This is a genomic window from Ferrimonas gelatinilytica (genome assembly GCF_039544205.1).
Lineage (GTDB): Bacteria > Pseudomonadota > Gammaproteobacteria > Enterobacterales > Shewanellaceae > Ferrimonas > Ferrimonas gelatinilytica.
On the sequence record NZ_BAABLF010000008.1, the window covers coordinates 172287 to 228602 of the forward strand.

Genomic DNA, 56316 nt, shown 5'->3' on the forward strand with positions numbered 1-56316 from the left:
TTTCGTCGAGCCAGGCCTGGACCGCCTCGTTCCAGCCCTCGGGGCCGCAGAGCTGAGTCTGGATCACACGGGCATTCGTAGAGGCTCTCGACAGCGTGGGGAAGGGGTGCACCGGGGATCGAACCTGGACTGCGATTTGGGCCGCCTCCAGCATGGCGCTGTCGTTCTGACCATCCCCCAGGGCCATCACCCGTGGGGCCTGGCCCCAAAGCCCGTGGTAATGATCGCAGAGCCAGCGCAACGCACGCCCCTTGTCCGTTTGCCCCAGCAGATGGAGGAATCGCCCTCCCCGGAGCAACCGGTAGCCCGCCCGCTGCACCCGGGACTGGAAGTGCAAAAAGGCATGCTCGGTGTCCTGCCACAACAAAGGTTCACTGTAGGCCCGCTGTTGGGCGGAGGACGCCTGGGTAAGAGAGAGGCCGGTGTGGGCGGCCAGAGTGGCGCTGTCCCAGTCACTGAAGCTCTGCAGGCTGTACCCCTCCTGCTCCCGCAGCGCGTGCAGGAAACCCACCAGGTCACTGCGCCGAGCCCCCAGGACCACGATTTTTCCGCGCGCAGCCTCCGTAGCATGCTGGGCAGAGGCAGGCAGCCAGATGGCTGAGCCGTTCTCCACCACCAGGGGAGCCTCTATCCCGAGTTCCCTGGCCAATGCCTGACTCTCCTCCAGGGTTTTGCTGGTGTTGAAGATCACCGGGATCCCGAGCGACCGGCAGCGCTCCAGTGCCGGCAACGCGGGGCCAAAGTCGTAACTGTGATGATCGAGCAGGGTGCCATCGAGATCGGTGAAGATCAGCCTCGGTGGCGTTTCGGAGAGCGTGTTTTTTCGAGCGGTCATACCTTGTCCTACGTAACAAATCCGAATTGCGCGACTCCCGTCTTTGCCCTCTCTGGCCCCTGCCGGAAGTTCGAGTCGACGGGCCAGTGAAACCCTGGCTCGACGTGACCGACAGCCATGTGGCCATCCTGACGCCAGCGGGTCTCCCTGTTTAAGATAGAGTGCCGCAAGCCAGGTCGCGCAATAACAAGAAGAAACAGAGCAAGGAGCGGGCCAACGACGCCAGTTGGACACAGAGAGGGGAATCGTGGCGATAGGGACCCGAATGCCTTTAACAGGCCTGGCGCATGGGAGGAAAGGCGCACCATAAAGGCGCATGGGCCGGTGACAGCGCGCGCCCTTTTGGGGCAGAACACCCGCATTCAACTGTCCCGCCCCACACCGATTTGGGGCACAGCATTAAGCTCGGCATGGGAGACCCGGGGTCGTCACGGAACGAAAAAAGCCGACTCAAGGTCGGCTTTTGCAACACCTGCTGGTCGCTCTGTGTGGCCATAGACGCTCAGACGGCAAATCTGGGCAACCCGGTCAGAGCTAAGGTACCGGCTCAGATCAGGCCCTGATCCTTGACCGCCTGGCGGTTGAACTCCAGAACCACCTCCTCCACGGAGAGTTCCGGCTGCTCACTGCAGCGCTGGATGATGTAGTCGCGCCGGGCATGACGGCAGGTTTCGATCATCTCACCGCCCTTCTCCTTACCGAAGCGCCAACGCAGGTACTGCATGGCATTGCCATCCGCGTAGGCCACCAGCTTATTCAGGGTCGCCTCGTTGTCGGCATAATGGTTGATGGTACGGCAGTAGGTTTTTTCACCGACGTAGTGGTCGAAGTAATCCGCATCCCGCAACGGCTTGGCTTGGAGAAAGAAAACACCAAGGACAAAGAGCACCCCTGCGACGGCACAGAGCATACCGACGGCACTGATCAGCTGACGATATTGGCTTTGGATCCGCATACTCACCTCCCTAGGCCGGCTGGATTGGGGGCCACCACTGGCGACATCAAAACCAGCCCTTACTTGCAGGCTAGAGCAGCAGATGGGAACGCAACTTGATCCAGATCAACAAGGCGACTTCTTGTCACTTGCGAATCTTTCCACCTTCATCGCCCAGAGAGGAAAAAGGCTTAAAGCAGGCTGAGTTGAGGGTCGGAATGGGGGGCCAGGGTGACGCTCACCCCAACCAGACGGACGCCCCGCCCCCCCCCCCGGGCGAACCCGGTGTGAAGCAATGAGGCCAACCGGGCCGGGTCTAGGGAACTGGCGGGGCAGGCGACCGTGGTTTGCTGAAAGTCACTGAACTTGAGCTTCACACTGAGTCCCCTGAAGGGACGCTCGCCCAGCCGCCGGGCCAACTCCGGCAACAGCGTCAGTAGTTTTGCCAGGCAGTCGGCTTCCGTCTGCAGGTCCCGCTCCAGGGTGGTTTCCACGCCCACCGACTTGCGGATCCGGTTGGTGCGGACCGGACGATCATCGATCCCCTGGGCTCGCTGATGCAACACCGGGCCAAACTTGCCAAACCACTGCTCCAGCTCTACCGCCGTATGCTTCAGCACGTCCGCGCCAAGGTGCAGCCCCCTTTGTGCCAACCGCTCGGCGGTGCGGGGCCCCACCCCGGGGATCTTGCGCAGTGGCAGTCCGGCCACGAACTCGGCACATTGGCCCGGCAGTATCACGCACTGACCGTTGGGTTTGTTCTCATCCGAGGCGATCTTGGCCAGGAACTTGTTGGGGGCGATCCCCGCCGACGCGGTCAAACCGGTCTCGGCCAGGATGGCGGCGCGGATCTCCCGCGCCATCAGGGTGGCGCTGCCTCGGCAATGGGGAGCGTCGCTGACATCCAAGTAGGCTTCATCCAGGGAGAGGGGCTCTATCCTGTCGGTGTAACGCCGAAAGATGGCGCGGATCTGCGCGCTGACCTCCTTGTAGACCGACATCCGACCCGGAACCAACACCAGCTGCGGACAGCGGCGCATTGCCTCGCTGCTGGCCATGGCGCTGCGAACACCATAAGCGCGGGCGGCGTAGTTGCAGGTCGCGATCACCCCTCGACCGGTAGCACGGCCGCCCACGGCAATCGGCTTATCCCTCAACTCCGGGTTGTCCCGCATCTCCACCGCGGCAAAAAAGCAGTCCATGTCCACGTGTATGATTTTGCGCTGCGTCATCGCCGTCCTGCCGGCCCATCCCACAATTACTGTATAAACAGACAGTATTCTAACACAGACCCGACATCCGCCAAGGGGTCGGATCCGCACTCAAGCGAAGCCGCTTAAAAAGGGTTTCCCGGGTCTTGGCTGCTCAACGCCAACATCGACGCACTTTTAGCACGTCGCCCTAGCGGCAGCAGTCAAAGGGGGCTTTTAGCCCCCTTTCCTTTTCGTAAAGAGCGGGTCCATTTACCTCCGGTCGCTGCTCTTCCTCGCTCTCGCTCCGTAAGATCAAGGTAGCGATCAGAATCGGCTTTACCGCTGCGCTATCGCTGCTGAGCGACAAAGTCCGGCTTCGTATCCCTGCCCTCGCGTTCAAGCCCTCTGCCTTCACCCATGCCTCCGCAGGCCCTCTCCTCTGCCTTACCGTGGCTTCACTCGGGTCAGCCTGAAAATCGAGTGAGGCATTCGCCTTAGAGCCGTGAATGGCTAATGACAACAGATCCACTATTTAAGCTTTTCTGTTTTTCCCGAAAAACTGCGAAGAATTCCAAAAATGGCCGTGTCCCAATTGGTGTTGAAACTCATGCTCGCTATGACAGCCAACGGAACTTGATGGCCTGCCAGATCTTTGCCGACTTGGAGTCGCCCGAACGAAGGCGCTTAGGGCAAGGTCTGAGGCCAGGAAGGCCGAAGTGGTGCGCGGAGACAGGATGTCGACTCCCGCCCGTGCCGCAGGCTCAAGCGACGAGAGTGAGGATCAGCGACGATTGGAGGCAATGGGGAGTTGAGAGGGGGAGAATCCCCTCTTGTTGCTGTCGCCAACGCGACAAATACAGCCGATGAACTGCAGAATGTTACGCCCGCGCTGGCGTCCAAAGGAGATGAGAGAACAATCCTCATGAGCAAACGCATTCGGAACCGTATGAATGGCCGTTAAAACTGCGAAGAGGTAAAAAAAGACCCCGCTATGGGGCGGGGTCGTTCACCGTTGCGGCGTCCGGCTCAGAGAATGCGGTTTTTCTGCAGCCGGGCGGCACGCTCCGCCTCCGCTTCCTGCTTGGCGCTCTCTTTGGCCATCCGCGCCTTGCGCTTGTCGCAGGGTTCCGGGCAGTCGCACTCCTTGTCGATGCCGATGCTGCCCAAACCACCACAAGAGCCGCTGATGCTCTTGCGTTTGATCAGGTAACCCACCGACATCATGGCCACCAGAGCCAGCATCAGAATAAAGGTGGCGATAAAGGTGCTCATTGCGACAACTCCTGCAGATATGGGGTAAAGGCACTGGAGTATCGTACCGCAAATTCGCCCTCAAGACCCTTCTCAATCAGCATCACCGGCAAAGATTCCTGCTCCGCCAGAGCCAGGGAGGCCTCGCTGCCCATGACACTGAAAGCGGTGGCCAGGCCATCGGCGGTCATGGAGCTGGGGGCCAGCACGGTGACCGACGCCAGCCGGTTGGTAATGGGGGCCCCGGTACGGGGATCGATCAGGTGAGAGAAGCGCTCTCCCTCCTCCTCGAAGAAGTTACGGTAGTCCCCTGAGGTGGCGACGGCCATATTACCGGGCTCGATGATCTGGGCCACGGAACGCCCCTCATCGTCCGGCTGCTCAATGGCGATACGCCACCGCCTGCCGTCCGGCTTGCGCCCGCGAAGTCGCAGTTCACCCCCAATCTCCACCAGATAGCTGTCAATCCCCCGCGCCTCAAGCAGGTCCGCCACCGCATCCACCCCATACCCCTTGGCGACCGCCGAAAGGTTGAGGGTCAGGGTAGGCAGGCTCTTGTGCACGAGGTTGCCGTCCAGGTGCAGGTGATGCATGCCGGTATGGGCCCGGGCCTCGGCGATAGACTCCGCCGTAGGGGCATGGGTGATCCGCCCCTCGGGGCCGAAGCCCCAGAGATCCACCAGTGGCGAGACAGTAATATCCAGTGCCCCGTCGGTCAGCCGGTAGAGCCGTTGTGACTCCCGGAGCACGGCGATGAAATCATCGTCGAGCTGCATCGGCGTATCGAACCTGTGGCCATTGAACTGGCTGATCAGCGAGTCCGGCCGCCAGTTCGACATGGAGGCGTTGATCTGCTCCAGCCGCGTGTCTACCGCGGCCTGCAGCAGCTGGGGCTGCTCGGGTTGCGCTGCCGACACCCAGGAGATGTGGTAGCTGGTGCCCATGGTCCGGCCCGAAATGGACTGAACCTTGGGTTGCGGCGCACAGCCGCTAAGAACAACAAGGGCCAGCCCCAGGGGGGCCAGCCACTTAATCAGAGTACGAAACAACATCTTTACTCGTGAGTTTTAAAGGGATTAACCGCCGAAATCATCCAGCAGAATGTTGTCATCTTCAACACCCAGATCCTTGAGCATGTTGATCACCGCGGAGTTCATCATCGGCGGCCCACACATGTAGTACTCACAATCTTCCGGTGCCTCGTGGTCCTTCAAATAGTTCTCGTACAGGACATTGTGGATGAAGCCGGTGTAGCCATCCCAGTTGTCCTCGGGCTGCGGATCGGAGAGGGCCACATGCCAGACGAAGTTATCGTTGGTTTCCGCCAGGCCGTCGAAGTCCTCTTCGTAGAACATCTCGCGCTTGGAGCGGGCGCCGTACCAGAAGCTGATCTTGCGCTTGGAGTGCAGACGCTTGAGCTGGTCGAAGATGTGGCTTCGCATCGGCGCCATCCCGGCACCCCCACCGATGAAGACCATCTCAGCGTCGGTCTCCTTGGCGAAGAACTCACCGAAGGGTCCGGAGATGGTGACCTTATCACCGGCCTTGAGGCTCCAGATGTAGGAGGACATCTTACCGGCCGGCAGGGAGAGGTTATTCGGCGGCGGGGTGGCGATCCGCACGTTGAGCATGATGATGCCATGCTCCTCCGGGTAGTTGGCCATGGAGTAGGCGCGGATGGTCTCTTCGTCCACCTTGGATTCGATGTCGAAGAAGCCGAAACGCTCCCAGTCAGGCTTGTACTCGTCCGGAATGTCGAAATCCTTGTACTTGACGTGGTGCGGTGGCGCTTCGATCTGAATGTAACCACCGGCACGGAAGGGAACAGACTCGCCATCGGGGATCGCCAGCTTCAGCTCCTTGATGAACGTGGCCTTGTTGTCATTGGAGACAACGGTGCACTCCCACTTCTTGATCCCGAACACCTCTTCCGGCAGTTCGATCTCCATGTCGTTCTTGACCGCCACCTGGCAGGCAAGACGGCAGCCCTCTTTGGCCTCGCGCTTGTTGATGTGGCTCTGCTCGGTGGGCAGGATCTCGCCACCGCCAGACTTGACGTTGACGCGACACTGGCCGCAGGAACCGCCGCCACCACAGGCTGAGGAGATGAAGATCCCCTCGCCGGCGAGGGCCCCCAGCAGCTTGTCGCCGGGGGTGGTGGTGATCGCCTTATCGGGATCGCCGTTGATGCTGATCGTGATGTCACCGCTGGCAACCAGTTTGGATTTGGCGAACAAAATCACCAGCACCAAAACGGTCACGATGGCGGTAAACATGGCTACGCCGAGTATAATTTCCATCGACTTATCCTTTAACTTGTTTCATTACCGCCGCTTACAGCGACACACCGGAGAAGGACATAAAGCCCAGCGCCATCAGACCCACGGTGATGAAGGTGATCCCCAATCCCCGCAGCCCTGCCGGCACATCCGCATACTTCATCTTCTCACGCAGACCGGCCAGCAGCACGATGGCGACGGCCCAACCGGTACCGGCACCCAGGCCGTACACCACGGACTCGCCGAAGCTGTAGTCCTTCTGCACCATGAAAGAGACGGCACCGAAGATGGCGCAGTTCACGGTGATCAGCGGCAGGAAGATCCCCAGCGCGTTGTACAGCGGCGGGAAGTACTTATCCAGAATCATCTCCAGGATCTGAACCAGTGCGGCGATCACCCCGATAAACGTGATGAACTGCAGGAAGCTCAGGTCCGCGCTGGGCAGGCCCGCCCAGGCCAGGGCGCCCGGCGCCAGGATGTTGGCGTAGATCAGCTGGTTGACCGGCACCGCCAGGGTCAGCACGACGATTACCGCAACCCCCAGGCCGAAGGCGGTGGAGACCTTCTTGGATACCGCCAGGAAGGTACACATCCCCAGGAAGAAGGAGAGGGCCATGTTTTCGATAAAGACAGCCCGGACAAACAGGCTCAGATAGTGTTCCATGTTCTCTTACTCCTTCGGCTCAACTTGATCCGGCTTCCAGGTGCGCAGGCCCCAGATGATGAAGCCGATCAGGAAGAAAGCACTGGGTGCCAGCAGCATCAGACCGTTGGGCTGGTACCAACCCCCTTCGGAGACCTTGGGCAGGATCTCCATGCCAAACAGGGTGCCGGAGCCCAGCAGTTCACGGAAGAAGCCAACGGTGAGCAGGATAAAACCGTAACCCAGGCCGTTACCGACGCCATCGAGGAAGCTCGGCAGCGGGGCACTCTTCATGGCGTAGGCTTCCGCCCGGCCCATCACGATGCAGTTGGTGATGATCAGGCCGACGAACACCGTCAGCTGTTTGGCGATGTCATAGGCGTAAGCCTTGAGCACCTGGTCCACCACGATCACCAGCGAGGCGATCACGGTCATCTGCACGATGATCCGAACGCTGCTGGGGATGTGGTTGCGCATCATGGAGATGAACAGGTTGGAGAAGGCCGTCACGAACGTCAGCGCCAGCGTCATCACCACGGCGGTCTGCATGGTGGTGGTGACCGCAAGGGCGGAGCACACACCCAGCACCTGCAGGGCGATGGGGTTGTTGGCAAAGATCGGACCGATAAGGACCTGCTTGAGCGATTTCTCAGCCATTGTTGAGCTCTCCTTCGCGAACTTTTTCGATAAAGGCGGCGTAGCCTTGATCACTGAGCCAGTAGTTCAGGCTGTTGCTGACACCGTTGGAGGTGAGGGTGGCACCGGAGAGGGCATCCACACCGTGGATGTCGCCGGGCTTGGCGCCGCCTTTCACCACTTCGATGGCCAGTTCACCGTTTTCATCAAACAGCTTCTTGCCCACCCACTGGGCTTTCCAGCGCGGGTTCTCAACCTCGGCGCCGAGGCCGGGGGTTTCCCCCTGGTCGTAGTAGACCAGTGCCTTGACGGTGTTCATGTCCGGCTCCACGGCCAGGAAGGCGTACATGGTGGACCAGAGGCCGTAACCGTGAACCGGCAGGATCACCGTCTCCAGGTCGCCGGCTTCATCATTCACCAGGTAAACCACGCCGTAGTTGGCACGACGGCCGATGGAGGCGATGTCGTCCTCCGGCTTGATGGAGGTGTCGGCATTGCGCGAAACCATGGCACGGTCGTAGCTCGCAGCGTCGATCTGCGGCAAGAACTCGCCGGTATCGTAGTTCACTACGCGGGCGTCGATGTAACGGTCGTAGGTCTCGGCGATGTCACCGCTGGTCTTGTCCAGCAGTCCGGCGGCTTCCAGCACGTAGCGCTGGGTGTCCCGCTCTTTATTGAGTTTCTGGCGGTCTTTCAGAGAGACCGCGGCGCCGGATACCACCAGGGAGCAGACCAGACAGAGGCCTACCACGACGCCTAAAGTTTTGCCGAAGCTGTCATTGGATTTAGACATTGCGTGCAATCCTCCGCTTGATGTTGGCCTGAGCGGTCAGATGGTCGAAGATCGGCGCCCACAGGTTGGCGAACAGGATCGCCAGCATCATCCCTTCGGGGAAGGCCGGGTTGACCACACGGATCAGCACCACCATCACCCCGATCAGGGCACCGTAGGCCCACTTACCTTGGTTGGTAAAGGAGGCGGAAACCGGGTCGGTTGCCATGAAGAACATGCCGATGGCGAAGCCGCCCATCACCACGTGCCAGGTCCAGGGCACGTTGAACATGGCGTTGCTTTCGGAACCAATCAGGTTGAACAGCGAGGACATGGCGATGGTTCCCAGCATCACACCGGCCACGATGCGCCAGGAGGCGATGCGGGCGTAGATGATCAGCAGGCCACCGATGGCCAGTGCCAGGGTGCTGGTCTCACCGACGGAGCCGGCAATGAAGCCGAAGAAGGCATCTTGCCAGGCCGGATCCGAGAACGCCTGCCACCAGCTGTAATCGCTGAAGGCGATGGTGCCGGCTGCCGCCTGGCTGAGCATGGTCGCGCCGGAGAAGCCATCTGCAGCAACCCAGACCAGGTCACCAGAGATCTCCGCCGGGTAGGCGAAGAACAGGAAGGCACGGCCCGCCAGTGCAGGGTTCAGGAAGTTACGCCCGGTACCACCGAACAGCTCCTTGGCCACCACGACACCGAAGCTGATCCCCAGGGCCACCTGCCACAGGGGGATGGTCGCCGGCAGGATCAGGGCAAACAGGATGGAGGTCACGAAGAAGCCTTCGTTCACTTCATGCTTGCGGACGCTGGCAAACAGCACCTCCCAGAAGCCCCCGACGGCAAAGGTCACCGCGTAGATGGGCAGGAAGAAACAGGCGCCATACAGCATCAGCCCCAGCACGCCGGTGTCGGCAGATAGACTGCCACCGAGGAGCTCAAACAGGCCCACCTGCCACACGTCCGGTGTGGCAAAGCCCTGCGCCAGCGCCGCCTGGGCCTGCCAGCCGACGTTGTACATGCCGAAGAACATGGCCGGGAACAGGCACAGCCAAACGGTGATCATCACCCGCTTCAGGTCGATGTTGTCCCGAACATGGGTAGCACCACGGGTGGTCTTACCCGGGGTGTACAGGATGGTGGCAGCGGCTTCATAGAGCGCATACCACTTTTCGTACTTACCGCCCTTCTCAAACTGGGGCTCAATACGCTCAATAAAATGCTTCAGACTCATTAACCTTCCCTCTCGATGATCTCAAGGCAAGCGCGCAGCTCGGCTCCGTAGTCATACTTGCCGGGGCAGACGAAGGTACACAGGGCCAGATCCTCTTCATCCAGTTCCAGCGCCCCCATCTTCTGGGCGTTGTCGGTATCCCGGGCGATCAGATCCCGCAGCAGCAGGGTCGGCAGGATATCCAGCGGCATCACCCGCTCATAGTTGCCGATCGGCACCATGGCACGGTCAGAACCGCCAGTGCTGGTGGTCATGCCAAACAGCTTGCCGGGGGTGAAGTGGGACAGGAAAGCGCGGGTCACGGAGAACTTGTTGGCACCGGGCATTACCCAACCAAACAGCTCCTTCTCATCGCCCTCTTCCAGCACACTCACCTGCAGGTGGTAGCGTCCCAGGAAGGCATGGACACCATTGGCGGTGCGGCCGTGCAGCACGGAACCGGAGATGACACGGACGTGTTGCTGGCTCAGTTCACCCTGGGTCAGCTGACTCAGATCCGCGCCCAGCAGGGTGCGTACCAGTCGCGGCTTGGAGACCACGGGACCGGCCAGTGACACCACGCGACGGCTATCCAGTTGACCTGTGGTAAACAGGGCACCGATGGCGATCACATCCTGGTAGTTGATGTGCCACACCTGGCGGGTCGCGCTGGCGGGCAGCAGCTGATGGATGTGGGTACCGGGCAATCCGGCCGGGTGAGGGCCCTTGAAGCCTTCGGCGCTGACGCCGGGCAGGTTATGACCCGCCAGCGGCGCACCGCCGTCCTGGCAGAGGAACACCTTGCCTTCGGTCAGGGCGGTCAGCACGGTCAGGCCGTGCTGGAACTCTGCCTCACGCTCAGCAATCACCACCCGGGGATCCGCCGCCAGCGGGTTGGTATCGATGGCGGTGACAAAGATCCCGGCAGGGCGGGCGCCCAGGGCGGGGATCTTGGAGAACGGGCGGGTCCGCAGCGCAGTCCACAAGCCACTGCGTACCAGGTTCTCTTCAACCTGGTCCGCACTCAACTCGGACAGCTGGCCGGCCTCGTAGGCGGTAAAGGTTTGTTGTTCGTCCCCCTCAATGTCGATCACGACCGACTGAAGGACACGCTTGGCGCCACGGTTTACGGCGCTCACTGTGCCACTGGCGGGCGCGGTAAAGAGGACGCCGGGGTTCTTTTTATCTTCAAAGATCGTCTGACCTTTTGATACCCGGTCGCCTACCTTGACGTGCATTGTGGGTCGCATGCCAATGTATTCTTCACCTAAAATCGCCACGCGAGAGACAGCGACGCCATCCTGGATGACTTGTTCAGGTCCACCCGCAATGGGCAGATCCAATCCTTGCTTTATTGTAATCATACTCACATGCACTGCTTTGCTGGGGAAGTCCACCCTGGAGAGCGAGATCACACGGGACACCTCTCCAGTTGATACCTTTCTCAATTCCGCCACCTTTGCGCAAAAACGCAAAAAAAATGGAGTTTTGCGACCTGCATCACGGCGGCTCGGGCGCATCATACCGCAAAGGCCAAAAGGCATCTATGAAAAATGGCATTACCTTTCAAACCAGGGGGGTAAAGCGGTAAAAACCCTTCTCTTTAGGCGTATTAGCACCCAGATTTACATAAGTTTTTCTAATCACTAGCGATTTATTTTGAATTGGGACCAATGACTTGAGTGTCGAGATCGCCGCCTGGTGGGGGCAGAAGCACCAAACCTGGTGAAGCCGGTCAGACCGCCGAAACGGGATCAAAAAAAGCGGCCAGTGGCCGCTTTTTCCTATTCATCAGTACCTTAAAAATCGTACTGGTAGCCGATGATGGCGCTGAGGGGCTTACCTGTCTGGATCCCGCCGTGGATCCGGGTGGCGATGTAGGTCTCATCCAACAGGTTATCGACGGTGACGTAGATCTTCTGACGCTCATCGAAACGGTAGTGGGCCGACAGGTCCAGGATCCAGCGTGACGGCAGCAGCTCGGCGGTGGGGATGGCACCGGCACCCGCTACGGTGCGAACATCGGACTGGTAGCGACCCAGCAGGTTCAGGTCCCAACGCTCGCCCTCCACCCCGGCGGTGATCTGAACCAGGTGCTCGGGTACATAGGGCATCTCGTCCCCGGCGGTCACCTCACCCCAGGTCTCCAGGTCAGAGCTGAAGCTGTTCTGGAACTCGCTGTCAGAGAGGGTGTAACGCAGACCCAGCGGCCAGGTGAGGCCCGCGGCCTGAGGACGCAGATCGGCACTGAACTCCAGCCCCTGGATCCGAACTTCACCGGCGTTTTCCTGGTCGCCGATATTGGCCTCGTCGCACCCCTGAGCGGCGGTGCAGTTGCCGTGCATATTGTCGTAGTCGGAGAGGAAGCCGATCGCTTCGACACTGAAGGGGCCGTTGTTGAAGCGGAAGCCCGCCTCGTAGTTCCAGCTCTCCTCCTCCTCGGCGCTATTGTTGCCGGGCGCCGGAGGGGCGAACCCTTTCTGCACACCAGCGAGAATCAGCCAATCGTCGCTGATCTGGTAGCTGACGCCCAGGGCCGGCATCAGACCGTCGACGCTGTTGGACTTGCGAGCCGGTGTCTGCGTACGGCCGGGGTCCGCTTTACCCCAATCGCGGCGCAGTGTCTCTACATGCTCGTAACGTACCCCGGTATCCACACGGACATCACCGAAGCGAAGCTCGGCGCTGACAAACCCGGCCCAGGCATCGGCGGAGTCAATTCGGTTGGAGTCGGTCCCCGGGATCCCCGCCTCGGTCAGGCGCATCAGCTGATCCGGGCCCAGTTCATACTGGTCAACCCACTGGAAGCGGTCCATCTCATCCTCGTGGTAGCGTACGCCGAAGGTCACCGTGTGATCCCCCACCGCCTGCTCCCCCTGGGTCTGGATTCCCCAGGCACTGTACTCCCGGTTGTTGGCCTTGACGTCAACCGACTGCGGCAGCTGCCCCGCCGGATCCCGGTCCCAAAGCGATGCCTCTTCGACGATACCACTGCCTGTCTTGTACCAATTGCGGGCAAAGTCGTTGTAGTAGATGGCACTGTGCCAGGCCAGCCCCGGGGTCAGCTGGGCGGCATGATTCAACTGGTAGCCAAACCGCTCGCTGTCCATGTTGTCTTTCTGGCTGGCGCTGTAACGCTGGTAGGGATCCTGACGGTAATCTTCGTCGGTGATCCCAAGGTAGGTCTCATCGGAGTCCTCGTTGGCGTAATGGAACTTGAACTCGGTCTCCTGCTGGATACGGGCACTGGCATCACTGCGGCTGCGTACCTTCAGCACGACGTCGTCCTTGTTGAATCCGGTGTCATTGCCGCTGCCGTTAATGGTCTTGAAGCCGTCCGACTGGTAGTGCATCCACTCCACCAATCCGGACAATCGCTCCGAGCCACCACCAGCCCAGCCGTGAGCCTTGATGTAGTTATCGCTGCCGTACGCCAGGTTCACGCTGGCCGCAGTCTCGTCCGGTACCTGGCGTGAGACCAGGTTCAGTACGCCGCCAGTGGTACGGGGCCCGTAACGCACCGCCGAGGTGCCTTTGAACACCTCCACCGCCTGCATCCGACCAATGGTGGGGAAATAGTAGGCTGCCGGTGAGGCATAGGGCGCCGGCGCCACGAGGACCCCATCCTCCATCACGGTGATCTTCTCACTGCGGCTCTGGCTACTGCCGCGCATACCGATATTGGGGCGAAGGCCGAAACCGTCCTCCTCCGACACATAGACACCGGGCACCGCTGTCAGAACTCTCATAATGTCCGTGTAATCAAACTTTTCCAGCGCTTCCTCACCGAGGTAAGCCGCCGACCCGGGTACGGTTTTCACCGCCTCCGCATCGCCAAAGATGGTCAGGGTCTCCAGGTTGCTGTCATCGGCCTGGGCAGGCAGCGCAGCTAAGACGGCGAAGGCCGTTGCGGCCAGCGGGAAAAATCGAGGTGTCATGGTTCTCTCCGCACTTGATGCTAATTGATATGATAATCGTTCTCACTACGATTGCGCGAAGTAAAACACACAACTTTATAATCATCAACATTTTGGCAACCGCAATGGCGTAAAAAATTAAAAATTATGCCGTATTCGCAAATCTCAGCGTGATCAATAAGCAACCGCGCGATAATGCAGTGAGTTATCCGCGCCGTACGAACCCAGTCCGTCTAGAACACTGTGGCAAGCCCGAGTGGATGACTCACCGTTGCGGCCACTCTGCCTTGAACAAGTCGGGCAGCCGACAACCCGGCGGACCCCTACCTCCATCCAGCCCCACGCAAACCGAAGAACAAAAAAGCCCCCATGACCATTGGCCATGGGGGCTTTTTATCCCGGAGTGCGTGCTAGAGGGCCTTGAGCTGCTCCGGCGACAACGAAAGCTCGTCGTTACGGTTCACGTCGATACCCCGGGAGAGAATATCCCGGGCAATCTCCTGCGCCTGCGCCAGCGAGTGCATCTCGTAGGTGCCGCACTGGTACTCGTTCAGTTCCGGGATCTGACTCTGGTCTTTCACCGCCAGCACATCCTCCATGCTGGCCCGCCAGGCATCCGCCACCTGCTGCTCGTTAGGCGTACCGATCAGGCTCATATAGAAACCGGTGCGGCACCCCATGGGGGAGATGTCGATGATCTCCTGGTCACCCCGGTTCAGGTGATCCCGCATGAAACCGGCAAACAGGTGCTCCAGGGTATGGATCCCCCGCTCGCTGAGGATCTCCGCATTGGGCAGGCAGAAGCGCAGGTCAAACACCGTGATGGTGTCCCCTTTCGGTGTCGCCATGGTCTTGGCAATCCGCACCGCCGGTGCCTTCATGCGGGTGTGGTCGACGGTAAAGCTGTCCAACAGTGGCATAGTGCCTCCCTTAAAATCCGTACGTTAAGAGCGAGAATCTAGGTGCGAGTTTCTGGCTCCTAACAGCAAGCGCCAAAGTACTAGGTCCGAGTTCCTAGGTGCTAGGGAAGCGCCTAGAGCCCGGCCTTATCGATCTTAGGAACTAGGAACCGCTCTTCCTAGCCCCTCAACTTTTCTCTTAGCCATTTAGCCATCTATACGTCACCTTAATCCGACCTGCCTCGCCGGTCAATTTTGGCAGTTTGAGGGGCTACTCCGCCTCGATCAGTCGGCTGTAGGCGTCCTCACTCAGGCTGTGATAGCGCCGCACTCCCTGCTGGAAGCGCAGGTAGTGCTCCAGCACCTTCTCCATGGCGGGATCCTTGGCCGCCTCCTCTGCCATCACCCTTTGACTCTCCACCCGAAGCGCCGCCAGCACCTCGTCGGGCCAGGGGCGCAACTCCACCCCGTGCTCGTTGACCAAGGTATCCAGGGCCGCAATGTTGCGGACGGTATACTCATCCAGCATCTCCTGATTCACCGCCCGGGCCGCGGTTTCCACGATCGCCTGCAGATCCTCCGGCAACGCCTCCCAAGCATCCTTGTTGATCATGAACTCCAGCACGGTGCCCGGCTCGTGCCAACCCGGGTAGTAGTAGTACTTGGCTGCCTTGTGCAGGCCAAACGCCAGGTCGTTGTAGGGGCCCACCCACTCGGTGGCGTCGATGGCGCCGGTCTGCAGGGCGGTAAAGAGCTCTCGACCTGGCAGGGTCACCGGAACGCCACCAAGGCGCGCCAACACCTCACCGCCTAAACCCGGCAGGCGCATCTTAAGACCCTTGAGATCCTCCAGGGAATGGATCTCCTTATTGAACCAACCTCCCATCTGAACCCCGGTATTGCCACCGGCCAGGGGCACCAGATTGAAGGGGGCGTACAGCTCCCGCCACAGCGCCATACCGCCGCCATAATGCAGCCAGCCATTCATCTGCTGGGCGTTCATGCCGAAGGGGATAGAGGTAAAGATCTGCGCCGCTGGTGCCTTCCCCTTCCAGTAGTAGGAGGCACTGTGTCCCATCTCCGCGGTCCCGGCGGAGACGGCGTCAAACACCTCGAAAGCGGGAACCAGATCGCCGGCACCATAGACGGTGACGGTCAGCCGGCCATTGGACATCGCCCCCACCAACTCGGCAAAACGCTCCGGTGCCATGCCAAGGCCCGGAAAATTCTTCGGCCAGCTGGTCACCAACTTCCACTCCAGGCTCGGCTCTGGTGCCGCCTCGATGAGGGTCTCCGGGGTCGTTTGCGGCTGGCAGGCCGCCAGCATCACGCCCGTCATCAGGGCCAGCGCCCATCGTCCGATCCGATTTACCATGCGTTCTCCTCCTTAAAGGCCATAGATCTGTTCCGGTAGCCAGGTGGCCAGGCTCGGCCAAAGCGCCAGCAGCGCCATCATGACAAGTTGAATAGCAATGAAGGGCATCACCCCCCGGTACAGCATGGCACTGGTCAGTGCCGGCGGGGCGACGCCCCGCAGATAAAAGAGGGCAAAGCCAAACGGGGGTGTCAGGAAGGAGGTCTGCAGGTTCAGACCCAGCATGATCCCCAGCCAGATAGGGTCCAGCCCCAGCATCAGCAGCGGGGGCGCCACCATGGGCACCACCACGAAAGTGATCTCGATAAAATCGAGGATAAAGCCGAGCAGGAAGATCACCCCCATCACCAGCAAGGTGGCGCCCACCACACCGCCGGGCAGGTCCTGCAGCCATTGATGGATCATCGCCTCACCGCCGAGGCCGCGAAAGACCAAAGAGAACAGGGCCGCACCGAACAGAATCATGAACACCATGCTGGTGATCTTCACCGTTTCCGTCAGCACCCCTAACAGCGCCGACGGGGAGAGGCTGCGTCGCAGCAGGGCCAGCACCAGGGCGCCAAAAGCCCCCACCGCCGCGGCCTCCGTCGGGGTCGCCAGCCCCAGCAGAATAGCGCCAAGTACCATCACGATAAGCAAGATGGGCGGGATAAGGGCGGTCAGCAGGCGCACCGCAAAGGCCCAGTCGAAGCGTACCCGGGTTTCGGTGGCAAAGAGCTGCGGTTTGCGCCACGCCAGGTAAAGGGTGTAGAGCATGTAGAGCCCCACCAGCATCAGCCCCGGCAGCAGGGCCCCGGCGAAGAGATCCCCGACCGACACGGTGCGCGGCGAAAAGTTGCCGAGCTCAAGCTGCGCCTGCTGGTAAGCGGAAGAGAGCACGTCGCCGAGCAGCACCAGGGCGATGGAGGGGGGGATGATCTGCCCCAGGGTGCCGGTGGCGCAGATCGCCCCGGCGGCATAGGCCGGGTCATAGCCCCGCTTCATCATCGCCGGCAGCGACAGCAGCCCCATGGTCACCACAGTGGCACCGACGATCCCGGTGCTGGCCGCCAGCAGGGTGCCCACCACCATCACCGACAGCGCCAATCCGGCCCGCAGGCCGCCAAACAGCTGCCCCATGGCATCCAGCAGCTGCTCTGCCAAACGGGAGCGCTCCAGGGTCACCCCCATCATCACAAACAGAGGCACCGCCATCAGGGTGGCGTTATTGAGGATCCCAAACAGGCGGTTGGGCAGTGCCCCGAGGTAGGCGGTATCCAGGTGGCCGGTCAGGCTGCCCAGCAGGGCAAACCAGAGCGCCGTACCCCCCAGGGCAAAGGCCACCGGTACCCCGAACAGCAGCACCAGGCAGACACAGAGAAAGAGCAGCAGCGCCATCATGATGACCGTCCGCCGGCCAGCAACAGGGCCAGGTTACGGGCCAACTCCGCCAGAGCCTGCGCCCCCAGGGTCAGTACCAGACCGAGCAGCAGGGATTTTTGCAGGTATACCAGTGACAGTCCTCCCGCTTCCACAGACCCCTCCTGCCGGGCCCAGGAGGTCAAGACATAGTCCCAGCACTGCCAGCCGATGAAGCCAACGAAGGGCAGCAGCAAGAGTGCGGTGCCCAAGAGGTCAACCCAGGCCCGTCGCCGCGCACCCCAGTTGCGATAGAAGATGTCCACTCGCACATGGCCCTCGGCCTTGAGGGTGAATCCCGCTCCCAGGGTAAAGAGAGCGCCGTGCAGGTAAAGCACCGTCTCCTGCAGCGCCACGGAGCCCAGATCCAGGCCGTAGCGCAGTGCCACCACGGCGATCGCCGCCAGTACCATCAACAGCATCAGCAGGGCACAGAAACGCCCCAACCACAGGCTGAGGCGGTCGATCCCCCGTGTCACGATTTGAAGCCCCAACGCCAGGTTAGAGCGGGTGGTGTGATTGGATCCCACAGTTGCCCTCCATGGCGCAGTTGCAACCACTAACGAGAGCATAATTAACCTTTAGATAACAAACAAATGGAATGTATAATCCCGAAACTCGCCCGGAAGGCTCGGTGCAGTCCCCCCACCTCTCGAAAAGCACAGGGAGTGCAGAGATTATGATGTATCAAAACCGGCAAGCACTGGCGCTAGGATCGCTGCTTTTGCTCGTCGCCACCCTGTTTCTGGCCATTATTTTGGCTCTCTGGGCATGGCCTAAATACAACGTTTACAAGCAAGAGCTCAATGGTCGCGCGGCGCTCAAAGAGGCTGAGTGGTCCAAACAGATCCTCATTGAAGAGGCGAAAGCCCGTGAGCAGGCAGCACTGATGCAGGCAAAGGCCAAAGTGACGCTCGCAAAAGCCGAAGGAGAGGCCCAGATTGCCCGGGCTAAGGCGGAGGGCCAAGCGGATATCGAACGCGCCAAAGCCGCCGCCCAAGCCAATAAGATCATCGGTGAGTCGCTAAAAAATAACGAGGCGTACCTAAGGTATATCTGGATCAAGGGACTGCAGGAGGGAAATGGCGAGCGGATCTACATTCCCACCGAAGCGGGACTGCCCATCCTCGAGGCGGGTAAAGCGGGTCATTAGCATCGCGACAGAACAACGCAGCGTCCCTCAGAAAGCCAAAGAGAAGGCACCGCACCCGCGGTGCCTTTTTCACTCGGCAATGACGCCTCAAACCGGAAGTGTCCCAGCGGCAGGCTGAGGAGATCCCTCCCGCTTGTCACGGTATCAGAAACCAACGCCCGCTTAGCTCCGGTGGTTTGCTCCGATCCGACAGGTGCCCTCCAACACGCTCCTTGGGAGAGGGCCCCATGTTGCTTAGGACATCTGCCCTAAAGCGCTCGATCCCGGACATCTGCCGGTTTAAGCCGGGTTGGACCGAGCCTAACCTTGGCCAATACAGACCAACCTGATGACCGGAGTGCCTTATGTCCCTACCCATCACCCCCTACCCCAACTGGGCCAAACTGCTCCACCTGGGGCTGGCTGTGTTCGGAATCGCCGCCTACGCCACCGGTGAACTGGCCGAGGGAGGGCCGAGCGCTTTCGGTTACCTGCTGCACGCCTACCTTGGCCTCTCCCTGGGCGCGGTAATGCTGACCCGCTTTTTCGTCGGCCTCGGCACTCGAAATCCGCTGGCCTTCAGAACCTGGCGGCCCCTCTCCCGGGCACAGCGGCAGCGCACCGCAGAGGATATCCGCACCCTGTTTCGTGGCAAACTGCCTGAGCGGGATCATCATAATGGCCTGGCGGGGGTTGTTCAGGCGGCCGGACTGATCCTATTTTTCTGGATGAGCCTGACGGGAACCGCCCTGTTCCTTTTGGGTGACAGCGCCCCCTTCGTCGGGGAGTTGCATGAAGTTGGCGAGTCCCTGATCCCCCTCTATCTGGGGTTACACGTCGGCGCTGTCGTGCTTCACGCCCTGGCCGGAGACCCGGTTTGGAAAAGGATGTTTTCATCCAGATAACTAAAAAGCCGTTTCGAATTGTGCTTCACCCGCTCTTTCGCCAAGGAAACCTGATGCAGTGGAGCACCCAGCTCTTAGGCACTAGGATCTAGGCTCTAGCTCCTAAGAGCGGAAGCAAAGCCCTGGGAGCCTGAGCTTTCACGAAAGTGGAGCATATTTGGGAACAGCCATTGAGAGAGATCCTATGAAGTCAGTCTCCCGTTACGGCGCAATCCTGGTACTGGCTTCATCGATGCTCTTTTTTGCCTACGACCTGGCGACCGACCTCGCCCGGGGCAAGGAGGGCTACCTCCATCTTGCCGTCGAGTTCATCGTCTTCGTGGCGATCTCCGCGGTGCTGCTGCGGGAGCTGTGGCAGCTTAAACGCTTGCGCCGCGCCTTTGCCGCCGAGCAGGACAAAAACTCCCGATTGGCCGGCGAACTGCTGTCGGTGATCCAGCAGCAGTTCACCCGCTGGCACCTCTCCCCCTCCGAAGCGGAGATCGCCCTGCTGCTGATCCGCGGCCTGTCGATGAAGGAGATCGCCGCCGCCCGACAGGTGAAGGAGAAAACGGTCCGGCTGCAAGCCTCCGCCGTCTACGCCAAGTCCGGCTGCGCCGGTCGCCACGAGCTGTCGGCCTATTTCATCGAAGACCTGATGAGTAACCTGTAACCACTGGCCACAGACAACTCGGCGCCCGGATTTAGGTCCGAGCGCCGGGGGTTTCTCTGTGCCCACAGTTCCGGGCCCTGGGGACCGAAGAGCGGAGGAGGCCGCTCACCACCCGGGATCCGGTGGCGGTACGCTCAGCTGACGCAGGAGGGGGTGCGGGGCGCGCCACCCTGCTCGACCCACTCGGCGGGGGTATAGGTGTGCAGCGCCAGGGCGTGCAGGCTCCCCCCCAGTTCGTCCGCCAGCACCGCGTTGACCTTGCGGTGACGGGTCAGCAAGCGCTCACCTTCGAACTGCTCGGTCACCACGATCAGCTTGAAGTGACTGTCGCTACTGCCACCGCGGTGCATGTGGCTCTCGTTGATCACCTCCAGGTAGCTCGGTGCCAGGGCATCGCTGACTTTACGTTCAATCTGCTGCTGCATAGGGCTGGATGACATGGTGATCCTTCTTTTCGTTTGGGCGGCCCACGCCGAGGCGGGAAGGCCGGGGTCAATAGGTTGAGAAGCCGGTTATACCCCCTCAGGCGCGACAATGAAAGCCCGGGATCACCGCCCGGAAAGTCAGGCTCACCCGCGCCTCCTGCACCCGGCGACTGGGATTGAGGCCATGCCACACCCCGGGTTCCAGGGCCAGCAGGCTACCATGCCCCAGGGGCTGGGCTACCACATCCTCCCGTCCCCAGCCCAGGCGCAGCGGGCGGGCCGCCCCCAGCGACAGGATCGCCAGTTGCGGCGACGGCCCCAGCTCCGGCTCGTTATCCCGGTGCCACCCCATCTTGTCGTTACCATCCCGGTAGCGGTTCACCAGCACGCTGTTAAAGCCCCAGCCGCCGAACCGGTTCAGGTTCGCCATCAGCGCCGCCACCTCAGGAGGCAGGGGCTCAGGCTCAAGCAGGGTTCCGCTGTAGCGGTAGTGGCACCCCGGCTCCCCCAGGTAGCACTGCTGGCGGGGGATGGGATGGTGGCGGCCAAACACCTGCACCTCGGGCCGCTGCCAGGGCAAGGCCTCCAGCGCCTGCCACAAAGCCTCGCAGGCCGATGGCGCCAACCAGTCAGGCCAGTAGCGCGCCAGCGCCCGTCCGCTAGAATCTTCAATAACCTGTTCAATCTCTCGCATCTTTGCGATCATTCCCTCTTTTGCCAGCCGGACCGTCATGAACGAGTTTATCGCCAACGCCACCCCTTTGCGCCTGGAGCGCTTCCCGCCCCTCACCGACGACCCGCTGCAGGCCTGGGACGCTGCCGACGAGTTGCTGCACCAGGCCCACCAGCTGCCCGACGGGCCGGTTTGGATCCTAAACGATCACTTTGGTGCCCTGGCCTGCGCCTTCGCCACCGACGAACCCGCACGCCCCCTGCACTGGATCAACGACAGCTTCGTCGCCCACCAGGCGGTGGCCCAGAACCTCGAGCTGAACGACCTGCCCCCCCTGTCCGGGTGTTACCGTGACATGGATGAGCTGGCCGAGCAGCCCCTGCCCGCCGGTGTGGTGATCAAACTGCCCCGCAGCCTGCGCCTGCTCACCTGGCAGCTGGACTGGCTCAACCAGCACCTGCCAGCGGGCACCCCCGTGGTGATCGGCGCCCGCCAGAAGGAGATGCCCAGTACCCTGCCCAACCTCACCCGCACCCTGCTGGACGAGGTTCACCCGTCACGGGCGGTGAAAAAGGCGCGCTTGGTTTACGGCCAGCTCAGTGGTCGTCACAGCGGCATGGAGGCCGTGCTGAGCTGGCCCTGCGAAGAGATCGACCAGGAGGTCATCAACTACCCCAACACCTACGGCAGCCAGCGACTGGATATCGGGGCCAGGCTGCTGCTCAAGCACCTGCCTGCCAGCGACGGCCTGATCGTCGATCTCGGCTGCGGCAATGGCGTGCTCTCGGTGGCGGCCCTCAAGGCCAACCCGGATTGCCGGGTACTGGCGGTGGACGAGTCCTGGCACGGGATCCGGGCCTGCCGCGACAACACTGCCGAGTTCGGGGAGCGGATCGAGATCCTCTGGAACGACTGTCTCTCCGAGGTGGAGGGCGGCAGCGCCGACCTGGTGCTCTGCAATCCCCCCTTCCACCAGCAGCAGGCGGTCACCGATCACATCGCCTGGCAGATGTTCCGCGATGCCCGCCGGGTGCTGAAGATGGGCGGGCGCCTGCGTATCGTCGGTAACCGCCACCTGGGCTACCACATCAAGCTAGCGCGCCTCTTCGGCGGCTGCCAGACCATCGCGTCCAACGCCAAGTTTGTCGTGCTGGAAGCGCAAAAGCGCTGACAGAGCGGCCCTTTTTCCTGCCGCAGGATCTGGTATCCTGCGGCCATTGGTTTGCCAAAAAGACGTGATAACAATGACCCGTATTCCCGCCCTGATCGCCCTGTTCCTAACGACCCTGCTCGCTGGTTGTGCCAGCCAACCGGAGGCCCTGGTGCTGGCCCCGCTGTCGCCGCAACCCCAGCTGCAGGCGCCGCCGCAATCCATCGCCCTGACCAGCGAGGATCAACGCACCGCCCACTACCTGGCTCGGATCCAGCGCGGTGGCAACCCCGCCGAACTGGTGCCCGCCACCACGGATCCCCGCCAATTGCTGGAGCAGGGGCTGGCCGATGGCCTCGGCCGCATGGGCTACCGCACCGGCGCCGCCGGCACCGTCACCCTCTCTTTGAAGCTGGAGCAGCTGGGGATCGACGTGGACCAATCCCTGTTCAAGCACAGCGCCGACAGCAACCTGGTGGCCCGAATCGTGGCGCAGAAAGGGGATAAAACCCTGGTGAAACGCTACCAGACCAAGGGCAACTTTAAAGGCCCCTTCAAGGCGGAGCCCGCCCGCATCGAGCAGGAGATGAATGACCGGATGGCCCAGCTGCTGGACGCCATCCTCAACGATGCCGAGCTGCACCAGTTTATCCAGTAACCCAACTACTCCACGAGGGACGAACCATGAGACGGATCTTGTCGCTACTGGGCGCCGCCCTGATGGCCCTGCCGTTGCTAGCGGGGGCCGCCACCCGGGATGACGACCCCCGGATCCAGCCCGGTAACCTCTTTCCCGTGGTGGAGATGGAGACCAGCCTGGGCACCCTGGTGATCGAGCTGGACCGCAGCCGCGCCCGCCTCACCGTGGACAACTTCCTGCGCTACGTGGTGGACGGGGTCTACGACAACAGCCTCTTTCACCGGGTCGAGCCGGGGTTCGTGGTGCAGGGCGGCGGCTACGACGCCAACTACGATTCCCTGCCGCAACGGGAACAGCTGGTGAACGAGTCCGGCAACGGCCTGCGCAACCGCATCGGAACCATCGCCATGGCCCGCACCAACGACCCCCACAGCGCCACCAACCAGTTCTACTTCAACCTGGACGACAACGAGGGGCTGGATCCCGGCCGCCGCTGGGGCTACGCCGTGTTCGGGGAGATCGTCGAGGGGGACGCGGTGCTGGAGCAGATGGGTCAGGTCGCCACCGACTACCACAGTGGCATCGGCGCCACCACGGTCCCGGTGGAGCCGCTGAGGCTGATCCGCGCCCGCCTGCGCCCGGAATAGGCCGCTAAAAAACAACCCGCATCACGCCGGCAGAAGGAGCCGTTTTGTACGCTAACACTCTCTATCAGCGGGGCCGGGCACGCCTCGGCGCGCTGCGGGTCTACGCCCATAAACGGGTCCTGACCCTGCTGGCACTGGGGTTCTCCTCCGGCCTGCCCCTGGCGCTGGTGTTCGGCACCCTCTCCTTCTGGCTGCGGGAGGCGGGGATCGAGCGCGCCACCATCGGCTTTGTCAGCTGGGTTGCCCTGGCCTACAGCATTAAGTTTCTCTGGGCCCCTCTGGTGGATCGCCTCCCCCTGCCGGGTCTCACCGCTTGGCTCGGGCGGCGGCGCAGCTGGCTGCTTCTGTCCCAGTGCCTTCTGGCGGCGGGCCTGGCGGTCATGGCTCAGCTCGACCCCCAGACCCAGTTGACCACGCTGATCGCCTTCGCTTTGGTGGTGGCCTTTTCCTCCGCGACCCAGGATATCGCCGTGGACGCCTTTCGTATCGAGGCCGCACCGGAGTCGATGCAGGCCGCCCTCGCCGCCGCCTACCAGATGGGCTACCGGCTGGCGATGATCTTCTCCGGCGCCGGCGCCCTCGCCATCGCCGCCTGGGCAGACCCGGATCCCAACGCCTACCGGGTGGAAGCCTGGCAGGCCGCCTACCTGGCGATGGCCGCCAGCATGGTGGTGGGGATCCTGGCGACCCTGCTGACCCACGAACCCCAGGTAGACCGCTCCAGCGCAGATTTGGCCCAGCAGCAGGCCTTAGACCGCTTCGCGCACCTGCCCCGCCCCCTGGCCCGCTTCCTCGCCTGGGGCTACAGCGCCATCGTCGCCCCCTTCGTCGACTTCTTCCAGCGCTACGGACGCCAGGCGCTGGTGATCCTGGCGCTCATCGCCTGTTACCGCATCTCTGACATCGTGATGGGGGTGATGGCCAACGTGTTTTACGTCGACATGGGCTTCTCCAAGACCGAAGTCGCCGCCATCTCCAAGATCTACGGGGTGGTGATGACCCTGGTGGGGGCCGCCGCCGGGGGCGCGCTGGTGTTCCGCTTCGGCACCATGAGAATCCTCTTCCTCGGCGCCGTGCTGGTGGCCCTGACCAACCTGCTGTTCGCCGTTCAGGCCCAGCTGGGCTACCACCTGGGCTGGCTCACCCTGGCCATCGCCGCCGACAACTTCGCCGCCGGGATCGCCACCTCCGCCTTCATCGCCTACCTCTCCAGCCTCACCAACCTGGCCTACTCCGCCACCCAGTACGCCCTGCTCTCCTCGATGATGCTGCTGTTTCCCAAGTACGTCGCCGGCTTCTCCGGCGTCATGGTGGACGCCTGGGGCTACACCCACTTCTTCCTCATCGCCAGCGCCATGGGCCTGCCGGTGCTGCTGCTGATCCTCTTGGCCGCCAAGCAAGGACAGCTCACCGCGAAGGCCCAGCCGGAAGAGGGGGTCTGAGTAGGAATCCCGAGCCGGGCATCCCGAGCTGCGAATCCAGCCTAACCCGCTCTTAGGAACCAGGTTCTAGGTTCTAGTTCCTAGTTCCTAAGAGCAAAAGCCCGCAACTCACGTTGGTAGACGGGAAACCCGACTCGTGAGTGGGCTTCAAGGGACAGCGGGAGGGATTGGGGCTTGTAAGAAGTGCTGGGCAATAACCGCGAAGCGGCGCTTACAAGCACCCGCTATCAGTTGCGGCCGGTGAACCGACGCCAGGTCGGTTTTCTTTCCCGAAGGCACATAGCACTTCCATCGCGTGTGATTGAGTGTCCGCTAAAACGGGTCAGCTTCATCCCTGACACAATTTGTTTGTTAGGTATACTTTAACCACTATGCTTGAGGTACTGTTTTTCTGAAAAATGCCAAGTTAACGCGCCAAGCAAAGCCCCCGCTGCAGCCCAAAGTGCAGCTTGCCAAATAATGGTAAAGCCTAATGGTTCTGAGCTGCGGAAGGCTGGTAACACAGCCATGATAATATACATCAATGAACCCCAGCCTATAACACCGTTTTTCAGTATATATTTAAGCTTCCCTTGCTTTCTTGTTTTGCGCCATTGCTCTAGTTTATCTTGTTTGTGAGCCGCGGGGGTTGCAACAACACTATCTTTTAACCAACTGCCTGGTACGTCAGAGTTTAGATAAACAGCGTAAATTTTTTCACGACTCCATCTGAAAATAACAAGTGCGAGCAAAGCATTGATTAGCCACCCAGTAATATAGCCAAGTAACATAAGCACGACCATAGCGGACAAAAATACACTTAACAAAATCCAGCCATTTTCAGCGTCTTTAATGGGTTCACCTTCCTGAATTCCAAAAAAAACTGACAGGCATTCAGTAAATAACCAAATTGGAGCAAAAGAAAGAAACATTAACCCAACAGGAAAGATCGCCAGAAATATTGAATATCTGGCCTTGAGTAAATTACCAATGTGAAGATTAAACGCAATATTATTCATGTATACCTAACGCCCAAAGCAGGGGATTTTATGAGTGCTTTTCAGCGAGTAAAATTCCCGCTGACTTGGCTTGTTAACTCTCATTTCTTTTTGCGACCAATAAACTCCATTAGCTCTCCGTAACCATTAAGCATATTGGAACACCAGATTCGCCCAATACCAGCAACAATTATGTAGTCTGCCTGGAGTAGCCAAGAGTAACCTACCTTTTCGACATCCTTCCAACTTGCCTTATTATCGCCAGCTATAGGACTCTTAAAATAAATATGATCGTTGTCATAACTAAATTTTACGAAGAAAGCTTGATACGGGAAAAAAATCGCTCCTGCAACAAATCCTAACCCCACTAATGATGCTGCTATTTCTTGGCCTTCATAAGACTGGGTAATTGCATATAAAACGAAAACTGTGAAAGGAATGATTGCAATCGAAAAACCTTTAAAAAGTAAACCAAATTCTAAGTGGTGTATATCGCCCTCAGTTTTGCTTTTATTATTCTTCAAAAAAACCATGGCGGCCACTACTAACCCACCAATTAAGCCACTATAAATTGGACTCCACGACAATCCAGTTTCTTCCATTTCTCCTCCTGAGAGTTAACGCCCGCCTATCGGGCAAATTGATTGGGCTAAACTTGAGCGAAGCGAAAAGCCCGCGAAAATTTGTCCCAGCGAGTTTACGAGCAACATAAGGCGTTTGTTATGTGGGAGATGCACTTTTTATGCCCCGCTCTATCCCGATTAAAGTTCCAAAAATAGCTGAGGCTACCGATAAAGGAAGCTCTACGAACCATGTTGGTGGGATATACATTTTTTGCATTAGCAAAGAAAGAATTATAATGCTTAATAGGAAGTCAAACAAAAATACAATGACAGCATAGCTCCAGGCTTTCGCTGCGTTTCGTTTCGCCATTATCGCGTACATGGCTACTGCTAACATAGATGGGGGTAGTAATTGATATGTAACATATTCGCCAAATGAAAGTGCCGCTAAATTGTCGACGCCTATTACCATACTCGTAAATGTACTTAATGCTGTAAGTACTGCGAACATGATGAAAGTGTATTTGACTATCCTTGAGGTTTTCAATTTATCTCCATGCCAAATAACAGTATATTATTTGGAATTCCGAATAACAGGGTGAAATAGAGCCGCTCCATTTCACCACCGAAAGTGAGACCAAGCTATCAGGCGAATCCTGCTCAATCAACGGCTTAGCGATGATTTGTCGGCTCTTTTCTGGTGAAACAGAGAAGTCTTTTGGTGAAAGTGCGCCGAAAAGCTGCATGCCCCCAGTGGCACCTTAAAATCCGTTGTTCTCGCGCTTGTCTGCCTCTTAAATGAAAGCGATCCGCCGGGGAACCCACCCTGGACTCTCGACACTGCGCAGTACGCCAAATCCGTTGACTCCCTCTAAGTCACGGCACAAAAAAGGCTGTGTCCTAATTAAGTGTTGGAGCCCCCGCTAGCAATGACCGTCAATGGGACTGGATGTCCCGCCAGCTCTTCGCCGACTTGGCCGCTCCAGTGCATCCCTGCACGCTCGGCATTTATGCATCCTGCATGGCAGAACGCCCGAACGAAGTGGCCAAAGACCAGGCCGAAGGCCAGGGTGAAAACCGAAGGCTTGAACGCATAGGCAGGACGCCGAAGCCGGACTTTAGCGCGAAGCAGGGACTGCGTAGCGATAAAGCCTGAGTGGCTCGCGAAGATAGGGATATCGACTCGAGCCAGAGCCGCAGACTTTGGCCACGAAAGAGAGGGTTAGCGACGACCGGAGGCAAACGGGCCCGCTCTTTACGCAAAGGAAAGGGGGCGAGACGCCCCTTTGGTTGCAGCCGGCAACCCGGCAAAGTTATTGCCGGTAAATGTCGGGAACAATTAAAGGGTTAGTAAACACAACAGCTGACTCGGACAGAGCCCAAAAAAACGGGCCGCCCGAAGGCGACCCGTATTCACAAACCGAGTGCGAAACTCAGTCGCGGAAGTTGTCGAACTGCACCGGTTGGGCCAGCTCCTCGCCCCGCAGCAGCGCCATCACCGCTTGCAGGTCATCGCGCTTCTTGCCGGTCACCCGAACCTTGTCCCCCTGGATGGAGGCCTGCACCTTCAGCTTGGCGTCCTTGATCATCTTCACCAGCTTCTTGGCAAAGTCCTGCTCGATCCCCTGCTTGAACACCGCCTGGCGGGTCACCGTCTTACCGGAGAGGATTGGCTGCCCCTTCAGCTCCATCGCCTTGGCATCCACGTTGCGCTTGGCCAGGGTGCCGCGCAGCATGGTTTCCATCTGCTGTATCTGGAACTCGGCTTCGGCCTTGATGTTGACCAGCAGGTCCTTGTTGTTCAGCTCAAAGCTTGCCTCCACCCCGCGAAAATCGAATCGGGTCTCCAACTCGCGGTTGGCATTATCCACGGCGTTTTTTATCTCAACCGCATCCACTTCGGAGACAATATCAAAAGACGGCATTTCAGCTTCCTCGTCAGAACGTTAATCAAGGGCCAGTTTACCCTATCCGGGCAAAAAAAGGTTGGCGAGCACCCGCCCCCTTCCGTACCATCACTCCCATGCTGGAGTTTATCTTACGCCCCTCACCCTATCAGCGTCGCCTGGGCCAAAGCCTGCTGCTGCTGGCTCTCCTGGTGATCTCCTACCTGGTGTTCTCGCGCCCCGGGTATGGCCAGCCTTTCTCCCATTTCGATAAGCTCGGGCACTTCGGCGCCTTCTTCTGCCTGGCGGCACTGCTGCAGTGGGCCACCAATGCCCCGCCCTGGCGCCAGCTACTCTGGCTCGGGGGCTACGCCCTGATGATCGAGGTGATACAGTCCCGGCTGCCCTACCGACACGGGGATATGATCGATATGGCGGCGGATATGATCGGGGCCTCCACCTTCTACCTCTGCCTCTGGGGCCTGCGGCGATGGCAAGGCCGGTAGGGATCCTCGGCGCCGGCGCCATCGGCCAGTTACTGGGACTGCAACTGGCCCATCAGCAGGTGCCGATTTCCCTGCTGCGCCGTCCCGGCTCCCCTTCCGAGCAACGGCGCCACACCCTGGAAAACCGCCTCGGTCAGAACCACCACGCCAGGCTGAACCATCACGCCAGTGATCGTCCCCAACCCCTGCAGGCGCTGCTGGTCGCCACCAAGGCACATCAGGTCGAAGCCGCCCTGGCACCGGTACTGACCTGGTTGCCTCCGGGCACCCCAATCCTGCTGCTGCACAACGGCATGGGGCCCCAGCAGCGCCTCTGCCATCGCTACCCTGAACATCAATGGTGGTGGGGGACCCTCTCCGATGGGGCCCTGATGCTGGCACCGGAGCGGGTCAAGCACAGTGGCAATGGCGTAAGGATCGCCGGACCCGCGCCGCGTTCTCACTTGCCCCCCGTCTCTACCCTGAGCCACCAGCAGGCCCCCAAGGTACTGCGGCGGCTTGGCTTTACCCTGAGCCCCGAGATCGCCACCTCGCTGTGGCAGAAGCTGACCGTCAACGCGGTGATCAACCCGCTGGCCAGCCGCGATGCGGTGCCCAACGGCGCGTTGCTGCAACCCAAGTACCGGGCGGAGATCGCCCTGCTCTGCCGCGAATTGGCGCAGTTGGGGCAGGCCCTGGGGCATCCGGAGCCGGAGGAGAAGATCCGCCAGCGGGTGCTCGCCGTTGCCGAGGCAACCGCCGCCAACCGCTGCTCCACCCTGCAGGACAGGGACGCCGTCCGCCCCGACGAGTTGGCACAGATCAGCGGCTACCTCCTGGCCGAAGCTCAGCGCCTGAACCTCGAAATGCCCTCCCACAGCGCCCTTTACTATCAGTTGCACCCGGCGCACGCCTCTCTTTGCAGCGAAGCCGACGAACCCGCTCTGCCCTAGCCCGCATTCCAAGCCAGGCCACCTCACTCTCCTTGGTTATCCGGGCCAGGACGTTCCATCGCTCTTAGGGTCTAGGATCTAGGATCTAGGAGCCAAGAACTAAGAACTCGTAACCAGAGAAGCGACGCTAGGCTCTCGACCCCAGCCTCAACCGCTTCTTCGGCCCCAATAAACCAAAACCGCCCCTTTCGGGACGGTCTTGACTTCAGGAACGCCGGCGGCCTGACTCAGCGCCATCGGCGCATTCGCCTCACCCCTGGCGGTGACGCACCGCTTCCGCCAGTTGACCGAGCAGCGCGGCGCTGTCCTCCCAACCGATGCAAGCATCGGTGATGCTCTGGCCATAGTTGAGGGCCGTGAGCGGCTGACCGGGCACCAGGTCCTGGCGCCCCTCGTGGAGGTGGCTCTCCACCATCACACCCATGATGGCGCGGTTGCCCTCGGCGATCTGCCCGCACACGTCGGCCCCCACCTGCAGCTGGCGCTGGAACTGCTTTTCGCTGTTGGCGTGGCTGAAGTCGATCATCACGTTGGCACGCAGCTTGGCCGCTTCCATCTGGGCGGACACCTCGGCCACATGATCGGCGCCGAAGTTGGGCCCCTTGTCGCCGCCGCGCAGGATGATGTGGCAATCACCGTTGCCGGTGGTTTCCACGATGGCGGAGTGGCCGAACTTGGTCACCGAGAGGAAGTGGTGGGAGGCGCTGGCACTGCGGATCGCATCCAGGGCGATCTTGATGTTGCCATCGGTGCCGTTTTTGAACCCCACCGGGCAGGAGAGGCCGGAGGCCAGCTCGCGGTGTACCTGGGATTCGGTGGTCCGGGCGCCGATCGCCCCCCAGCACATGAGATCCGCCAGGTACTGCGGGGTGATCATATCCAGAAACTCACCGGCGGTGGGGATCCCCATCTCGTTGAGATCCAGCAGCAGCTTTCGGGCACTGCGCAGTCCGTCATTGATGCGGAAGCTGTCATCCAGGCCGGGGTCGTTGATCATCCCCTTCCAGCCCACGGTGGTGCGGGGCTTCTCGAAGTAGACCCGCATCACGATCTCCAGGCTGTCACGGTAGCGCTCCCGCAGCGCCAGCAAGCGACGGCCATACTCCAGTGCCGCGACCGGATCATGGATGGAGCAGGGGCCGATCACCACCAGCAGGCGGTCATCCTCGCCCTGAAGGATCTTGGCGATGGCCGAGCGGGCCGCAAACACCGTATTGGCCACCCGGTCGGTGGCGGGAAAACGCTCCAGGATCGCCACCGGTGGCAGCAGCTCCTTGATCTGGTTTATACGGACATCATCATTGCGGTACGGCATCCTCAACTCCCTCTTTCATACAGGCCTGCGCGGGTGAACAAACAGTGAAAAGCCACCCTACCACAACTCTGAGCCAAATCAGCCATCTATACGGCTCATCCAGCCACACGGCAGATGTTAGAAGCGGCAACTCCCTCTGTTGACAGGAAAAAAAAGATCAAGCAGGGGGCGGGCCGCAACTGAATCAAAATCACCAATAACTGCATTCAACGTGATCTACCGCATAACAGTTGCTGAAAAGTCGACATACACTGGATGTGAAAAAGTGTTAAGGACGAAGCGAGTTCACCATGACGGAACGTATCACCCTGGCCCACGGAAGCGGCGGCCAAGCCATGCAACGCTTGATCCGGGATTGCTTCCTGACCCAGTTCGACAGTGCCGAGCTGGCCCTGATGGAGGATCAGGCCCAACTGCCCCTGGCCCCCATGGTTGAGCAGGGCGATCGCCTCGCCTTTGCCACGGACTCCTTCGTTGTCGATCCCATCGAGTTTCCCGGCGGTGACATCGGCAAACTGGCGGTGTGCGGCACCGTGAACGATCTCGCCGTCGGCGGCGCCCTGCCCCACAGCCTGAGCGTCGGCTTCATCCTCGAAGAGGGGCTCCCCCTGGAACAGCTTGAGCGCCTGGTGCGCTCCATGGCCGAGACCGCCCGGGCCGCCGGGGTGCGCATCGTCACCGGCGACACCAAGGTGGTGCACAAGGGCAGCTGCGACAAGATTTTCATCAATACCTCCGGCATCGGGGTGATCCCCGCTGCCCGCCAGCTCGGTGCCCGCCAGGTACGTCCCGGGGACAAGATCCTGGTCAACGGCACCCTGGGCGACCACGGCGCCGCCATTCTCCAGGCCCGCGGTGAACTGGCCCTCTCCGGCACCCTTGAGAGCGATTGCCAACCCCTTAACGGCCTCATTGAGGCGATGCTGGCCGCCGGCACCGTCCACGCCATGCGTGATGCCACCCGTGGCGGTGTTGCCGCCGTCTGCAACGAGATTGCGGAGGTGGCCGGTCACCGGCTCCAACTTAAGGAAACCACCCTGCCCATCCACCCGCAGGTTCGGGGGATCTCGGAGATCCTCGGTCTGGACCCGCTGTTGATGGCCAACGAGGGCAAGCTGGTCGCCTTCGTCCCCGCCGAGCACGCCGACGCGGTACTGGCGGCGATGCGGGCGCACCCCAGCGGCTACGACGCAGCCATCATCGGCGACGTCAGTACCACCGACAACCCACAGGTTTTGGTTGAGGGGCTGTATGGCACCTGCCGGCAGCTCTTGATGCCAGTGGGCGAACAGTTGCCCCGTATTTGCTAGTGCATAGGAGAAGATGATGAAAACAAAGTTCGCCCTGTTGGCCGCCCTGGCTCCCTCTTTGGCACACGCCCACGCCGGGCACGGGGGATTCGGACTGTTCCACCACGCCCTGGATCTGGTGTTGATGCTGGTGGTGGTCGCAGCCCTGGTAGCCGGTTGGCAACGTTATAACCGGCGCTAAAACCAGGCCGAGGCATCTATAGCAAGGAGGAATACCCTGTGTCCGACTATCAAGCATTGATGGCACGCTGCGAGGCCCGCCTGGCACAACTGGCGGCCCAGGCGCCGATAAAAACCACCCCGCTGGCAGAGAAACTGGAGGCCGAGGGGATAAGCCGACGGGACTTCATGAAGTGGTCCGCGCTGACCACCACCGCCCTGGCCCTGCCCCTGCAGTTTGCCCCCATGGTGGCCAAGGCCGCGGAAGTGGCGGACCGAGTCCCGCTGATCTGGCTTCACATGGCCGAATGTACCGGCTGTTCAGAATCCCTGATCCGCTGCGACACCCCCACCATCGACACCCTGCTGTTTGACCATATCTCCCTGGAGTACCACGAGACCCTGATGGCGGCCGCCGGCTGGCAGGCGGAGGAGAACCTGGAGCACGCTTTGGAGGCCTACAAGGGTCAGTATCTGCTGGCGGTCGAAGGGGCGATCCCCACCGCCAACGGCGGCCACTACCTCACCGTGGGCTGCAAGGGGCACACCGGCATGGAGATCATCCATGAAACCGCCGCCAACGCCGCCGCCATCGTCTCCGTCGGCACCTGTGCCGCCTTCGGTGGCGTCCAGGCTGCCGCGCCCAATCCCACCGACGCCCGGCCCGTGGACAGGGTGATCAGCCAGCCCGTGGTCAACCTCGGCGGCTGCCCGCCCAGCGAGAAGAACATCGTCGGTACCCTGATGTACTTCATCATGTTCGGCAAGCTGCCGCCGCTGGACATGTTCAACCGGCCCAAGTGGGCCTATGGCGCCCGGGTCCATGACAACTGTGAACGGCGCGGCCGCTTCGACGCCGGGGAGTTCGTCGAGACCTTCGGTGACGAGGGTGCCAAAGAGGGCTACTGCCTCTACAAAATGGGCTGTAAAGGGCCCTACACCTACAACAACTGTCCCACCGAACGCTTCAACCACCACGTCAGTTGGCCGGTTCTGGCCGGGCATGGCTGCATCGGCTGCTCCGAACCCAACTTCTGGGACACCATGGCGGACTTCGAAACGTCCCTGGGCCGTCGCGAACTGCACAGCCTGGATAAGACCGCCGACTTCATCGGAGGTGCCATCCTCGGGGCCACGGTCGTCGGGATCGGCGCCCATGCGGTCGCCAGCATCTTCGCCAAGGACAACAAGGAGGAGCAAGAATGAGCAAACGTGTCGTAGTTGACCCCATCACCCGTATCGAGGGCCACCTGCGGGTGGAAGTGGAGGTCGACGAGAATAACGTCATCACCAAAGCCTGGTCCTCCTCTACGCTGTGGCGGGGCATCGAAGTGATTATGAAAGGCCGCACCCCGATGGATGCCGGCCTGCTGACCCAGCGGATCTGCGGGGTCTGTACCTACTCACACTACCGCGCCGGTACCGAGGCGGTGGAGAATGCCCTGGGGATGACCATCCCGGTCAATGCCCAGTACCTGCGCAGCCTGATGCAGTCCTCACTCTACATGCACGACCACATGGTGCACTTCTACCACCTGCACGCCCTGGACTGGGTGGACGTGGTGTCGGCACTCTCCGCTGACCCGGCCGCCGCCGCAGCAGAGGCGATGCGCTGGACCGACAAGCCCGTGGCCGCCGGTGAAGGGGAGCTGCGGGCGGTTCAGGAGCGCGTTGCCAAACTGGTGGCCAGCGGCAAGCTGGGCCCCTTTGCCAACGCCTACTGGGGCAACGGCACCTACCAGCTGAGCCCGGAGCAGAACCTGATCGCGGTCTCCCACTACCTGAAGGCACTGGAGGTACAACGGGTCGCCGCAGAGATGCTGGCGATCTTCGGTGGCAAGCAGCCCCATCCCCAGTCCCTGGTGGTCGGCGGCGTGACCTCGGTGCGCGACATGCTCAGCCCTGCCCGACTGCAGGAGTGGAAAAGCAAGCATGCCCAGGTTCACGACTTCATCCTGCGGGCCTACCTGCCGGACGTGTTGATGGCGGCGGCAGCCTACAAGGCGGAACCCTCCGTTCTCGGTGGGGCCGGGGTGAAAAACTTCCTGGCCTGCAAGGACTTCGCCATCGGCAACGGCCAGTACCTGTTCCAGGGCGGTGTGATCATGAACGGCGATCTGGCCTCGGTCAGCGACATCGACCCGGCCATGATCAAAGAGGATGTCACCCACGCCTGGTACCAGGATGGTCCGGCCCTGCACCCCTACGAGGGTGTCACCGAGCCCAACTACACTGGCTTCACCAAGCGGGAGACCGTCTACGGCGAGCTGCCAACGGTGGATGGCGACGGCAAGTACTCCTGGGTTAAGTCGCCCCGCTACAACGGTGAGCCGGTTGAAGTGGGGCCCCTGGCCTGCCTGCTGGTGAACTACGCCCGCGGCAACGACAAGGTGGTGAACGCGGTCAACGGGCTGCTCAGCCTGACCGGCCTGCCGGTGGAAGCGCTGTTCACCACTCTGGGTCGCACCGCTGCACGACTGGTGCAGACGCAACTGGTGTGCGACGCCGCACTGGAGACCTTCGACGCTCTGGTCAACAACATCGCGGTGGACCAGGAAACCTACCGCCAGCCGGTGATGGACCCGTCGCAGGAGTACATCGGCCACTCGATGATCGAAGCCCCACGGGGCATGCTGAGCCACTGGGTGCGCATCGCCGGCGGCAAGGTGGCGAACTACCAGGCCGTCGTCCCCACCACCTGGAACTCCGGCCCCGTCGATGCCAACGGCAAAGTCGGCCCCTACGAGGCCTCACTCATCGGCTTAAAGCTGGAAGATCCCACCAAACCCCTGGAAGTGATCCGGGTGATCCACTCCTTCGATCCCTGCATGGCCTGTGCGGTCCATGTAATGGATTACAAGGGGGTGGATCTCGGTCAGTTCCAGGTGGGGACCTCAGCGGCCTAAGGAGGGCGTGATGACAACCAAGACCCTGTACACCCGGGATTACGTGTTCAGCCCGGCGATCCGGATCATGCACTGGCTGCGCGCGCTCTCCATCGTGCTTCTGGTGGCGACCGGTTTCTACATCGCCTGGCCCTTCCTCACCCCCTACGGCGGAACCGACAACCTGCAGCAGGGGTGGGTCCGGATGGTGCATCTCATCGCCGGCTTTATGCTGGTGGCGATCACCCTGGCACGGGCTTACCTCTACTTCTTCAGCCGCAGTAACATCGAGCGCCGCTCCTTCCGGGACGTGATGAGTGCCAAAAGCTGGGTGGTGCAGCTCAAGTCCTATCTCTGGATGGGTCAGCTGCACAAGGCGGGGGCCTACGGCCCTCTCCAGTTCGTGACCTACCTGGCGGTGACCCTGGTGATCCTGTTCATGTGCCTCTCCGGCCTGACCCTGCACGCCAACGTCTACCACGAGGGTCTTGGGGGGATGCTCTACCCCTTTGCCGAGTGGTTCACCGGCCTAATGGGGGGGCTGGCGGCGGTTCGTGAGTGGCACCACATCATGACCTGGGTGTTCATCATCTTCCTGGTGATCCACGTCTATATGGCGGTGTGGAGCGGCATCCGCTTCAAACAGAACTCCGTGGACGCGATCGTCTCCGGGTACGACGTGCACAAGACCAAGCACTGATCAGCCCCGATGAGCCCGCGGTCTGACAGCGGGCTCTTTTTCCTGGATACCGCAATGACGCAAAAATTTCTGGTTTTGGGCATAGGTAACGTCCTGTTCGCCGACGAAGGGATCGGCGTCCACCTGACCCACTACCTGCAACAAAAATACCGGTTCGAGGGGCCACACCGGCTCGACTTCGTCGACGGTGGCACCCTGGCCCATGCCCTCATTCCGATGATCGCCCAGTACGATCAGCTGCTGGTGATCGACACCGTCCACTCCACCCAGGGCGCCGCCGGCAGTGTCTACCTGTTCGATTTCGACCAGGTGCCACACCACATCGACTTCCAGGGCAGCGCCCACGAAGTGGAGATGCTGCAGACCCTCAACATGATGGAGATGGTGGGCGACCGCCCTCCCACCCACATCCTTGGCGTTATCCCCGAGGTCCTCGAAGCGATGAGTTTCGAGCTGTCCGAATCGATCCAACGCGCGGTCCCCCTGATGGAGCAAGCGTTCTGCGACCACCTGACCGCCCGGGGTTTCACCCTGACCCAGAAGGCCAACCCCGACATCGTTGCACTGGCGCGCCAGTCCTGTGACCAGGAGACCCGCTATGAAGCTGCGGTTTGAGTTTCACACTGCCCGGCCCGTTCCTCTCTATGGCCGTCTCTGTAACCAGTTTCTGCGCCATCCCGAGGTTCAGGCCATCGGCCAGGATGTGGATGGCTACTTTATCGAAGCCGAGGGGGAGCAGGACACGCTCTCGGCCCTGGCGGATCTCATCGGCCGCGTTTTCCCGCTCTCCTGCTGGCTCACCGATACCCGGATTGAGCCCATCGAGCAGCTCCGCGGTGATGCCGTCGAACTCAAGGGGGTAAAGCCCTCACTGCCCTACTGTCAGCACTGCCTGGATGACCCCCTGAGTCACTGCCGGCACTGCGGTGCGCAGCCCGTGGGCGACGACGCCACGGCAGCACGACTGGCGCAACTGTTCGAGACCTTCACCGAGCAAGGCGAAGTGAAGTACCGTGCCGGTGACAACACCCTCACCCTGGTTCGGCTGGATCACCTGGGCGCCGCTGACGACGCCCTGCTGTTTTGTGACCCCGAGGCCCTGAACCACAGCCTGCACATCAACAACATCGGGATCCAGCAGCTGGGCAGCATCGAAAAGCCCCGGCTGCTGATGATGCCCCGGGCCGACTTCCGCCAGCGCTACGCCCTGCCCCGGGCCCGTTACCGCGTTCAGCAGAGCGCCGACCGCGTCACCCTGGCCCTGGCCAATCGCCTGGCCCAGAGCGGGATCCCCGCCGTGGGGATCCGCCAGAGCCACCCGCCCCTCTGCCTGACCCAGTTCGGTGACACCCCGGTGCCCCTAACCCTGAGCCAGGCCCCCAGCGCCATCGCCACCCACGAGCCACCGCGCCATCGCGCCTCCCTGCTGGGGCTCACCGCCCACTGGGACGACGGCCGGGTGCGCTTCCAGGCGAGCGACATCCTGGCCGAGCCGGATCCGGACTGGGCCGCTGCCTGTGCCCTTGAAGGGGTGCGCCAACAGGACCGGACGCCCAAGCGCAGCGCTGTGCTCTACCTAAGCCGACGCCACCGCAGTGGCCTGCTCTACAAGGACAACGAGGGCGAGTACCAGTGGCTGGTGCGCCTGCCGGATGCCAACGAGGCGCCCCTAAGCCCCAGCGCCATGCTGGAGGCGATCCGCAGCAGTGCCAACGGCGAGCGCCTGCTGACCCGCTACCAAGAGGTGGACCCGGAGCACTTGGCCGCCCTGGCGGCACTGCCCCAGACACCGCTGTCCGGCAGCTTCCAAAGCGTGCTGGCCCTGGCGGCCTGGTTCAGCGGCCAGTCCAGCGAGACAGACCCCGCCGTCGCTGGCGAAGCCTTCCTCTGCCAGGCCCTGCGCTTCGGCGGGCAGGCGGCGCCGCGCATCGACTACGGGGTGAAACGGGAAGCGGGTACCCTGGTGGTGCAGTGGCAGCGTGCCCTCCAAGCCTGCCTCTCCTACCGCTTGGCGGATCCGGATCAGAAGGCGGGGGTCGCCTTTGGGGTGATCGACTCCTTCTGTGATTTCGTCTGCAACTGGGTTGAGCAGTTGGACATGAACATCGGCCTGGATGAGCTGATCCTGGCCGGTGACGAGTTTGACAACCCGGTGCTGCTGGAGCGGCTGCGGCTGCGGCTGGGCAAGAACATCGCCCTGCGCCTGCCCACGGATTTTGGGCCCGGCCCCCTGGTGACCGGCGCGTTGTTTGTCCCCCAGGCCCTGGCCGGTTAACGAGGAGCTATCCATGTGTTTCTCCATCCCCTCCAAGATCACGGCACTCAATCCAGAAGGCCAGCTGGCCACGGTGGACACCCTGGGCCGGGAGCGCCACGTCAGCGTGCACCTGATCGGGGAGCCCCTAGCGATCGGTGACTACCTGCTGATCCAGTCCGGCTTCGCCATGGAGAAGATCAGCGAAGAGCGGGCCCTGGACAGCCTGGCGCTGTACCGGGAGATCGTCGACAAAATGACCAACGGGGAGATCTGAGATGGACGGTTACAACGGCATCGCCATCCGGGTCCGCGGCCAGGTACAGGGGGTGGGCTTCCGCCCCTTCATCTGGCAGCTGGCCCGGGAGGCCGAACTCTGTGGTGAAGTGTTCAACGACAGCGAAGGGGTGCTTATCCGCCTGGCTCAGCCTGTGGATGCCGACGCCTTCGTACGCCGGATGCGCGAGCAGCTGCCGCCGCTGGCGCGGCTGGACGAGGTGATCCTGAGCCCCTGCCAGCTGGCAGTGAGCCCGGAGGCGTTTGCCATCACCCCCTCGGTAGGGGGCAGCGCCAACACCCGGATCGCCCCGGACACCGCCACCTGTGCCGAGTGCCAACGGGAGATGACGGATCCTAAGGACCGCCGTCATCGCTACCCTTTTACCAACTGCACTCACTGCGGCCCGCGATTCACCATCATCCGCCAGGTGCCCTACGACCGCCCCTTCACCTCCATGGCGCCCTTCCCACTATGCCCTCGCTGCCAGGCGGAGTACGACAACCCCGCCGATCGCCGTTTCCATGCCCAGCCCAACGCCTGTCCCACCTGCGGCCCCCAGCTGCGCCTGACCGGCCCCCAGGGGTCTGAACTGGCCCGGGAGGACGACGCCTTGCAACAGGCGGTATCGGCGCTGCAGGCCGGGGAGATCGTCGCCCTCAAGGCGCTGGGGGGATACCACCTGGCGGTGGACGCCACCAATGACGCCGCCGTCATGCGGCTGCGGGAGCGTAAACGCCGCCCCTCCAAGCCCTTCGCACTGATGGCCCTAGACCTGACGATGGCCCGGACCCTGGCCCATATCAGCCCCGCCGAGGCAGAGCAGCTGCAAAGCGCCGCCGCGCCCATCGTGCTGCTGGCTCCCAAGCCTGAGGGGGAGATCGCCCCCTCGGTGGCCCCGGGCATGGCACGGCTTGGCCTGATGCTGGCCAGCAACCCCTTGCAACATCGGCTGATGGCGCTGGCCGCACGCCCACTGGTGATGACCTCCGGCAACGCCAGCGGGCGTCCGCCCTGCATCGACGATGCCGTGGCCCTGGAAGAGCTCGGCCCCATCGCCGACAAGCTGCTGCTGCACAACCGCGCCATCGTCAATCGTGCCGACGACAGCATCCTGATGGTGGAATCCGGCGTGCCCCAGCTGCTGCGCCGGGCCCGGGGCTTTGTCCCCACCCCGATCCCGCTGCCGCCGGGGTTCGAGGCCGCCGACGGGGTGCTCGCCCACGGCCCGGACCTGAAAAACACCTTCTGCCTGCTGCGGCGGGGGGAGGCCCTGCTCTCCCCCCACCTGGGGGACCTGGCGGATCCGGATCTGTTCAGCGCCTATCGCCACAACCTGGATCACTTCGCCAGCCTGTTTGATTTCACCCCGGCGCTGCGCGCCTGTGACAGCCACCCGGGTTACCTCAGCCACCAGCTGGCCGAGCAGCTCGCCAGGGAGAGTGGCACCCCGCTGATGCCGGTGGATCACCACCACGCTCACCTGGCCGCCTGCCTGGCAGATAATGGCCAGCCCCTGGATAGCGCCCCGGTACTGGGGCTGCTGCTGGATGGCCTGGGCTGGGGCGGCACGGACACCGAACACCGCCTCTGGGGCGGCGAGATCCTGCTGGCGAACTACCGCCATTGCCACTACCTGGAGGGGCTGCCTGCGGTGGCGCTGCCCGGCGGAGATCTGGCGGCCAAGGCCCCGTGGCGCAACCTGGTGGCGCACCTGGATGCCGCCTGTCCAGACTGGGAGGGGCGCACCATCCCGGCCCTGGCAAGGCTCAGGCAGCAACCCCTGGATCTGCTGCGCCAGGGGATTGCCGCCGGACTCAACTCCCCCAAAGCCTCCAGCGCCGGCCGTCTGTTCGACGCCGCGGCCGCCCTGCTGACCGGGGTGTTCGAGCTGCAATATTTCGAGGGGGAGGCGGCCATGACCCTGGAAGCCCTGGCCTGGCAGGCGGTCGCGCGCCCCGATGCGCCGCTGCCGATGCTCAGTCGACCAGCGCTGAGTCTTAACCCCCTCTGGCAGACCCTGCTCGATGGACTCGAACAGGGAGCCACACCGGCCGAGCTTGCACTGCGCTTCCACCAGGAGCTGGCGGCGGGCCTGGTGGGCCGCCTGGTGCATCATGCCCAGGCGCATGGTATCGAGCGAGTCGCCCTCTCCGGCGGTGTGCTGCAAAACCGTTTGCTGCAGCGGCTGCTGCTTCAGGGGCTCAGGGCGCACCAGCTGCTCCCCCTGACCCACGCTCAAGTTCCTGCCAACGACGGCGGCCTGGCCCTGGGCCAGGCGGTGATCGCCTGGGCCCGACATCTAGAGGGGCACAACCCATGACCCCGGCGAGCGCGACCCTGCAGCTGATCCGACAGTCGGACGGGCTCAAGGTCGAGCCAACCTTGACCCTGCCCCCGGTTCCGCTGCTGCTTAACGGCCTCGCCCCCGAGGGGGTGCTGGAGCGATTGGGACTCATCTATCGCCAGTGTGGCGAGGCCCAGCGCTGGGCGGCACTCTCCCTGATTGAGCCGCAGCGGGGCCTGTGCCCGGATGCGGCAACCGAGGCTGCGCGGGACCAGGCCCTGGCCCTGGAGTGGGCCACCGAACACAGCTGGCAGTTGTGGCGCATCGCCCATGAGCTGCTGCCACCGTCACCCTCGCGCCTGGCCCTGCTGACCCGCTGGCGCCAAACGCTGGCGCAACACCGGGCGGCTCTGCCCTCACGGCGCTACCAGCCCGGTGCCGCGGTAGCGCCGGTGGCCCTCTCCCCCCTGGATGACTGGCGCGGGGAGTGGGAACGTGAAGTGATGGCGCCGATCCAGACGGCGGTCGCCGAGCGCGGCTGGGACACCCGATTTTACACTCCGGCAGATCTGATCCAGCGTTGGGAAAGTGGCCCCGCACGACGCCTGGGGATGCAGGCGCCTACCCTGGCGGATCGTCTCGAGGCACTCTGGATAGAGCTTTGGCAAGCGGTCGACGCCCTGGGCCAGCCCGGCGCCCTGACCGCCGTTCTCAAGCCTCAGGCCGGCGAGCGCCCCGCCGCCCGCGGCACGCTGAGGCACCTGTGCCGCTGGCAAGAGGAACGGGCCTACGAGTACCAGATCCGGATCCCCACCGAGGGCACCCTGGCCGCCATCGCCGCCAGCCTGCCACAACTGCCACCGCCCCCACCCTCCGAGTGGTCACAGTGGCGCCAAGGTGTGGCAATCTGGGTCCTGGCCCATGCGCCCTGCCTCGAGGTGCAGATCCTGGAAACCGGAACCGAGATACCGAGTGGGGAGCACCACCATGCATGAGATGTCCCTGGCGGAGGGGATCCTGCAGATTGTTGAATCGCAGGCCGCCCCCAGCCCCAAGGTCCACAGTGTCACCCTGAGCGTGGGGGAGCTGGCGGGCGTGGAGCTGACCTCCCTTAAGTTCTGTTTTGACGTGGTAACGCGCGATACCTTGGCCGAAGGCGCGTTGCTTGAGATTGAATCGGTGCCCGGCAGCGCCTTCTGCTTTGACTGCCTGGCCCAGGTCCCCCTCAGCCGCCGGGGTGAGCCCTGCCCCAAATGCGGGGGCTACCAGCTGACGGTGGTGGGAGGTGACCAGATGAAAGTGAAATCCTTGGAGATCGAATAGATGTGTACCGTATGCGGCTGTGCCGAAGGCAATACCCGGGTGGAAGGTCAGGCTCACGAGCATGAACATGAGCATGACCATGAGCACCACCATCATGACCACCCCCATTCCCACTCCGACGCTCCGGCGGCGACCGTGGTGCACCATCACTACCATTTCAAGCACAAGGGTGACGTGCATATCCACTACCACGTCTCCGGTGCCCACGCCCATGATCACGGCCATCACCATGACCATGACCACTCACACACTCATGAGCACGGTCACGAGCACAGTCATGGCGAGCGCTTTGCTCCGGAACAGCAAGGAGAGGACCTGCACTACGGTCAGGGCCCGGCCCACGCCCATGCCCCCGGGATGAGCCAGCACAAGATGGTGCAGATCGAGCAGGATATCCTGGGCAAGAATAACCATATCGCCGAGCACAACCGGGCCCACTTCCAGGCGGACCAACAACTGGTGCTGAACCTGGTCTCCAGCCCGGGCTCCGGTAAAACTACCCTGCTGACCGAAACCGTCCGCCGCCTGGCCGGACAGAAGCCGGTGGCGGTGATCGAGGGCGACCAGCAGACCGCCAACGACGCCGACCGCATCCGCGCCACCGGGGTCCCCGCCATCCAGATCAACACCGGCAAGGGCTGCCACCTGGATGCTGCCATGGTGGACACCGCCTACCATCGTCTTGGGCTGGACCAAGGCGGCGTGCTCTTTATCGAGAACGTCGGTAACCTGGTCTGCCCCGCCAGCTTTGACCTGGGCGAAGCGCACAAGGTCGCCATCCTGTCGGTCACCGAGGGGGAGGACAAGCCGCTCAAGTACCCGGATATGTTCGCCGCCGCGGATCTGGTGCTGATCAATAAGACCGATCTGCTGCCGCACCTGGATTTTGACCTGCCCCGTTGCATCGAGTCGGCTCGCCAGGTGAACCCCAATATCGAGGTGATCTGCCTCTCCGCCACCACCGGCGAGGGGATGGAGCGCTGGCTGACTTGGATAGAGCAAAAAGGAGCGGCGTTATGTGCCTAGGGGTTCCCGCCCGCATCGAGGCGATTGTCGATGCCGAACAGCAGCTGGTCACCGTCGCATTAAGCGGCGTCGAGCGTAACGTAAACGCCAGCTGCATCTGGCCCGAGTCCCCCGAGACGCTGCTGGGTCAGTGGGCACTCATTCACGTCGGTTTTGCCATGGCGCTACTGTCGGAGTCCGAGGCCGAGCAAACCCTGTCGGCACTGGCCGCCATGGGGGCCGAGGAGCACGAGATGGCGGATTTCTCCGGTCTGGGAGGCGCACAATGAAGTTCATCGACGAGTTTCGCGACCCTCAGGCGGTCAAGACCCTGATCACCCAGATCGGCACCGCCCTCAAGGGGGTGGACCCTTCCCGCCAGCCCCTGCAGATCATGGAGGTGTGCGGTGGCCACACCCACGCCATCTTCCGCTTTGGCCTGGACAAGCTGCTGCCAGAGGGGATCGAGTTTGTCCACGGTCCCGGTTGCCCGGTGTGCGTGCTGCCCCGGGGGCGGATCGACGACGCGGTTACTCTCGCCAGGCAGCCCGGTACCCTGCTGTGCAGCTACGGTGACGCGGTGCGGGTACCCGGCGATCTCGGCTCCCTGCTGGACGCCAAAGCCGCCGGGGCCGACGTGCGCATCGTCTACTCCCCCCTGGATGCCCTCGCCCTGGCCAAGCAGAACCCGGACAAGCAGGTGGTCTTCTTCGCCATCGGCTTCGAAACCACCGCACCGGCCACCGCCCTGACCCTGCGGCAGGCACGCCAGCAGGGGGTCGAGAACTTTTCCGTCCTCTGTCACCACATCACCATCGGCCCGCCGCTCAGGGCGATCCTCGACGATCCCGGGGTGCGCTTGGATGGCCTGGTGGCCCCGGGGCACGTCTCCATGGTGGTGGGCCAATCGCCCTACCAGTTCATCGTGGAGGAGTACCGCAAGCCGGTGGTGATCGCCGGCTTCGAACCCATCGACTTCCTCACCGCCCTGCTGGGGGTCGTGCGCCAGATTGCGGACGGGCGGGCAGAGGTGGAGAACGCTTACAAGCGGGCGGTGCAAAGCGCCGGTAACGCCGTCGCGCTGCGGGCGATGGCGGAGGTGTTCACCCTGGCTCCCAAAAGTGACTGGCGAGGTCTGGGAGCGATCGACCAGTCCGGATTGATGCTCTCCGACGCCTTTGCCGAGTTTGACGCCGAGCGCCGCTTCGGTCTCAAACCCACCCAGGTGGCGGAGCCCGAGGGCTGTGGCTGTGCCCAGGTGCTGCGGGGGCAGCTTCGCCCCGCGGACTGCCCCCTGTTCGGAAAAGCCTGCACCCCGTCGGCGCCGGTCGGAGCCCTGATGGTTTCCAGTGAGGGGGCCTGCGCCGCCTACTACCAGTACCGCAGCCCACAAGACTGAGCGAGCCCATCCCTGACCAACACAAAAAACGGCACCCCGAGGGGTGCCGTTTTCTATCTTAAGAGATCGCCTTAGGGGCGGTAGACCTTGACGTTGCTGTGCCCCTGCTCCTGCAGATAGAGCGCCTGCAGCTTGCTCATGACACCACGGTCACAGTAGAGCAGGTAGGTCTTGTCCTTCGGCAGGGAGGAAAACTGGCTGGCCAGCTTGAAGAACGGCAGGGTCACTACGTCGTTCTGGGCCAACTCCAGCGGACTGGCTTCCTCCTCCTCCGGAGCCCGGATATCCAGTACCACCTCACCCTTGCCGGGCTCGGATACGGTTTCCATCTCCACGGTTTCGGTCTTGCCTACGTTGGCCAGTTCCCGGATGTCGATGTACTGAGTCTGTTCCACCACGCGCGCCACCAAGTCGTCAGAAAATTTCGCTTCTTCCGCTTCGATCTTAGCCAAAACCGCCTTCACTGTCGGCTTTTGCGAGATCACGCCGCAGTACTCCGGCATCACTTCGGCGAAGGGGGCTGTGCCGATCTCCCTCGCCACATCGATGATCTCCTGCTTATCCCAGGTGATCAGCGGGCGCAGCACCACCTTGTCGGTGGCCCGATCGATCACATTGAGGTTGGTGAGGGTCTGGGAGGAGACCTGCCCCATCGCCTCGCCGGTGACCAGTGCTGGAATGGCGAAGCGATCCGCCAGCGCGCAGGCCACTTTCATCATCATCCGCTTGAGCACCACGCCCATCTGGCCCTTGTCGATCTTCTCCAGGATCTCCTCGACCACCGGCTCAAAGGGGACCGACAGGAAGCGCACCTTATGGGAGTTGCCGTAGCGGTTCCAGAGGTAGTAGGCCACCTCCTTCACGCCGCGCTCATGCTCGGCGCCACCGAGATTGAAGAAGCAGTAGTGGGTGCGGGCGCCACGCTTAATGGTCTGGAAGGTGGAAACGCCGGAGTCGAACCCGCCGGAGATGAGGCTGAGCACATCCTCCTGGGTGGCGATGGGAAAACCGCCAAGGCCGGCATGGCGCTCAGCCACCAGGTAGGCCAGGTCATCTTCGATCTGGATCTGGATGGTAACGTCGGGGTTCTTCAGCTGCACCCCTTTGGCCTCTGTGTTCTGGTTCAGGCCGCCACCAACGTAGCGCTCCACGTCCAGCGAGCTGAACTCATGTTTGCCGGAACGCTTAACTCGGACACAGAAGGTTTTGCCCGCCAGTTGGTCGCGGTAGAGCGGCAGTGTGGCCTGGTAGATATCGTCGATGCTCTCGAAGCGTTGCTGGCTCACCTCCAGGAAGTGGGCGATGCCGGGAATGCAGGAGAGCCGTTCCACCATGGCATCGCGCAGGGCCGGGTCCACCTGGCGACAGTTCACCACGATATGGTCCCAGTTAAACTTTACCTTGGCGTTCTCATCCACTTTACGCAGCACGTTGCGGATGTTGGACACCAACAGCTTGGAGAAACGGATCCGCACCGGTTTGGATTTGATCATCACTTCCGGGTGCAGTTTGACGATAAATTTCATGATCTGCCTGTCACTGCCAGTAAGAGGCGCGGGAGTATACCCCAGCACCGGCACCCGGGCGAGTCCAGAAGCCGGGTTATGTGGTTCAGCCCCGAGCATAGATCCCCCCCCGCGCAGGCGCAACGAAGGGCCGCAACCTAACCTCGGGCAACCGCCCGGAGGAAGTCGGGGTGGCTTAGCAAAAATGGCTAAAGAGGAGGCGCCCAGATTGAATCTGGCGGGGCAACACAGTACCTTTGGCCCCCTAGTCGGACGGGAGCAGCATTGTGGCGAAAAAACCGGAAAACCTCAGTTTCGAAGAGGCTCTGCAGGAGCTGGAAGGGATCGTGACCCAACTCGAGCAGGGCGACGTGCCCCTGGAGCAGGCCCTGAAGCAGTTTGAGCGTGGCATCGGCCTGGTTCGGGCCAGCCAGAGCAAGCTCGACCACGCCGAGCAGCAGGTGCAGATCCTCTCCCAAAACGGCAGCGCCGACGCGACTCTGGCGCCCTTCCCCACCGAGGAGTAAATATGCAACCGGAGGCCCTTGGCCACTACCAGGCTCGGATCAACCGCTACCTGGGCGAGATCTTTGATCGCCTGCCGGAGGTGGAGCCGCGCCTGCTTGAAGCGATGCGCTATGGCACCCTGCTGGGCGGCAAGCGGGCTCGCCCCTACCTGGTGTACGCCACCGGCACCATGCTCGGTGCCGATGAAGCCAGCCTGGATCCCCTGGCGGCGGCGGTGGAGTGCATCCACGCCTACTCACTGATCCACGACGATCTGCCGGCGATGGACGATGACCACCTGCGCCGGGGTCAGCCGACGGTACACATCGCCTTCGACGAGGCCACCGCGATCCTGGCCGGTGATGCCCTGCAGACCCTGGCATTCGAACTGCTGTGCGACTCTCCCCTGCCCGATACGGTGGCGCCGAACCGCCTGTCGATGATCCGCCTGCTGGCCCGCGCCTCCGGTTACCAGGGGATGTGCGGCGGCCAAGCGATCGATCTCGCCAGCACCGCCCGGCGGGTTCCGCTGGATGCCCTCAAGCGGCTGCACAACCTCAAGACCGGCGCCCTGATCCGCGCCAGCGTCGAGCTGGGCTGCCTGGCGGTTCCGCAACTTCCCGAACCGCACGCCGAAGCACTGCGCACTTATGCCGACTGCATCGGCCTGGCCTTCCAGGTCCAGGACGATATTCTCGACGTGACCGGCGATACCGAGCAGTTGGGCAAGCCCCAGGGCTCCGATTTGGCGGCGGACAAAAGCACCTTCCCGGCCCTGTTGGGGTTGGACGGTGCCCGTGACACAGCGCAGAGTCTCTATCAGGACGCACTGACAGCACTGGCCCAGTTGCCGTACAATAGCCAACCATTGGAAGGCTTTGCCCGATATATCGTCGAGCGAAACCGATAGAATAACCACAAAGCGAACCATTCGATGAGCCAGGCCCTGTCTGATTTTCCGCTGTTGTCCCAGGCGTTGTTGCCGGAACAGCTGCGCCAGCTGCCCCAAGAGCGGCTCTCCTCTCTGGCGGACGAAGTGCGCCAGTTCCTGCTGCACTCGGTGAGCCGTTCCTCCGGTCACCTGGCCTCTGGCCTGGGTACCGTCGAGCTGACCCTTGCCCTGCACTACGTCTACAACACCCCTTTTGACCGGCTGATCTGGGATGTGGGTCACCAGGCTTACCCCCATAAGATCCTGACCGGTCGTGCCGAACAACTGCACACCATTCGTCAGAAAGATGGCCTGCACCCGTTCCCCTGGCGCGAAGAGAGCGAGTACGACACCTTCAGTGTCGGCCACTCCAGCACCTCCATCAGTGCGGCCCTCGGTATGGCCATTGCCGCCGATAAAGAGGGTGACGGACGCCGGGTGGTCGCGGTGATCGGCGATGGCGCCCTCACCGGCGGCATGGCGTTCGAGGCCCTCAACCACGCCGGGGATATCCACAAGGATATGCTGGTGATCATCAACGACAACGAGATGTCGATCTCGGAGAACGTCGGTGCCCTGAACAACCACATGGCCCGCATCCTCTCCGGCAGCCTCTACACCTCTATCCGCGAGAGCGGCAAGAAGGTGCTGGGTGCCATGCCGCCGATCAAGGAGTTGGCCCGCCGGGCGGAGGAGCACCTTAAGGGGATGGTGGTCCCGGGGACGCTTTTCGAGGAGCTGGGCTTTAACTACATCGGCCCCATCGATGGCCATGACGTCAACGGCCTGGTGGATACGCTGCGCAACATGCGCAACCTCAAGGGCCCGCAGATCCTCCACGTCATGACGAAGAAAGGTAAAGGCTACCAGCCGGCGGAGGAGGACCCCATCGGCTACCATGGCGTGCCCAAGTTCAACCCTGAAGAGTGGAAACTGCCCAAGTCCGCGCCGGGCAAGCCCACCTTCTCCAAGGTGTTTGGTGACTGGCTGTGCGACATGGCGGAGCAGGATCCCAAGCTGATGGCGGTCACCCCGGCGATGCGCGAGGGCTCCGGCATGGTGGAGTTCTCCCAGCGCTTCCCCGGCCAATACTATGATGCCGCCATCGCCGAGCAGCACGCGGTCACCCTGGCGGCCGGCTTTGCCTGCGAGGGGCTCAACCCCGTGGTGGCGATCTACTCCACCTTCCTGCAGCGGGCCTACGACCAGGTGATCCATGATGTCGCCATCATGAACTTGCCGGTGCTCTTTGCCATCGATCGTGGCGGCCTGGTAGGGGCTGACGGACAGACCCACCAGGGGGCGTTCGATCTCTCCTTCCTCCGTACCGTGCCGAACCTGACCATCATGGCACCCGCAGACGAGAACGAGTGCCGGCAGATGCTCTACACCGGCCATCGGCATACCGGCCCGGCAGCGGTGCGCTACCCCCGGGGCAACGGCATGGGGATCCCGCTGCAAAGCGAAATGACCGCCCTGGCCATCGGCAAGGCGGAGATCCGCCGCCAGGGTAAGGGGATCGCCATCCTGAGTTTCGGCACCCTGCTGCCCTACGCTTTAGAAGCCGCCGAGCAGCTGGACGCCACCGTGGTCAACATGCGCTTCGTGAAGCCTTTGGATCACGAGATGGTCAAAGCGATGGCCGAGAGTCACGATCACCTGATCACCCTGGAGGAGAACGCGATCCAGGGCGGTGCAGGCAGTGCAGTGTTGGAGTCACTGGCTCAGCAGGGGCTGTGCAAGCCGTTGCTGCAACTGGGCTTGCCAGATCGCTTCATCGAGCAGGGCAGCCAGGAGCAGATGCACGCAGTGCTGGAGCTGGACGGTCCGGGCATTATCAAGCGGGCCAGAGCCTTTACCGGCGCCTGACGCCACCGCAAAAGACAACGCCTCCCACCGGGAGGCGTTGCTGTTTTCGGGACAGCGGCAGAGCTTCCCCCAGACGGTACCCAAGTGCCGGTGACTCCCCTGAGGGTTCGAGTCGCCGCACCGCCACCACCCAGGCCCGTTGCAGTTGCGGCACCGATAAAATGGGCTGACGCCAGGGCTTTGCCTCTGTGGGGGCCAGCCAGGACAGGTTCGCCTGCTGTTCGGTCAGATCCAGCAGCAACGCCAGCGGCCGCTCTTTGGGGCTGAAGTAACGCGCCGCCACCGTCTCGACATCCTCGGGGGTATTGAGGTGGATCCAGCCCGCCCTCTGATCACTGCCGCAGCGGGGAACGAGGCCGGTTCTCAGGGCCTCCTGCCAGTCCGCCTGACTCACCACGCGATAGAGTTGCATCCGGCTCTCCTTATCCAATCTGTTAAACCCGCCTTTCCCGGGGAAGCGTCAACCGAAAAACAGCCGCGAGAACCAGCCGCGCTCCAGATCCTCCTTGCACTGGCGATACTGGCCCGCATAGCGCTTGGCCCGGGTATCCACCCGCTTGGAGACCTGGATCAGCCAGGCTTTGCGGTTGTAGGTTTTGCGCTGATACCCCCCCCACCCCTCGTGGTAATTGAGGTACTGGTTATAGGCATCCCACTTGGACACGCCGTTGACCTGCTGGGTCTTGTAGATAAACCAGCCCATGAAGTCGTGGGCATCGGCAAAATTGCTGCGCCGAGCTCGACGGCGCTTGGTTTCCCGCACGTAATCCTCCCAGGTCAGGGTTTTGGCCTGGGCGTAACCATAAGCACTGGAAGCCCGTCCCACGGGGATAAACCCCAACCAGTACTGCATCGGAGGGCGGGCATTATGTTTGAAGCCGCTCTCCTGGTACATCATCGCCATGGGCACATGGACCGGCACCCCCCACTTCTGTTCGGTGTTCTTCGCTGCCTTGTACCAGCTGCGGTTCTCTTTAAAGATATTGCACAGGTTCTCGGGATCTTCCGGGGGGGCGGTGGCGCAGCCCGCCAGCAACAGGGCGCACGCCAAAAATAGGGTCTTAAACAGAGTCATCGCGCGGATATTCTTAGTTTTTCGGAATAATGAAAAAAGTTTGCCTGTTCAGGGAACTTAATGGAAGGCGATGGACTCCTAACAGTGAACCCATTCATCGGTTTGTTCATCATTTTCCTCCTTGTTGGGGGTTCTGGCGCCAGTCAGGACCCCATTTTTTTGTCCTGCTTCCTACCGGCAACTCTGCGCCACGGGCCAATCGACGGTTTTGTCGGGCGCCCCCCTTTACAGCACCCTGAGCCACTGGTTAAATGGCCGCCCTTTTGACCAAACAACGAAGTTCATCGATGTCTACCGAGCTGTATCTGGTCTACCTGACGACCGTTATCGTACTGCTGGCCGCCCCCGGCCCGATGACCCTGATGACCCTTTCCACCAGCGTCCGTTACGGACAGCGCCGGGCCCTCTATACGGTACTGGGTTCCAACGTCGCCGGCCTTATCCTCATGGTGCTCTCCGCCACCGGGATCGGCGCCCTTATATCCGGCCACCCGTTGCTCTACGAGGCGCTTCGCTTCGGTGGTGCCGCCTACCTCATCTGGCTCGGGATCGGTGCCTGGCGTGCCCGCGGCGACACCATCAACCAGGCCAGTAACGAGCCATCCAGCGGCGACCGGCGCAAACTGTTCCGCAAGACCCTAATGGTGGGGTTGGCCAACCCCAAGGGCCTGGTGTTCTTCGCCGCCCTCTTTCCCCAATTCCTGCGTCCGGACCAGGATCTCAACACCCAGCTGCTGATCCTCTGCCTGACCTTTACCCTGGTGGACTTCGTGATTCTCAACCTGGTGGCCATGGGAGGCTGTCAGCTGGCTCACAAGCTCTCCGCCCCCAGCGCCCAGCGCCGCTTTAACCGCGCCTGTGCCATCGTCTTCTTCACCCTCGGTGCCTCTATGGCCCTGTCTGGTTAGAGTTGTCAGATTAGCGACGAAAAAAGGCAATAAAAAAACCGACGCAAATGCGTCGGTTTTTTTATTGCCGCGGGTTCAGCGCGGGTTAGCCGGCATGGAGCAATCGCTCTGTACCTGTTTCCACACCTTTGGCTGCCAGTAGCGCTCCGCTTCTTCGCGATGCTCCGGCGCCAGCTCCGCCACCAGGTGGTAACGTTGACCGGCAACCACTTCGAGGGTCATCTCGCGGTAACTGCGCTTGGCATTGGGCACCGCCAGTCGCGGGTCATCGATGAACTCCGTCAGGCGCAGCCGGTAGCTGCCGGGCAGCAGCCGGTAGCTGGCCTTGGAGACCACATCCTTATCATCAATGCGGGTTACCGCCACCTTGTACAGATTGTTGCGGCCCTCGGGCTGCTGGAACACCGCCACTTCACCGCAGTCGATCCGCTTATCGGCACCACCGGCGGCGCAGCCGCCCAGCAGAGTCAGAGCCAACAGGCTGTACAAGGTGTTTTTCATGCGCCCTCCTGGCGTCGAAAGTAATCCGCAAGATAGTCATCGAAACTGCCCACACTGTGCTGTTCCAGCTCCGCCTGGGCAGACAGGGACTCGGCACAACGCTGCTGCATCTGCGCCTCATCCAGCAGCCGGTAGGGCTGCTGGGCAAACCACTCCCGATGCTGAGCGGCAAGATCACAGGCCCAGCGGCCGTGCCCCTTGGCGCGGCTCTCTGCCAGAACCCGGGCGGAGAGGGTCTGTTCCGGATCCGTGACCGCACCTTGCCACTGGGCCAGGGCATCCTGATAGCGGTGATCGCCATGGGCGGCATCCAATACCGGCGCCAACGCCTGCCAGCGCTGGAACAGTTCGCCAAGCCAATCCGACAGCGCCACCTCGTTGCCGTTGCGGGACAGCGCCTTGCCGGGACGTCGCCCGTCCAGGATCACCGCCTGGAAGTTGGCCTTGTTCTCCGCCACGTCCTGGCTGGCAAAAGCAGGGCTATCGGTAAGCAGGCCGTCGAGCAGGAAGAGATCCAGCAGCAGGATCTGGTCCCGGCTGATCCCCATGGGGGCAAAGGGGTTCACATCCAGTGCGCGTACCTCGATGTACTCCACACCACCGCGCTCCAGTGCCTGGCTTGGGGTCTCTCCGCTGTGGGCAGTGCGCTTGGGGCGGATCGGCGCGTAAAGCTCGTTCTCGATCTGCAGCACATTGGCATTGAGCTGGCGGTACTCGCCATCGTGCCGCACGCCGATGCCGGCATACGCCTCGGAAGGCAGCCGGATCGCCCGTTTAACGTCCCGGACATACTCCTCCAGCGAGTTCAGACTCACGGAGAGGGCATCCTGGGCCTGGTTGGTGTAGCCCAGGTCACTCATCCGCAGGGAGGTAGCGTAGGGCAGGAAGAGGGTCCCGCCGGCCTGCTCAAAGGGCAGGTTCGACGCCTTGTCCCCCAGGAAGGAGCGGCACAGCGACGGCGAAGCCCCAAACAGGTACGCCAGCACCCAGGTGTGACGGTGGAAATGGCGCAGCAGGCCGAAGTAGCGCTCTGAGCGCGCGGCATCATCCGGCTGGCCCAGTCCCAGTGCCTCCCAGAGGGGATCGGAAACCGAAAAGTTGAAGTGTACCCCGGCAATCGCCTGCATCTTGGCGCCGTAACGGTGCGACAGGCCGATACGGTAGGTGGTCTTCATCCGGCCGATATGGGAGTGGCCATACTGGGCGATCGGGATATGTTGATCGCTGTCCAGGAAACAGGGCATCGACAGCGGCCAGAAGCGCTGGTCATCGATGTTGGCCAGGACAAAGCGATGCACATCGCCCAGGTGGGCCAGCAGCTGATCCGGATCCTGGTAGACCGGGGTGATCAGCTCCATCAGTGATTCGCTGAAGTCCGTCGTAATCCAGGGATGCGTCAGCGCCGCGCCCAGGGCTTTGGGATGGGGATCCTGCGCCAGTTGGCACTGCGCATCCACACGCAAGGTTTCCCGCTCGATACCGCGATTCAAGGCCCGTAGTGCCGGCCGCCACTGCGGTTGGGCCAGGCGGTCAATAACCTGATTGTAAGCGCTCAAGGTGGCTCTCTTGTTAGTAACACAACGGGCGGCACTTCGCGCCGCCCGTGATGGATCTATGGTGGGTTAGTGTCCAGTTTACAGAGTTATCTCTTGGACGTCATATCCGAGCGCTTTCAGCGCCGGCTCGTTGCTGGCTTTATCGCCTACCACCAGGATGATCATCTGGCTGAGATCCAGCTGTTTCGCCGCCAGCTCCGCCATCTGCTCCAGGCTCGCCGACGCGATCAGCCGGGACTGCGCCGCCACATAGCCTTCGTCCAGATCGTAGCGCTGAAGCTTGCCGAGGAAGCGGGCCTTCTGCGCCGGGGTCTCGAACTTGAGTGCGTCCTGCTGGGAGATGGAGGATTTCATGAAGGCCAGCTCCGCCTCGTTCATCCCGCGCTGCTGGAACCCCTGGATCTCAGACACAAACTCCTGCACCGACGCCGCCGTGGCGTCGGCCCGGACGCTGGCACTGGCGACAAACTCGCCCAGCTCCGTGTCACCGCTAAAGCCGGTACGGGCACCGTAGGTGTACCCCTTATCTTCACGCAGGTTGAGATTGATGCGGCTGTTGAAGGCGCCACCCAGGGGGTAGTTCATCAGCCCCGCCAGGAAGTGTTCACCGGTTGCATCGAAAGGCATGGCCCGCTTGCCGAGGCGGATCACCGATTGCGGGGCACCAGGCTTATCCAACAGGTAAACCACGGGGCCACCCAGCTGCGGCATCGTGGCCAGCGACGGCCAGGGAGTTGCCTCTCCCTGCCAGTCTGCCAGGAAGCTCAACTGCGACATCATCTCGCCCTGGGGCAGATCCCCCACGGTGACGATCGCGGCATTACCGGCCCGGAACTGCTGATCAAAGAACGCCTTCACCTGCGCCAACGTCAGGTTTTCCACCGTCTGCGCCAAGCCGCCGACCGGTACCCCCTGGGGGTTGTCGGTGCCATAGACCAGGCGCAGCCAGGCGGTGCTCGCCAACCAGTTAGGGTCATTGGCCTGATGAGCCAGGCCCTGCAGCATCTGCTCCTTGACGCGGGCGAAGTCCGCCTCGTTGAAGGCGCTGTGCCACAGGCGCTCCTTCAGCAGGTCCAGGGTAGGCGCCAGGTTGCGGGTCAGGGCGCTGACACTGATGGTGGTGCGATCCGAAGATGCGCCCACGCTGATCCGTGATCCCAGCTTCTCCAGCTCCTCCGCAAAGGCCGAGGTGCTGAAGCGCTCCGTTGACTCCCCCATCATGGCGGCAGTCAGCTCCGCCAGCCCCGCCTGCTGCGGCGATAGCAAACGGGCGCCCCCTTCGAGGCTGATCAGGATCTCCGTGGTCGGGGTTTCGTCGGAACGGGTACCGATCACCGGGATACCGTTCTCCAGCTGTGCACGCCACAGGGTCGGCAGCATCACCTGGGGGTTCTCCCCCGCGGGCGGCACCTGACTGCGGTCGAAGCTATCGACGATCACCGGATCGGGTACCTCACCCTCGACGTGGGTGATCGCATCCAGGGGCAGCGGCGCCGGCGCCCAGTTGTCCTCGGCGGCAATGAGGGCGCTTTGCCCCTGGGGCACCACGCTCATGATCACCGCATGGCGACCCTTGATGTAGGTGTTGAAAACCCGATTAACGTCCTCGGCGGTGACGGAGCCGTAACGCGCCAGCTCCTCACCGATCAGGTTTGGGTTGTCAAAGAAGGTCTGGTTGTAGGCCAGGCTGGTGACCTTACCGCGAACACTCTGCAGGCCGTAGAGCGTGTTTGCCTCATGCTGAACCTTGGCCTTGAGCAGGTCATCCGCGGTCACCCCGCGCTGCTCGAACTCGGCGATGGAGTCGCGAATGATCTTCTCGATCTCCGCCAGCTGCGGGGTTTTTCCCGGGTTGGCCAGCGCCAGCAGGGTAAATTCACAGGCCAGCTCCCGGCAGGGGTGGCCCACCTGGGCCTGCACCGCGTGCCCCTCTTTCACCAGGTTCTTATAGAAGATGGAGGTTTTGCCGCCACCGAGAATCTGGGCTAGGAGATCCAGCGCCGCTTCATCCTCGTGACGGGCATAAACCGTGGGGTAGCTGATGTAGATCAGCGGAAGATGGACCTTGTCCTCCATCGACAGGTAACGATCGGCGGTCAACTGGGCGGGTTGCTTAGGGGCATCCTCCACCGCCGGACCACGAGGGATGGGGCCGAAATATTTTTCCACCCAGGCCAGGGTCTGGGCCACATCGAGATCGCCACCTATGGTCAGGGTGGCGTTGTTGGGGCCATACCAGCGCAGGAAGAAGCGACGCAGGTCCGCCACAGTGCCCCGATCCAGGTCATCCATCCAGCCGATCACCGGCCAGGAGTAGGGGTGGTCCTGGGGATAGAGCGCCTGCCCTACCCGCTCACCAAGACGTCCGTAAGGACGGTTATCCACGCGCTGGCCCCGCTCGTTCTTGACCGTGGAGCGCTGGTTTTCAAACGCGGACTCGGTGACCGCAGGCAGCAGGAAGCCCATCCTGTCGGCTTCCAGCCACAGGACCTTCTCCAGCTGGTTGGCGGGGACGGTCTCGAAGTAGTTGGTGCGATCGGAGTTGGTGGTGCCGTTGAGGGTGCCACCGGCCTCGGTGATCAGGCGGAAGTGTTCCTCATCGGCCACGTTTTCCGAGCCCTGGAACATCATGTGTTCGAAGAAGTGGGCAAAACCGGATTTCCCCAACT

The 56316-nt window shown here is 62.0% G+C and carries 55 protein-coding genes (2 of these 55 running past the window's edge); 27 read left to right on the forward strand and 28 right to left on the reverse strand.

The genetic code is table 11. The features are described from left to right. The 16 genes from ABD997_RS08050 to ABD997_RS08125 form a co-directional block, all read right to left on the reverse strand. Positions 1-835 carry the 5' portion of an HAD-IIB family hydrolase gene (locus ABD997_RS08050; protein WP_345316499.1) on the reverse strand. The gene continues 8 nt to the left of window position 1, outside the view, so 835 of the gene's 843 nt are visible here — the first part of the coding sequence; it begins with the start codon at positions 833-835; its stop codon lies beyond the left edge, outside the window. Positions 836-1382: 547 nt separating this feature from the next. Continuing rightward, complete coding sequence (locus ABD997_RS08055) at positions 1383-1790, reverse strand: hypothetical protein (RefSeq protein ID WP_345316500.1); 408 nt, start codon at positions 1788-1790, stop codon at positions 1383-1385. A 170-nt stretch (positions 1791-1960) separates the two neighbouring features. Continuing rightward, positions 1961-3001 carry a DNA polymerase IV gene (gene dinB, locus ABD997_RS08060; protein ID WP_345316501.1) on the reverse strand — a complete coding sequence of 347 codons (1041 nt, stop codon included), beginning with the start codon at positions 2999-3001 and terminating at the stop codon, positions 1961-1963. Positions 3002-3988: 987 nt separating this feature from the next. Beyond that, positions 3989-4234 (reverse strand): (Na+)-NQR maturation NqrM, encoded by a 246-nt coding sequence (gene nqrM, locus ABD997_RS08065; RefSeq protein ID WP_345316502.1) that lies wholly within the window; start codon positions 4232-4234, stop codon positions 3989-3991. Then, positions 4231-5262 carry an FAD:protein FMN transferase gene (locus ABD997_RS08070; RefSeq protein WP_425557060.1) on the reverse strand — a complete coding sequence of 344 codons (1032 nt, stop codon included), beginning with the start codon at positions 5260-5262 and terminating at the stop codon, positions 4231-4233. Before ABD997_RS08070 ends, nqrM begins: the two co-directional genes overlap by 4 nt. Before the next feature lie 27 nt (positions 5263-5289). Continuing rightward, positions 5290-6513, reverse strand: a complete 1224-nt coding sequence (nqrF, locus tag ABD997_RS08075; protein ID WP_345316504.1) for an NADH:ubiquinone reductase (Na(+)-transporting) subunit F — start codon at positions 6511-6513, stop codon at positions 5290-5292. Positions 6514-6547: 34 nt separating this feature from the next. Further along, positions 6548-7156, reverse strand: a complete 609-nt coding sequence (gene nqrE / locus ABD997_RS08080; protein WP_345316505.1) for an NADH:ubiquinone reductase (Na(+)-transporting) subunit E — start codon at positions 7154-7156, stop codon at positions 6548-6550. A 6-nt stretch (positions 7157-7162) separates the two neighbouring features. Then, a complete protein-coding gene (locus ABD997_RS08085) occupies positions 7163-7792 on the reverse strand; it encodes an NADH:ubiquinone reductase (Na(+)-transporting) subunit D (protein WP_345316506.1) in 630 nt (209 codons plus the stop codon). Beyond that, complete coding sequence (locus tag ABD997_RS08090; protein WP_345316507.1) at positions 7785-8564, reverse strand: Na(+)-translocating NADH-quinone reductase subunit C; 780 nt, start codon at positions 8562-8564, stop codon at positions 7785-7787. The genes ABD997_RS08085 and ABD997_RS08090 overlap by 8 nt, the downstream gene beginning before the upstream one ends. Next, entirely contained in the window at positions 8557-9783 is a 1227-nt protein-coding gene (locus tag ABD997_RS08095; RefSeq protein ID WP_345316508.1) for an NADH:ubiquinone reductase (Na(+)-transporting) subunit B, read from the reverse strand. The genes ABD997_RS08090 and ABD997_RS08095 overlap by 8 nt, the downstream gene beginning before the upstream one ends. Continuing rightward, on the reverse strand, positions 9783-11126 hold the full coding sequence (locus ABD997_RS08100) for a Na(+)-translocating NADH-quinone reductase subunit A (RefSeq protein WP_345316509.1): 1344 nt from the start codon (positions 11124-11126) through the stop codon (positions 9783-9785). Before ABD997_RS08100 ends, ABD997_RS08095 begins: the two co-directional genes overlap by 1 nt. Positions 11127-11561: 435 nt before the next feature. Then, the gene (locus ABD997_RS08105) at positions 11562-13700 is read right to left on the reverse strand and encodes a TonB-dependent receptor family protein (RefSeq protein WP_345316510.1); all 2139 of its coding nucleotides are present in this window, start codon (positions 13698-13700) and stop codon (positions 11562-11564) included. A gap of 389 nt (positions 13701-14089) precedes the next feature. Beyond that, entirely contained in the window at positions 14090-14599 is a 510-nt protein-coding gene (gene luxS / locus ABD997_RS08110; protein WP_345316511.1) for an S-ribosylhomocysteine lyase, read from the reverse strand. A gap of 250 nt (positions 14600-14849) precedes the next feature. Beyond that, the gene (locus ABD997_RS08115; protein ID WP_345316512.1) at positions 14850-15953 is read right to left on the reverse strand and encodes a TRAP transporter substrate-binding protein; all 1104 of its coding nucleotides are present in this window, start codon (positions 15951-15953) and stop codon (positions 14850-14852) included. Positions 15954-15965: 12 nt separating this feature from the next. Next, positions 15966-17333, reverse strand: a complete 1368-nt coding sequence (locus ABD997_RS08120; RefSeq protein ID WP_345316513.1) for a TRAP transporter large permease — start codon at positions 17331-17333, stop codon at positions 15966-15968. Continuing rightward, positions 17330-17881, reverse strand: a complete 552-nt coding sequence (locus ABD997_RS08125; protein ID WP_345316514.1) for a TRAP transporter small permease subunit — start codon at positions 17879-17881, stop codon at positions 17330-17332. Before ABD997_RS08125 ends, ABD997_RS08120 begins: the two co-directional genes overlap by 4 nt. A gap of 149 nt (positions 17882-18030) precedes the next feature. Between ABD997_RS08125 and ABD997_RS08130 the strand changes: the two genes are divergently transcribed. The 3 genes from ABD997_RS08130 (at position 18031) to ABD997_RS08140 (ending at position 20040) form a co-directional block, all read left to right on the forward strand. Further along, positions 18031-18504 (forward strand): SPFH domain-containing protein, encoded by a 474-nt coding sequence (locus tag ABD997_RS08130; RefSeq protein ID WP_345316515.1) that lies wholly within the window; start codon positions 18031-18033, stop codon positions 18502-18504. Between the two features lie 344 nt (positions 18505-18848). Beyond that, on the forward strand, positions 18849-19388 hold the full coding sequence (locus tag ABD997_RS08135) for a cytochrome b/b6 domain-containing protein (RefSeq protein ID WP_345316516.1): 540 nt from the start codon (positions 18849-18851) through the stop codon (positions 19386-19388). 184 nt (positions 19389-19572) lie between these two features. Continuing rightward, entirely contained in the window at positions 19573-20040 is a 468-nt protein-coding gene (locus ABD997_RS08140) for a helix-turn-helix transcriptional regulator (RefSeq protein WP_345316517.1), read from the forward strand. 134 nt (positions 20041-20174) lie between these two features. On the opposite strand, the gene ABD997_RS08145 is transcribed toward ABD997_RS08140, so the two are convergent. Further along, complete coding sequence (locus tag ABD997_RS08145; protein WP_345316518.1) at positions 20175-20480, reverse strand: BolA family protein; 306 nt, start codon at positions 20478-20480, stop codon at positions 20175-20177. Positions 20481-20562: 82 nt separating this feature from the next. Next, entirely contained in the window at positions 20563-21159 is a 597-nt protein-coding gene (locus ABD997_RS08150; RefSeq protein ID WP_345316519.1) for an alpha-ketoglutarate-dependent dioxygenase AlkB family protein, read from the reverse strand. A gap of 37 nt (positions 21160-21196) precedes the next feature. Between ABD997_RS08150 and ABD997_RS08155 the strand changes: the two genes are divergently transcribed. From ABD997_RS08155 to ABD997_RS08170, 4 genes are all read left to right on the forward strand, one after another. Next, complete coding sequence (locus ABD997_RS08155; RefSeq protein ID WP_345316520.1) at positions 21197-22309, forward strand: methyltransferase; 1113 nt, start codon at positions 21197-21199, stop codon at positions 22307-22309. Between the two features lie 73 nt (positions 22310-22382). Then, entirely contained in the window at positions 22383-22946 is a 564-nt protein-coding gene (locus ABD997_RS08160) for a YajG family lipoprotein (RefSeq protein WP_345316521.1), read from the forward strand. 26 nt (positions 22947-22972) lie between these two features. Beyond that, on the forward strand, positions 22973-23575 hold the full coding sequence (locus ABD997_RS08165; RefSeq protein WP_345316522.1) for a peptidylprolyl isomerase: 603 nt from the start codon (positions 22973-22975) through the stop codon (positions 23573-23575). Positions 23576-23619: 44 nt separating this feature from the next. Further along, on the forward strand, positions 23620-25017 hold the full coding sequence (locus tag ABD997_RS08170) for an AmpG family muropeptide MFS transporter (RefSeq protein ID WP_345316523.1): 1398 nt from the start codon (positions 23620-23622) through the stop codon (positions 25015-25017). A 362-nt stretch (positions 25018-25379) separates the two neighbouring features. Here the strand turns inward: ABD997_RS08170 and ABD997_RS08175 are convergent, their stop codons facing one another. The 3 genes from ABD997_RS08175 to ABD997_RS08185 form a co-directional block, all read right to left on the reverse strand. Further along, positions 25380-26015, reverse strand: a complete 636-nt coding sequence (locus tag ABD997_RS08175; protein WP_345316524.1) for a hypothetical protein — start codon at positions 26013-26015, stop codon at positions 25380-25382. A gap of 80 nt (positions 26016-26095) precedes the next feature. After that, positions 26096-26596 carry a hypothetical protein gene (locus ABD997_RS08180; protein ID WP_345316525.1) on the reverse strand — a complete coding sequence of 167 codons (501 nt, stop codon included), beginning with the start codon at positions 26594-26596 and terminating at the stop codon, positions 26096-26098. A gap of 1394 nt (positions 26597-27990) precedes the next feature. Further along, the gene (locus ABD997_RS08185; RefSeq protein WP_345316526.1) at positions 27991-28482 is read right to left on the reverse strand and encodes a YajQ family cyclic di-GMP-binding protein; all 492 of its coding nucleotides are present in this window, start codon (positions 28480-28482) and stop codon (positions 27991-27993) included. 98 nt (positions 28483-28580) lie between these two features. Between ABD997_RS08185 and ABD997_RS08190 the strand changes: the two genes are divergently transcribed. Further along, positions 28581-28949: a VanZ family protein gene (locus ABD997_RS08190; protein ID WP_345316527.1), complete on the forward strand. Its 369-nt coding sequence runs from the start codon at positions 28581-28583 to the stop codon at positions 28947-28949. Further along, complete coding sequence (locus tag ABD997_RS08195; RefSeq protein ID WP_345316528.1) at positions 28934-29881, forward strand: ketopantoate reductase family protein; 948 nt, start codon at positions 28934-28936, stop codon at positions 29879-29881. The genes ABD997_RS08190 and ABD997_RS08195 overlap by 16 nt, the downstream gene beginning before the upstream one ends. Before the next feature lie 250 nt (positions 29882-30131). On the opposite strand, the gene aroG is transcribed toward ABD997_RS08195, so the two are convergent. Continuing rightward, positions 30132-31196: a 3-deoxy-7-phosphoheptulonate synthase AroG gene (gene aroG, locus ABD997_RS08200; RefSeq protein WP_345316529.1), complete on the reverse strand. Its 1065-nt coding sequence runs from the start codon at positions 31194-31196 to the stop codon at positions 30132-30134. A 290-nt stretch (positions 31197-31486) separates the two neighbouring features. Between aroG and hypE the strand changes: the two genes are divergently transcribed. The 14 genes from hypE to hypD are packed head-to-tail and all read left to right on the forward strand — an operon-like array spanning position 31487 to position 44795. Beyond that, complete coding sequence (hypE, locus tag ABD997_RS08205) at positions 31487-32506, forward strand: hydrogenase expression/formation protein HypE (protein ID WP_345316530.1); 1020 nt, start codon at positions 31487-31489, stop codon at positions 32504-32506. Between the two features lie 16 nt (positions 32507-32522). Then, positions 32523-32687 carry a hypothetical protein gene (locus tag ABD997_RS08210; protein ID WP_345316531.1) on the forward strand — a complete coding sequence of 55 codons (165 nt, stop codon included), beginning with the start codon at positions 32523-32525 and terminating at the stop codon, positions 32685-32687. A 59-nt stretch (positions 32688-32746) separates the two neighbouring features. Continuing rightward, positions 32747-33871 carry a nickel-dependent hydrogenase small subunit gene (gene hyaA / locus ABD997_RS08215; protein ID WP_425557061.1) on the forward strand — a complete coding sequence of 375 codons (1125 nt, stop codon included), beginning with the start codon at positions 32747-32749 and terminating at the stop codon, positions 33869-33871. Beyond that, positions 33868-35571, forward strand: a complete 1704-nt coding sequence (locus tag ABD997_RS08220) for a nickel-dependent hydrogenase large subunit (protein WP_345316533.1) — start codon at positions 33868-33870, stop codon at positions 35569-35571. The genes hyaA and ABD997_RS08220 overlap by 4 nt, the downstream gene beginning before the upstream one ends. Before the next feature lie 10 nt (positions 35572-35581). Next, positions 35582-36250: a Ni/Fe-hydrogenase, b-type cytochrome subunit gene (cybH, locus tag ABD997_RS08225; protein ID WP_345316534.1), complete on the forward strand. Its 669-nt coding sequence runs from the start codon at positions 35582-35584 to the stop codon at positions 36248-36250. Between the two features lie 54 nt (positions 36251-36304). Then, a complete protein-coding gene (locus tag ABD997_RS08230; protein WP_345316535.1) occupies positions 36305-36865 on the forward strand; it encodes a HyaD/HybD family hydrogenase maturation endopeptidase in 561 nt (186 codons plus the stop codon). Then, complete coding sequence (locus ABD997_RS08235; protein ID WP_345316536.1) at positions 36849-38525, forward strand: hypothetical protein; 1677 nt, start codon at positions 36849-36851, stop codon at positions 38523-38525. The genes ABD997_RS08230 and ABD997_RS08235 overlap by 17 nt, the downstream gene beginning before the upstream one ends. Positions 38526-38538: 13 nt before the next feature. Further along, complete coding sequence (locus tag ABD997_RS08240; RefSeq protein WP_345316537.1) at positions 38539-38781, forward strand: HypC/HybG/HupF family hydrogenase formation chaperone; 243 nt, start codon at positions 38539-38541, stop codon at positions 38779-38781. 1 nt (position 38782) lies between these two features. After that, positions 38783-41104 carry a carbamoyltransferase HypF gene (gene hypF / locus ABD997_RS08245; RefSeq protein WP_345316538.1) on the forward strand — a complete coding sequence of 774 codons (2322 nt, stop codon included), beginning with the start codon at positions 38783-38785 and terminating at the stop codon, positions 41102-41104. Then, entirely contained in the window at positions 41101-42063 is a 963-nt protein-coding gene (locus ABD997_RS08250; RefSeq protein WP_345316539.1) for a hypothetical protein, read from the forward strand. The genes hypF and ABD997_RS08250 overlap by 4 nt, the downstream gene beginning before the upstream one ends. Next, entirely contained in the window at positions 42056-42391 is a 336-nt protein-coding gene (gene hypA, locus ABD997_RS08255; RefSeq protein ID WP_345316540.1) for a hydrogenase maturation nickel metallochaperone HypA, read from the forward strand. Before ABD997_RS08250 ends, hypA begins: the two co-directional genes overlap by 8 nt. Next, positions 42392-43417 carry a hydrogenase nickel incorporation protein HypB gene (gene hypB / locus ABD997_RS08260; RefSeq protein ID WP_345316541.1) on the forward strand — a complete coding sequence of 342 codons (1026 nt, stop codon included), beginning with the start codon at positions 42392-42394 and terminating at the stop codon, positions 43415-43417. Further along, positions 43408-43686, forward strand: coding sequence for a HypC/HybG/HupF family hydrogenase formation chaperone (gene hypC / locus ABD997_RS08265; protein ID WP_345316542.1), 279 nt, complete (start codon positions 43408-43410; stop codon positions 43684-43686). The genes hypB and hypC overlap by 10 nt, the downstream gene beginning before the upstream one ends. Then, entirely contained in the window at positions 43683-44795 is a 1113-nt protein-coding gene (hypD, locus tag ABD997_RS08270; RefSeq protein WP_345316543.1) for a hydrogenase formation protein HypD, read from the forward strand. The genes hypC and hypD overlap by 4 nt, the downstream gene beginning before the upstream one ends. 71 nt (positions 44796-44866) lie before the next feature. Here the strand turns inward: hypD and thiI are convergent, their stop codons facing one another. Beyond that, positions 44867-46321, reverse strand: a complete 1455-nt coding sequence (gene thiI, locus ABD997_RS08275) for a tRNA uracil 4-sulfurtransferase ThiI (protein ID WP_345316544.1) — start codon at positions 46319-46321, stop codon at positions 44867-44869. Positions 46322-46587: 266 nt separating this feature from the next. Here thiI and xseB point away from each other — a divergent pair, with 266 nt between their 5' ends. Genes xseB through dxs form a run of 3 tightly spaced genes read left to right on the forward strand, consistent with a single transcriptional unit; the run spans position 46588 to position 49607 of the window. After that, a complete protein-coding gene (gene xseB / locus ABD997_RS08280) occupies positions 46588-46827 on the forward strand; it encodes an exodeoxyribonuclease VII small subunit (RefSeq protein ID WP_345316545.1) in 240 nt (79 codons plus the stop codon). Between the two features lie 2 nt (positions 46828-46829). Continuing rightward, the gene (ispA, locus tag ABD997_RS08285) at positions 46830-47717 is read left to right on the forward strand and encodes a (2E,6E)-farnesyl diphosphate synthase (RefSeq protein WP_345316546.1); all 888 of its coding nucleotides are present in this window, start codon (positions 46830-46832) and stop codon (positions 47715-47717) included. Positions 47718-47741: 24 nt separating this feature from the next. Then, on the forward strand, positions 47742-49607 hold the full coding sequence (dxs, locus tag ABD997_RS08290) for a 1-deoxy-D-xylulose-5-phosphate synthase (protein ID WP_345316547.1): 1866 nt from the start codon (positions 47742-47744) through the stop codon (positions 49605-49607). On the opposite strand, the gene ABD997_RS08295 is transcribed toward dxs, so the two are convergent. Both ABD997_RS08295 and ABD997_RS08300 read right to left on the reverse strand, forming a co-directional pair. Next, positions 49594-50019: a DUF952 domain-containing protein gene (locus ABD997_RS08295; RefSeq protein ID WP_345316548.1), complete on the reverse strand. Its 426-nt coding sequence runs from the start codon at positions 50017-50019 to the stop codon at positions 49594-49596. The two genes, dxs and ABD997_RS08295, sit on opposite strands and share 14 nt — an antisense overlap. Before the next feature lie 48 nt (positions 50020-50067). Further along, positions 50068-50682: a transglycosylase SLT domain-containing protein gene (locus tag ABD997_RS08300; RefSeq protein ID WP_345316549.1), complete on the reverse strand. Its 615-nt coding sequence runs from the start codon at positions 50680-50682 to the stop codon at positions 50068-50070. Positions 50683-50969: 287 nt separating this feature from the next. On the opposite strand from ABD997_RS08300, the gene ABD997_RS08305 reads away from it, so the two are divergent. After that, positions 50970-51590: a LysE family translocator gene (locus ABD997_RS08305; protein ID WP_345316550.1), complete on the forward strand. Its 621-nt coding sequence runs from the start codon at positions 50970-50972 to the stop codon at positions 51588-51590. A 75-nt stretch (positions 51591-51665) separates the two neighbouring features. On the opposite strand, the gene ABD997_RS08310 is transcribed toward ABD997_RS08305, so the two are convergent. The 3 genes from ABD997_RS08310 to ABD997_RS08320 form a co-directional block, all read right to left on the reverse strand. Beyond that, positions 51666-52091 carry a hypothetical protein gene (locus ABD997_RS08310; protein ID WP_345316551.1) on the reverse strand — a complete coding sequence of 142 codons (426 nt, stop codon included), beginning with the start codon at positions 52089-52091 and terminating at the stop codon, positions 51666-51668. Continuing rightward, complete coding sequence (gshA, locus tag ABD997_RS08315; protein WP_345316552.1) at positions 52088-53647, reverse strand: glutamate--cysteine ligase; 1560 nt, start codon at positions 53645-53647, stop codon at positions 52088-52090. The genes ABD997_RS08310 and gshA overlap by 4 nt, the downstream gene beginning before the upstream one ends. Before the next feature lie 78 nt (positions 53648-53725). Continuing rightward, positions 53726-56316, reverse strand: partial view of a M16 family metallopeptidase gene (locus tag ABD997_RS08320; RefSeq protein ID WP_345316553.1) — the 3' portion only. 268 nt of this gene lie beyond the right edge of the window; only the last 2591 of its 2859 coding nucleotides appear in the window; the start codon falls outside the window, past its right edge; its stop codon occupies positions 53726-53728.

Excerpts from the sequence above, each read along its gene's own strand:
- ABD997_RS08055 (WP_345316500.1), bottom strand. The coding sequence starts at position 1,790 with ATGCGGATCCAAAGCCAATATCGTCAGCTGATCAGTGCCGTCGGTATG.
- dinB (WP_345316501.1), bottom strand. The coding sequence starts at position 3,001 with ATGACGCAGCGCAAAATCATACACGTGGACATGGACTGCTTTTTTGCC.
- nqrM (WP_345316502.1), bottom strand. The coding sequence starts at position 4,234 with ATGAGCACCTTTATCGCCACCTTTATTCTGATGCTGGCTCTGGTGGCC.
- nqrF (WP_345316504.1), bottom strand. The coding sequence starts at position 6,513 with ATGGAAATTATACTCGGCGTAGCCATGTTTACCGCCATCGTGACCGTT.
- nqrE (WP_345316505.1), bottom strand. The coding sequence starts at position 7,156 with ATGGAACACTATCTGAGCCTGTTTGTCCGGGCTGTCTTTATCGAAAAC.
- ABD997_RS08085 (WP_345316506.1), bottom strand. The coding sequence starts at position 7,792 with ATGGCTGAGAAATCGCTCAAGCAGGTCCTTATCGGTCCGATCTTTGCC.
- ABD997_RS08090 (WP_345316507.1), bottom strand. The coding sequence starts at position 8,564 with ATGTCTAAATCCAATGACAGCTTCGGCAAAACTTTAGGCGTCGTGGTA.
- ABD997_RS08095 (WP_345316508.1), bottom strand. The coding sequence starts at position 9,783 with ATGAGTCTGAAGCATTTTATTGAGCGTATTGAGCCCCAGTTTGAGAAG.
- ABD997_RS08100 (WP_345316509.1), bottom strand. The coding sequence starts at position 11,126 with ATGATTACAATAAAGCAAGGATTGGATCTGCCCATTGCGGGTGGACCT.
- ABD997_RS08105 (WP_345316510.1), bottom strand. The coding sequence starts at position 13,700 with ATGACACCTCGATTTTTCCCGCTGGCCGCAACGGCCTTCGCCGTCTTA.
- luxS (WP_345316511.1), bottom strand. The coding sequence starts at position 14,599 with ATGCCACTGTTGGACAGCTTTACCGTCGACCACACCCGCATGAAGGCA.
- ABD997_RS08115 (WP_345316512.1), bottom strand. The coding sequence starts at position 15,953 with ATGGTAAATCGGATCGGACGATGGGCGCTGGCCCTGATGACGGGCGTG.
- ABD997_RS08120 (WP_345316513.1), bottom strand. The coding sequence starts at position 17,333 with ATGATGGCGCTGCTGCTCTTTCTCTGTGTCTGCCTGGTGCTGCTGTTC.
- ABD997_RS08130 (WP_345316515.1), top strand. The coding sequence starts at position 18,031 with ATGATGTATCAAAACCGGCAAGCACTGGCGCTAGGATCGCTGCTTTTG.
- ABD997_RS08135 (WP_345316516.1), top strand. The coding sequence starts at position 18,849 with ATGTCCCTACCCATCACCCCCTACCCCAACTGGGCCAAACTGCTCCAC.
- ABD997_RS08140 (WP_345316517.1), top strand. The coding sequence starts at position 19,573 with ATGAAGTCAGTCTCCCGTTACGGCGCAATCCTGGTACTGGCTTCATCG.
- ABD997_RS08145 (WP_345316518.1), bottom strand. The coding sequence starts at position 20,480 with ATGTCATCCAGCCCTATGCAGCAGCAGATTGAACGTAAAGTCAGCGAT.
- ABD997_RS08150 (WP_345316519.1), bottom strand. The coding sequence starts at position 21,159 with ATGCGAGAGATTGAACAGGTTATTGAAGATTCTAGCGGACGGGCGCTG.
- ABD997_RS08155 (WP_345316520.1), top strand. The coding sequence starts at position 21,197 with ATGAACGAGTTTATCGCCAACGCCACCCCTTTGCGCCTGGAGCGCTTC.
- ABD997_RS08160 (WP_345316521.1), top strand. The coding sequence starts at position 22,383 with ATGACCCGTATTCCCGCCCTGATCGCCCTGTTCCTAACGACCCTGCTC.
- ABD997_RS08165 (WP_345316522.1), top strand. The coding sequence starts at position 22,973 with ATGAGACGGATCTTGTCGCTACTGGGCGCCGCCCTGATGGCCCTGCCG.
- ABD997_RS08175 (WP_345316524.1), bottom strand. The coding sequence starts at position 26,015 with ATGAATAATATTGCGTTTAATCTTCACATTGGTAATTTACTCAAGGCC.
- ABD997_RS08180 (WP_345316525.1), bottom strand. The coding sequence starts at position 26,596 with ATGGAAGAAACTGGATTGTCGTGGAGTCCAATTTATAGTGGCTTAATT.
- ABD997_RS08185 (WP_345316526.1), bottom strand. The coding sequence starts at position 28,482 with ATGCCGTCTTTTGATATTGTCTCCGAAGTGGATGCGGTTGAGATAAAA.
- ABD997_RS08190 (WP_345316527.1), top strand. The coding sequence starts at position 28,581 with ATGCTGGAGTTTATCTTACGCCCCTCACCCTATCAGCGTCGCCTGGGC.
- ABD997_RS08195 (WP_345316528.1), top strand. The coding sequence starts at position 28,934 with ATGGCAAGGCCGGTAGGGATCCTCGGCGCCGGCGCCATCGGCCAGTTA.
- aroG (WP_345316529.1), bottom strand. The coding sequence starts at position 31,196 with ATGCCGTACCGCAATGATGATGTCCGTATAAACCAGATCAAGGAGCTG.
- hypE (WP_345316530.1), top strand. The coding sequence starts at position 31,487 with ATGACGGAACGTATCACCCTGGCCCACGGAAGCGGCGGCCAAGCCATG.
- ABD997_RS08210 (WP_345316531.1), top strand. The coding sequence starts at position 32,523 with ATGAAAACAAAGTTCGCCCTGTTGGCCGCCCTGGCTCCCTCTTTGGCA.
- hyaA (WP_425557061.1), top strand. The coding sequence starts at position 32,747 with ATGGCACGCTGCGAGGCCCGCCTGGCACAACTGGCGGCCCAGGCGCCG.
- ABD997_RS08220 (WP_345316533.1), top strand. The coding sequence starts at position 33,868 with ATGAGCAAACGTGTCGTAGTTGACCCCATCACCCGTATCGAGGGCCAC.
- cybH (WP_345316534.1), top strand. The coding sequence starts at position 35,582 with ATGACAACCAAGACCCTGTACACCCGGGATTACGTGTTCAGCCCGGCG.
- ABD997_RS08230 (WP_345316535.1), top strand. The coding sequence starts at position 36,305 with ATGACGCAAAAATTTCTGGTTTTGGGCATAGGTAACGTCCTGTTCGCC.
- ABD997_RS08235 (WP_345316536.1), top strand. The coding sequence starts at position 36,849 with ATGAAGCTGCGGTTTGAGTTTCACACTGCCCGGCCCGTTCCTCTCTAT.
- ABD997_RS08240 (WP_345316537.1), top strand. The coding sequence starts at position 38,539 with ATGTGTTTCTCCATCCCCTCCAAGATCACGGCACTCAATCCAGAAGGC.
- hypF (WP_345316538.1), top strand. The coding sequence starts at position 38,783 with ATGGACGGTTACAACGGCATCGCCATCCGGGTCCGCGGCCAGGTACAG.
- ABD997_RS08250 (WP_345316539.1), top strand. The coding sequence starts at position 41,101 with ATGACCCCGGCGAGCGCGACCCTGCAGCTGATCCGACAGTCGGACGGG.
- hypA (WP_345316540.1), top strand. The coding sequence starts at position 42,056 with ATGCATGAGATGTCCCTGGCGGAGGGGATCCTGCAGATTGTTGAATCG.
- hypB (WP_345316541.1), top strand. The coding sequence starts at position 42,392 with ATGTGTACCGTATGCGGCTGTGCCGAAGGCAATACCCGGGTGGAAGGT.
- hypC (WP_345316542.1), top strand. The coding sequence starts at position 43,408 with ATGTGCCTAGGGGTTCCCGCCCGCATCGAGGCGATTGTCGATGCCGAA.
- hypD (WP_345316543.1), top strand. The coding sequence starts at position 43,683 with ATGAAGTTCATCGACGAGTTTCGCGACCCTCAGGCGGTCAAGACCCTG.
- thiI (WP_345316544.1), bottom strand. The coding sequence starts at position 46,321 with ATGAAATTTATCGTCAAACTGCACCCGGAAGTGATGATCAAATCCAAA.
- ispA (WP_345316546.1), top strand. The coding sequence starts at position 46,830 with ATGCAACCGGAGGCCCTTGGCCACTACCAGGCTCGGATCAACCGCTAC.
- dxs (WP_345316547.1), top strand. The coding sequence starts at position 47,742 with ATGAGCCAGGCCCTGTCTGATTTTCCGCTGTTGTCCCAGGCGTTGTTG.
- ABD997_RS08295 (WP_345316548.1), bottom strand. The coding sequence starts at position 50,019 with ATGCAACTCTATCGCGTGGTGAGTCAGGCGGACTGGCAGGAGGCCCTG.
- ABD997_RS08300 (WP_345316549.1), bottom strand. The coding sequence starts at position 50,682 with ATGACTCTGTTTAAGACCCTATTTTTGGCGTGCGCCCTGTTGCTGGCG.
- ABD997_RS08305 (WP_345316550.1), top strand. The coding sequence starts at position 50,970 with ATGTCTACCGAGCTGTATCTGGTCTACCTGACGACCGTTATCGTACTG.
- ABD997_RS08310 (WP_345316551.1), bottom strand. The coding sequence starts at position 52,091 with ATGAAAAACACCTTGTACAGCCTGTTGGCTCTGACTCTGCTGGGCGGC.